Annotated in this window: 51 protein-coding genes and 1 riboswitch (2 of these 52 only partly in view); of the genes, 24 read left to right on the forward strand and 27 right to left on the reverse strand. The window is 36.1% G+C overall.

Annotation, left to right across the window (positions count from 1 at the left end; all coding sequences use genetic code 11):
• Window positions 1–54, reverse strand: the 5' end (the start) of a protein-coding gene (locus C8J95_RS13915) for an acyl-CoA dehydrogenase family protein (protein WP_107809254.1). Its footprint begins 1,305 nt before the window's first position; only the first 54 of its 1,359 coding nucleotides appear in the window; its start codon is at window positions 52–54; the stop codon falls past the left edge of the window.
• A gap of 447 nt (window positions 55–501) precedes the next feature.
• Here C8J95_RS13915 and C8J95_RS13920 point away from each other — a divergent pair, with 447 nt between their 5' ends.
• From C8J95_RS13920 to C8J95_RS13935, 4 genes are all read left to right on the forward strand, one after another.
• Window positions 502–882, forward strand: a complete 381-nt coding sequence (locus C8J95_RS13920) for a DUF2975 domain-containing protein (protein ID WP_255412817.1) — start codon at window positions 502–504, stop codon at window positions 880–882.
• 1 nt (window position 883) lies between these two features.
• On the forward strand, window positions 884–1,090 hold the full coding sequence (locus C8J95_RS13925; RefSeq protein ID WP_016200581.1) for a helix-turn-helix transcriptional regulator: 207 nt from the start codon (window positions 884–886) through the stop codon (window positions 1,088–1,090).
• Between the two features lie 73 nt (window positions 1,091–1,163).
• The gene (locus C8J95_RS13930) at window positions 1,164–2,036 is read left to right on the forward strand and encodes an ABC transporter ATP-binding protein (protein WP_107809095.1); all 873 of its coding nucleotides are present in this window, start codon (window positions 1,164–1,166) and stop codon (window positions 2,034–2,036) included.
• A gap of 2 nt (window positions 2,037–2,038) precedes the next feature.
• The gene (locus C8J95_RS13935; RefSeq protein WP_107809094.1) at window positions 2,039–5,203 is read left to right on the forward strand and encodes a M1 family aminopeptidase; all 3,165 of its coding nucleotides are present in this window, start codon (window positions 2,039–2,041) and stop codon (window positions 5,201–5,203) included.
• Window positions 5,204–5,286: 83 nt separating this feature from the next.
• On the opposite strand, the gene C8J95_RS13940 is transcribed toward C8J95_RS13935, so the two are convergent.
• From C8J95_RS13940 to C8J95_RS18715, 11 genes are all read right to left on the reverse strand, one after another.
• On the reverse strand, window positions 5,287–6,633 hold the full coding sequence (locus C8J95_RS13940; protein ID WP_107809093.1) for a hypothetical protein: 1,347 nt from the start codon (window positions 6,631–6,633) through the stop codon (window positions 5,287–5,289).
• A 433-nt stretch (window positions 6,634–7,066) separates the two neighbouring features.
• Window positions 7,067–7,969: a hypothetical protein gene (locus C8J95_RS13945; RefSeq protein WP_107809253.1), complete on the reverse strand. Its 903-nt coding sequence runs from the start codon at window positions 7,967–7,969 to the stop codon at window positions 7,067–7,069.
• A gap of 11 nt (window positions 7,970–7,980) precedes the next feature.
• Window positions 7,981–9,315, reverse strand: coding sequence for a beta-carotene 15,15'-monooxygenase (locus C8J95_RS13950; RefSeq protein WP_107809092.1), 1,335 nt, complete (start codon window positions 9,313–9,315; stop codon window positions 7,981–7,983).
• Between the two features lie 6 nt (window positions 9,316–9,321).
• Window positions 9,322–9,726 carry a hypothetical protein gene (locus C8J95_RS13955; protein ID WP_107809091.1) on the reverse strand — a complete coding sequence of 135 codons (405 nt, stop codon included), beginning with the start codon at window positions 9,724–9,726 and terminating at the stop codon, window positions 9,322–9,324.
• Between the two features lies 1 nt (window position 9,727).
• Window positions 9,728–10,111: a DUF6804 family protein gene (locus tag C8J95_RS13960; RefSeq protein WP_107809090.1), complete on the reverse strand. Its 384-nt coding sequence runs from the start codon at window positions 10,109–10,111 to the stop codon at window positions 9,728–9,730.
• A complete protein-coding gene (locus tag C8J95_RS13965) occupies window positions 10,112–10,642 on the reverse strand; it encodes an SH3 domain-containing protein (protein WP_107809089.1) in 531 nt (176 codons plus the stop codon).
• Complete coding sequence (locus C8J95_RS13970) at window positions 10,639–11,706, reverse strand: type I restriction endonuclease (RefSeq protein ID WP_107809088.1); 1,068 nt, start codon at window positions 11,704–11,706, stop codon at window positions 10,639–10,641. Before C8J95_RS13970 ends, C8J95_RS13965 begins: the two co-directional genes overlap by 4 nt.
• Before the next feature lie 11 nt (window positions 11,707–11,717).
• Window positions 11,718–12,050, reverse strand: coding sequence for a YegP family protein (locus C8J95_RS13975; RefSeq protein ID WP_107809087.1), 333 nt, complete (start codon window positions 12,048–12,050; stop codon window positions 11,718–11,720).
• Window positions 12,051–12,208: 158 nt separating this feature from the next.
• Window positions 12,209–12,874, reverse strand: a complete 666-nt coding sequence (locus C8J95_RS13980) for a response regulator (protein ID WP_107809086.1) — start codon at window positions 12,872–12,874, stop codon at window positions 12,209–12,211.
• A 15-nt stretch (window positions 12,875–12,889) separates the two neighbouring features.
• A complete protein-coding gene (locus C8J95_RS13985; RefSeq protein WP_146165463.1) occupies window positions 12,890–14,542 on the reverse strand; it encodes a tetratricopeptide repeat-containing sensor histidine kinase in 1,653 nt (550 codons plus the stop codon).
• Window positions 14,543–14,678: 136 nt separating this feature from the next.
• A complete protein-coding gene (locus tag C8J95_RS18715; RefSeq protein WP_158267944.1) occupies window positions 14,679–14,849 on the reverse strand; it encodes a hypothetical protein in 171 nt (56 codons plus the stop codon).
• Between the two features lie 372 nt (window positions 14,850–15,221).
• Here C8J95_RS18715 and C8J95_RS13990 point away from each other — a divergent pair, with 372 nt between their 5' ends.
• From C8J95_RS13990 to C8J95_RS14015, 6 genes are all read left to right on the forward strand, one after another.
• Window positions 15,222–16,031, forward strand: a complete 810-nt coding sequence (locus tag C8J95_RS13990) for a hypothetical protein (protein ID WP_107809084.1) — start codon at window positions 15,222–15,224, stop codon at window positions 16,029–16,031.
• Window positions 16,032–16,188: 157 nt separating this feature from the next.
• Complete coding sequence (locus C8J95_RS13995) at window positions 16,189–16,935, forward strand: phytanoyl-CoA dioxygenase family protein (protein ID WP_107809083.1); 747 nt, start codon at window positions 16,189–16,191, stop codon at window positions 16,933–16,935.
• Between the two features lie 136 nt (window positions 16,936–17,071).
• On the forward strand, window positions 17,072–17,887 hold the full coding sequence (locus C8J95_RS14000; RefSeq protein WP_107809082.1) for a Cof-type HAD-IIB family hydrolase: 816 nt from the start codon (window positions 17,072–17,074) through the stop codon (window positions 17,885–17,887).
• A gap of 225 nt (window positions 17,888–18,112) precedes the next feature.
• Window positions 18,113–18,691, forward strand: a complete 579-nt coding sequence (gene nudK, locus C8J95_RS14005; protein ID WP_107809081.1) for a GDP-mannose pyrophosphatase NudK — start codon at window positions 18,113–18,115, stop codon at window positions 18,689–18,691.
• A 116-nt stretch (window positions 18,692–18,807) separates the two neighbouring features.
• The gene (locus C8J95_RS14010) at window positions 18,808–19,128 is read left to right on the forward strand and encodes a nuclear transport factor 2 family protein (protein WP_255412823.1); all 321 of its coding nucleotides are present in this window, start codon (window positions 18,808–18,810) and stop codon (window positions 19,126–19,128) included.
• A 76-nt stretch (window positions 19,129–19,204) separates the two neighbouring features.
• Window positions 19,205–20,473 carry an acetyl-CoA C-acetyltransferase gene (locus tag C8J95_RS14015; RefSeq protein ID WP_107809080.1) on the forward strand — a complete coding sequence of 423 codons (1,269 nt, stop codon included), beginning with the start codon at window positions 19,205–19,207 and terminating at the stop codon, window positions 20,471–20,473.
• Between the two features lie 169 nt (window positions 20,474–20,642).
• On the opposite strand, the gene lpdA is transcribed toward C8J95_RS14015, so the two are convergent.
• From lpdA to C8J95_RS14030, 3 genes are read right to left on the reverse strand one after another with little or no spacing between them, the layout of a single operon-like run.
• The gene (gene lpdA / locus C8J95_RS14020) at window positions 20,643–22,043 is read right to left on the reverse strand and encodes a dihydrolipoyl dehydrogenase (protein WP_107809079.1); all 1,401 of its coding nucleotides are present in this window, start codon (window positions 22,041–22,043) and stop codon (window positions 20,643–20,645) included.
• Window positions 22,044–22,067: 24 nt separating this feature from the next.
• Window positions 22,068–23,240 carry an acetyl-CoA C-acyltransferase gene (locus C8J95_RS14025; RefSeq protein ID WP_107809078.1) on the reverse strand — a complete coding sequence of 391 codons (1,173 nt, stop codon included), beginning with the start codon at window positions 23,238–23,240 and terminating at the stop codon, window positions 22,068–22,070.
• Window positions 23,241–23,287: 47 nt separating this feature from the next.
• Window positions 23,288–23,881 (reverse strand): TetR/AcrR family transcriptional regulator, encoded by a 594-nt coding sequence (locus tag C8J95_RS14030; RefSeq protein ID WP_107809077.1) that lies wholly within the window; start codon window positions 23,879–23,881, stop codon window positions 23,288–23,290.
• A gap of 195 nt (window positions 23,882–24,076) precedes the next feature.
• On the opposite strand from C8J95_RS14030, the gene C8J95_RS14035 reads away from it, so the two are divergent.
• From C8J95_RS14035 to C8J95_RS14045, 3 genes are all read left to right on the forward strand, one after another.
• A complete protein-coding gene (locus C8J95_RS14035) occupies window positions 24,077–24,646 on the forward strand; it encodes a dihydrofolate reductase family protein (protein WP_107809076.1) in 570 nt (189 codons plus the stop codon).
• A gap of 125 nt (window positions 24,647–24,771) precedes the next feature.
• A complete protein-coding gene (locus tag C8J95_RS14040; RefSeq protein WP_185124614.1) occupies window positions 24,772–25,821 on the forward strand; it encodes a bifunctional transcriptional activator/DNA repair enzyme AdaA in 1,050 nt (349 codons plus the stop codon).
• A gap of 50 nt (window positions 25,822–25,871) precedes the next feature.
• Window positions 25,872–26,492 carry a trans-aconitate 2-methyltransferase gene (locus C8J95_RS14045; protein ID WP_107809075.1) on the forward strand — a complete coding sequence of 207 codons (621 nt, stop codon included), beginning with the start codon at window positions 25,872–25,874 and terminating at the stop codon, window positions 26,490–26,492.
• Window positions 26,493–26,500: 8 nt separating this feature from the next.
• On the opposite strand, the gene C8J95_RS14050 is transcribed toward C8J95_RS14045, so the two are convergent.
• From C8J95_RS14050 to C8J95_RS14060, 3 genes are all read right to left on the reverse strand, one after another.
• Window positions 26,501–28,084 (reverse strand): helix-turn-helix domain-containing protein, encoded by a 1,584-nt coding sequence (locus C8J95_RS14050; RefSeq protein WP_107809074.1) that lies wholly within the window; start codon window positions 28,082–28,084, stop codon window positions 26,501–26,503.
• 459 nt (window positions 28,085–28,543) lie between these two features.
• Entirely contained in the window at window positions 28,544–30,268 is a 1,725-nt protein-coding gene (locus C8J95_RS14055; protein WP_107809251.1) for a hypothetical protein, read from the reverse strand.
• 76 nt (window positions 30,269–30,344) lie between these two features.
• On the reverse strand, window positions 30,345–30,560 hold the full coding sequence (locus C8J95_RS14060) for a hypothetical protein (RefSeq protein ID WP_107809073.1): 216 nt from the start codon (window positions 30,558–30,560) through the stop codon (window positions 30,345–30,347).
• 575 nt (window positions 30,561–31,135) lie between these two features.
• Here C8J95_RS14060 and C8J95_RS14065 point away from each other — a divergent pair.
• From C8J95_RS14065 to C8J95_RS14115, 11 genes are all read left to right on the forward strand, one after another.
• A complete protein-coding gene (locus C8J95_RS14065; protein ID WP_107809072.1) occupies window positions 31,136–32,029 on the forward strand; it encodes an AraC family transcriptional regulator in 894 nt (297 codons plus the stop codon).
• Window positions 32,030–32,481: 452 nt separating this feature from the next.
• The gene (locus C8J95_RS14070) at window positions 32,482–33,636 is read left to right on the forward strand and encodes an efflux RND transporter periplasmic adaptor subunit (RefSeq protein WP_107809071.1); all 1,155 of its coding nucleotides are present in this window, start codon (window positions 32,482–32,484) and stop codon (window positions 33,634–33,636) included.
• Window positions 33,637–33,657: 21 nt separating this feature from the next.
• A complete protein-coding gene (locus C8J95_RS14075) occupies window positions 33,658–36,801 on the forward strand; it encodes an efflux RND transporter permease subunit (RefSeq protein ID WP_107809070.1) in 3,144 nt (1,047 codons plus the stop codon).
• A 13-nt stretch (window positions 36,802–36,814) separates the two neighbouring features.
• The gene (locus tag C8J95_RS14080) at window positions 36,815–38,242 is read left to right on the forward strand and encodes an efflux transporter outer membrane subunit (protein WP_107809069.1); all 1,428 of its coding nucleotides are present in this window, start codon (window positions 36,815–36,817) and stop codon (window positions 38,240–38,242) included.
• Window positions 38,243–38,374: 132 nt separating this feature from the next.
• Window positions 38,375–39,172 carry a hypothetical protein gene (locus C8J95_RS14085; protein ID WP_255412818.1) on the forward strand — a complete coding sequence of 266 codons (798 nt, stop codon included), beginning with the start codon at window positions 38,375–38,377 and terminating at the stop codon, window positions 39,170–39,172.
• Between the two features lie 10 nt (window positions 39,173–39,182).
• Window positions 39,183–39,683: a MepB family protein gene (locus C8J95_RS14090; RefSeq protein ID WP_107809068.1), complete on the forward strand. Its 501-nt coding sequence runs from the start codon at window positions 39,183–39,185 to the stop codon at window positions 39,681–39,683.
• Window positions 39,684–39,782: 99 nt separating this feature from the next.
• A complete protein-coding gene (locus C8J95_RS14095) occupies window positions 39,783–40,271 on the forward strand; it encodes a hypothetical protein (RefSeq protein ID WP_107809067.1) in 489 nt (162 codons plus the stop codon).
• Window positions 40,272–40,461: 190 nt separating this feature from the next.
• The gene (locus C8J95_RS14100) at window positions 40,462–40,803 is read left to right on the forward strand and encodes a cupin domain-containing protein (protein ID WP_107809066.1); all 342 of its coding nucleotides are present in this window, start codon (window positions 40,462–40,464) and stop codon (window positions 40,801–40,803) included.
• 79 nt (window positions 40,804–40,882) lie between these two features.
• A riboswitch (Fluoride riboswitch) is annotated at window positions 40,883–40,950 on the forward strand.
• Between the two features lie 29 nt (window positions 40,951–40,979).
• On the forward strand, window positions 40,980–42,287 hold the full coding sequence (locus C8J95_RS14105; protein ID WP_107809065.1) for a voltage-gated chloride channel family protein: 1,308 nt from the start codon (window positions 40,980–40,982) through the stop codon (window positions 42,285–42,287).
• Window positions 42,288–42,478: 191 nt separating this feature from the next.
• Complete coding sequence (locus C8J95_RS14110) at window positions 42,479–43,234, forward strand: SDR family oxidoreductase (RefSeq protein WP_107809064.1); 756 nt, start codon at window positions 42,479–42,481, stop codon at window positions 43,232–43,234.
• A gap of 45 nt (window positions 43,235–43,279) precedes the next feature.
• Complete coding sequence (locus C8J95_RS14115; RefSeq protein ID WP_255412819.1) at window positions 43,280–43,948, forward strand: hypothetical protein; 669 nt, start codon at window positions 43,280–43,282, stop codon at window positions 43,946–43,948.
• Window positions 43,949–43,950: 2 nt separating this feature from the next.
• Here C8J95_RS14115 and C8J95_RS14120 read toward each other — a convergent pair whose 3' ends face one another.
• From C8J95_RS14120 to C8J95_RS14160, 9 genes are all read right to left on the reverse strand, one after another.
• Entirely contained in the window at window positions 43,951–44,529 is a 579-nt protein-coding gene (locus C8J95_RS14120; protein WP_107809062.1) for a Crp/Fnr family transcriptional regulator, read from the reverse strand.
• A 3-nt stretch (window positions 44,530–44,532) separates the two neighbouring features.
• Window positions 44,533–45,093, reverse strand: a complete 561-nt coding sequence (locus tag C8J95_RS14125) for a cysteine hydrolase family protein (protein WP_107809061.1) — start codon at window positions 45,091–45,093, stop codon at window positions 44,533–44,535.
• 78 nt (window positions 45,094–45,171) lie between these two features.
• Window positions 45,172–46,092, reverse strand: a complete 921-nt coding sequence (locus C8J95_RS14130; RefSeq protein ID WP_107809060.1) for a YihY/virulence factor BrkB family protein — start codon at window positions 46,090–46,092, stop codon at window positions 45,172–45,174.
• Between the two features lies 1 nt (window position 46,093).
• Complete coding sequence (locus C8J95_RS14135; protein WP_107809059.1) at window positions 46,094–48,430, reverse strand: BamA/TamA family outer membrane protein; 2,337 nt, start codon at window positions 48,428–48,430, stop codon at window positions 46,094–46,096.
• A complete protein-coding gene (locus C8J95_RS14140) occupies window positions 48,430–53,448 on the reverse strand; it encodes a translocation/assembly module TamB (RefSeq protein WP_107809058.1) in 5,019 nt (1,672 codons plus the stop codon). The genes C8J95_RS14135 and C8J95_RS14140 overlap by 1 nt, the downstream gene beginning before the upstream one ends.
• Window positions 53,449–53,663: 215 nt before the next feature.
• The gene (locus C8J95_RS14145) at window positions 53,664–54,413 is read right to left on the reverse strand and encodes a succinate dehydrogenase/fumarate reductase iron-sulfur subunit (protein ID WP_107809057.1); all 750 of its coding nucleotides are present in this window, start codon (window positions 54,411–54,413) and stop codon (window positions 53,664–53,666) included.
• Window positions 54,414–54,431: 18 nt separating this feature from the next.
• On the reverse strand, window positions 54,432–56,348 hold the full coding sequence (locus tag C8J95_RS14150) for a fumarate reductase/succinate dehydrogenase flavoprotein subunit (protein ID WP_107809056.1): 1,917 nt from the start codon (window positions 56,346–56,348) through the stop codon (window positions 54,432–54,434).
• Window positions 56,349–56,359: 11 nt separating this feature from the next.
• Complete coding sequence (locus C8J95_RS14155; protein ID WP_078403666.1) at window positions 56,360–57,016, reverse strand: succinate dehydrogenase cytochrome b subunit; 657 nt, start codon at window positions 57,014–57,016, stop codon at window positions 56,360–56,362.
• Between the two features lie 16 nt (window positions 57,017–57,032).
• Window positions 57,033–57,671, reverse strand: partial view of an anion permease gene (locus C8J95_RS14160; protein ID WP_078403664.1) — the final stretch only. 792 nt of this gene lie beyond the right edge of the window; 639 of the gene's 1,431 nt are visible here — the last part of the coding sequence; its start codon lies off the right edge, out of view; its stop codon occupies window positions 57,033–57,035.

A 57,671-nucleotide genomic window follows, 5' to 3' on the forward strand; every position in this document is an offset into this window, starting at 1 on the left:
AACAGATTTAAATAAGGCTATGGCTTGCCGGATATTGGCGAAAATATTTGACATAAGAATGTGTTTAGTGATTTTTACAGATAAAAGGTACAAAAAAATTACCGGAACATTTTTAACCACAAAGTCACAAAAGACAGAGAATAATATAAAACATGTACTAAAACAAGCGCAACAGTGCTCCTAATATTTTTCTTAAAGATATTGGATATAGCAAGAACAAATAAGAGCCTGTTAATATACTGTACAGAGCCTTTACTAACAGGAAGCATACTTGTAATTTTGATGAAAATAAATTTTTATTTAAATTAATTATTGTTTTACGATAATTAATTATATATTTGTATTATTAAACTAAATTAACGTGGCATGAACCAGAACAAAATTATTTCAAAAGTACTCTACTACATATGTTGCATATTATCAGCGGGCTATCTTGTGACAGCTGTATATTCAATACTCTGTCTTGTAACTGGTTTTGCAGTTACTCCTTATAAACAGAATATGTACCTGCATATAAATTATCCGTTTACAGAAACCCCTTTTCTGAATATTGAAAACAACTATCCTTACATTATATTTTCTTTTATGGTTGTTCTTATTGGTTATGGAATCTTTTTCGGGTTATCTGCAAAGGTTTTCAAAGTATTTATTCAGCCAAAACTTTTCACAAAAAAGAATATCTCAGAACTTCGCAGGTTTTATATTTATAATATTTTTATTCCGCTGCCTGTAGCAATATTAGCCAGTTTCTTTGTAGAAGTGGAAAGTATAGTCTGGGGATTAGTATTCATCCACTTTATGTTAGGAATATTCTGTCTGTTTCTGGCAAATATTTTTTCGCAAGGGTTACATTTACAAAACGAACAAGACTTATTTATATAAAATGCCAATTATAGTAAACTTAGATGTGATGCTTGCCAAGCGTAAAATGCAAAGTAAAGAATTGGCAGAAAAACTGGGAATTACCCCTGTAAATCTATCTATTCTGAAAACAGGCAAAGCCAAAGGTGTTCGTTTCGATACACTGGAAGCCATCTGTAAAATTCTGGAATGCCAGCCTGGCGACATTCTGGAATACAGAGAAGAATAACACACTGTAATATAACACTTTAATAAAGCAATGGAAACATTGCCAGTCATTCTATTGTCTAAACTCAACTATTATGAACACATTATCTATTAACCATCTCAGCCTGACCTATAAAAACGGTTTCCAGGCAATTAAAGACATTTCACTGGAAATAAGAAACGGAATGTTTGGTCTTTTGGGACCCAATGGTGCGGGAAAATCTTCTCTGATGAAAACCATTGTTGGTTTACAAAAACCTACTTCCGGGAGTATTATATTCAATGGGGTCAATGTATCTGAAAATCCAAGCCATATTAAACAAAACCTTGGTTTCTTGCCTCAGGATTTTGGCGTTTACCCAAAAGTATTGGCTTACGATCTTCTGGAACATATAGCCCTGCTGAAAGGGATTAACAATCGTAAAGAGCGCAAAGAACAAATCCTGAATCTGCTGGAAAAGGTTAACCTTTCTGATTTTAGAAAAAAAGAAGTACAAACTTTCTCTGGTGGTATGCGGCAAAGATTTGGTGTAGCACAGGCTTTGTTAGGAAATCCGAAGATTATTATTGTGGATGAGCCTACAGCCGGACTTGATCCAGAAGAGCGTAACCGCTTCAATTCTTTGTTAAATGACATTAGTAAGGACGTTATTGTAATTCTTTCAACACATCTCGTAGAAGATGTACGTAACCTCTGCTCCGAAATGGCAATTATGAATAAGGGGCAACTTTTGAGAACTGGTAATCCTAATGAATTAATTTCCGAACTGGAAGATAAAATATGGTCCAGATCTATTGAAAAATCTGAATTGGAAAGTTATCAGAATAAACACCATATCATCAGCCAGCAACTCATTGAAAGAGAATTGTATATTACAACATATTCCGACAAACAACCTAAAGATTTTCTTTCAGTAAATCCATTATTGGAACACGTTTACTTCCATACACTTACCCAAAAACCTTAGTTATGAATACCATATTTTTATTTGAGACTCAATGCAACATGAAGCATTGGTCTAGCTATGCTATTATCATTATCCTCGTAGGTATTGGAATATTTTGTGGCAATAATTTCAATATGTCGGTTGGCGATGGTATATATCTTAACTCTCCTTATACTATAGGGTTTATGACCGGATTGCTGAGTCTGGCTGTTATCTTCTTCGCTATTATTTATGCAATTCAGCAATTATTCAAGGATCAGGATTCAAAATTCAACCTTGTCCTTTTCTCATTTCCAATATCCAAAAATAAATATCTGAACGGACGTTTTGCCGCTTATTTTTCACGTACGTTTCTAAGCTTTGTTTTTCTGATTTCAGGTTTTATAATTGGCCAAAATCTAAGATCAGGTAGTGAGATACAGGATTATTTCAATGGTTGGTATTATATATATCCGCTTCTGATCTTTGGTTTTCTGAATTGTTTTCTGGTGTGCAACTTTCTATTTTTTATATCATTTGTAACACGTAAAAAACTACTGGTAGTAGTTGGCGGATTATTCCTGTATGTTTTTTACATGGTGGTTCTGATATTTTCTAATTCTCCTTTTATGGCAGGCAATCTGCCACAATCATCCGAAGCGCAACATTTATCAGCTATTGCTGATCCTTTTGGTTTATCTTCTTATTTCTTAGCAGCAAAAGACTTTAATATTCATCAAAAAAATTCTCAAACAGTTCCATTATCAGGTATATTGCTATTGAACAGAATCATTTATTTTACAATATCTGCGGTTTTACTTTTTGTTACCTACAGATTATTTTCTTTCTCAGATTCAGCGGCAAAGAGGACCAGGAAAAACAATATAACAATTCCTGAATCTTCAGTTATTGGTTCTGGTGAATATAAAACCACAAATCTTAATTTCGGAAATATAGCAGGAATTGCTGCTACTATATCCTTTATCAGAATAGACCTTATATATTTATTTAAAAGCATTACAATTCCAGCGATTTCTATTTTACTACTCTTCTTTACCGGAATGGAAATGTATGCCGAGATTGAAAAAGGAATCCGGTTACCTCAGAAATTTGCAAGCTCCGGGTTAATGGCCGTTACAATTTCCGAAAATTTTCATTTACTAGGCTTGCTTACAATGACGTATTTTATTAATGATCTATACTGGCGAAGTCAAACCTCTGGTTTTGCATTAATCGAAAAAAGCACTTATTTTTCCGGAAACAAGCTTACATGTCATTTATTTACCGCAGGCGCTCTATTGTCATTTTTTACCGGAATTTTGATAATCGAAGGTCTTGTCTTTCAATGGATATATAATTACTTCCATATCGACTGGTTTGCCTATTGGGGTGTTGTACTTTTTAATACTTTTCCACTAATGTTATTTTCGGGACTTATATTGCTTATCAATGACATCATCAGAAACAGATTTCTGGCTTTGGGGACTTCTGTATTAGCTGTTTTTCTATTCACTGGCCCTTTGTCTAAAAAACTTATTTCATATCCGATACTCAGAATATTTTCGGACTATACCGAAGTCTACAGTGATTTCAACAGATATGGACCTTATGTTGTCTCTTTCACAGAAAGACTAATATTTGGACTTGCCCTTATATTTTTATTATGGAAATTAAATGAGCTGATTAAAACTAAAAAGTGGAATCTAAAAAGCTCAATATTGGTAATAACATTCCTTATAGCAGGAATATTCAGTGCTAATCTTTTTATGAAAGGTTATATCCCTAAAGATGAACAAAAGACTTTAACTAATGCTGTCGATTATGAAGTAAAACACCAAAAATATGAGAACTTCCCTCAGCCCGTCGTTACCGACGTAAACACAGAGATTCAACTCTACCCTGCTTCCAATTCTTATCAAATCCAGGGTCATTATTCTCTGTTAAACCAGACAGATAAGATTATTGACAGAGTGTTGGTTAATTTTAGTCCGGATCTAAAGATTGAATCTGCTGTCTTTATCACTTCAATGGAACGCAGAAGCATTAGCAATGATGTAACAGAAATCATTCTGAAAAAACCTTTGCAGCCTAATGAAACAGCTACTTTGGATTTCAAATTATCTTATCACTGGTATTCTGTAAATGGTCATCAATCATTCAATGCCATCATAGAAAATGGATCTTTTATGCGGATCAGCCGTTATTATCCGACTATTGGCTATCAAAAAGACAGAGAAATAGAAGATGAGCATATTCGAAAAGAATATAGACTTGGAAAGTTAGATCAATTAAGAAAACCTGAAGCTCCTGAGGTATTCAAAAATGATTTTATAAATCTGAATATGACAATTTCTACGGATAAAAATCAGACAGCAATAGGCACAGGAGATCTTATAAAACATTGGATAAAAAATAACAGAAATTATTTCCAATACAAAGTACAATCTATTCCTTTCCGCTTTGGCATTTCGTCGGCGGAATATGAACAAAAAAATATTCTGTACAAAGGAATTAATGTGAAAGTTTTGTATCAAGAAAAGCATACTGAAAATGTAGACCACCTCATCAATAATATAAAACTTACACTAGATTATTGCATTCAAAATTTCGGCCCGTATCCTTTTAAAAGCATCACTTTTGCCGAGATATCCTCATTTACCAAAGGTTTTGCTGCCACAGCTTATCCATCAGCAGTATTCATGCCTGAAAATATGATTTTTCATGCGAATATAAATGCAGACAAAAAACAGGATGTTATCAATGAACTTGCCGGGCATGAACTATCACATCTATGGTGGGGAAATAGTCAGATTAATCCTGATGAACGTGAAGGAGCCGCTATGCTTACCGAGACACTTGCCATGTATACGGAAATGATGCTGTATAAAAAGATGCATGGAGAAGCAAAAATGAAGGAAAGGTTAAAAATGCATCAACAGATCTATGATAGTGAAAAAGGATTATCTGAAAATCAACCTCTTTACAGAGTCACGGCTGAAAATACTCATATTTCTTATTCCAAGGGAGCTGTTGTTATGGTAAAGCTAAGTGAACTCCTTGGTGAGGATAAAGTCAATATGGCCTTAAAAAATTTCCTTGAAAACAACCGATATCCTAAAAAACCAAGGAGTATAGATTTATTGAATGAATTCTATAAAATAGACCCCAATAAAAAAAATGAAATTGACCGATTATTTAAAAAGATCTGATAATAGACTAGTACAGAATATTCAATAAAAAAACCGTGTCGGGATTAAAATCTCGACACGGTTTAGTAGATTGTAATATTTTCTTACAGGAGATTCTTTTTATAAATAGGAATTTCTTTGTTCAATAATGGGAAAGTTCCTTCATATCTCAATGGTGGAATTCCAAATCCATAAAACATATCTGCCTGAATTTTAGATTTTAGTTCAAAAGGCATACTTCTGTTAGGAACCAACTCCAGTTTTAAAGACGGAACAGCTGCCACTCTTCCTCTAAGGCCGGAATTGGCAATTGAAGCCGTTAAAAACTGTAACCCTACCGCTCCTTTTATTTCTACCCCAACCTCAGCAGACACCTCACCTTCAACTTTTGTAATTTTTGGACCGGTAATAGTCTGCAAATTAACATTCATATCGGGTTTTAGACCTACTAAAAAATTAGCTTTTCCTGTAAGAGCAAAGAGCTGCAATTGTGCTCTTCCGGTTGCGCTTGCTCCCACATAAGGTCCCGCAGCTATCGTCGGACTTATTATAAGCCCTGTAGGTCCCAGTACGATTGGCACAATAGGAATATTAATATAATCTGTAACACTTAAAGTATAACCCAATTTTCCCTGGATATTTGCTAAAGCCTGCAGGCTAATGTCATCCATTATAAAGTCTACATAATAACTGGACAGATGCCCTAAAGAAAAGGAAATATTATACTTTATCTTAGGTGTAAATCCACCTTTTACATTAATATCCGCGGCGGCTGTAATTGGTCCTACTTGTTGTGCAGGTAAAGGAATAGTTTTATCAAAGCTAAAATACTTGAAGTTAATTGTATTGCTAATAGCGCTTTTGTCTATATTAGCACTCTTTTGGATGTTAATAGCTTTCGCCTCCAGATTACTGATCTTAGCATTAGTTGCCTGTGGAATTAGTCCTTCTATAGGTACATAGCCGGCTTGTTGACCATTAACCTGCAATGATGCCTGTTGAGAAGGATCATATACACCACTGATGTTACCGCTGTATATAACTTCTTCAAGCTTTGCACTGGTTGTTCTGAAAACAGGTTGATTGCCAGTTCCGGATACAGAGACTACTTTAGCCAGAATATTTCTGATTTTATCATTCTCTATCTTAGTCGCTACAATAACAGTTCCTTCTTTTATACTATCCGTCTGGTTTGTAATGTAATTAAAGCTTATTTGCTGATCATTTTCTGTAATAGCCTGTACAGATTCGTCATTCAGGACGATTACATTTTTTTGTAAAACAAGATCGCCATAAGTTTTATAACCACTGTTATTTACAGAACTTTCCGGAAGTTTATTTCCGGTTGTATCATCTCGTGAGCAAGAGCTTAAAACGAATGATAAGAACAAAGAAAAAAATACAATTGTGTATAATTTTCTTACACTTGGGGGTTGAAATCTTTTTTTCATTGGTAAAAATTTGATGTGTTTGGGATTTAGCGAATACAGTCTTTTTTCAAAGGCTGCCTTAATTCTCTACAATTTATGAAAAAAAGAAAGCTTTAATGTTAACCCCAAATTAAATTCTACCTAATTAATAGACAATTATAAAAACAACCGAAGAGAAATTTCCCTGACAAAGGCTATTTCCCAAAATAATCAGCCATTTATTTTTTAGTATGCCTTACACAAAAGTTTTGGCTTAAAATTCAAATTCTGAGCTCTCTTAAATATATTATCATTACATTTTCTCTTAATTAACTACATATTATCATGATTCAATCTTACCATTAAGGGTTTAACAAAATTAAGGTAATCCATGATATTTTCAAAACATTATATTTATTACGAAAAAGCCCTGAATAAGATATATTCAAGACTTCATCGTCAAAACACATAAAATTTATTTCTGGATAATCTTACGGATTACAGGATCCAGATTACTTGGCAAATCTGCATTTTTAATATCAAATTTCTTCACCCCCATTGCCGTTAACCAATCTGCCCAATACTGGTGAATAACATCCTCTTCGTATGGATTATTTTTTGAAGGATTAATACCTAACACCAATACTTCAAGATTCTGAAGTCCTTCGGTAGCAGGGATAAAGCCTAATTTATTTTTAACAATCAGTTCTTTATAATTTGAAGTTGTCAGCTTTTTACTTCGTATAAATTCAGGAGTCAGGAAAGAGCTTTTATTACCCTCAGTAAACTTACTGTCTTTATGGTACATATAACCATCTGTAATAATGACCAGAATATTGCGGTGTTTATCTTTTACGCAATAATCCTTTACTTTATTTTTAAAAAACCTCCAGATATCTGCACCTGCATATTGTTTCCCATGAATAGCCGACTGATAAATTTGGGGAGGAACTTGAGTAAAAATCTTATCTACTCCCGCTATTCTATCTTTTGTAGAATTCTTGTCAAATTTTACTTTAAGCTGTTGACTAAGTTTGTTCATTTGTGGATTCTGAGGCTCAGGATCAAAGAAAACCTGCATCTGATCATTCAACTGAAGTATCTTTTTATGTTTGATATGGTCTACAAAAGCTTGCTCCACACTTTTTATATAGTACAAATCCCTCTGATAATAGGGCATGGAAGTATTAGGATATTTCACCGGATCTATTCTGTCCGACAAGTCCAACAGAAAACTAACATTAAGGTTTTTATCTGCCGTATTGGTCAAATTTTCGGTACTTACCGTAAAATTATCAGCTTTTTTTAGAGTGCTTTCTTTACCACAGTTTTGTAACAAAGAAATTGTAAGAATTAAAAATATAAATTTAAATTTCATAGCAGACATTTTTATAATACAGGCAGATACACAGAGTTCTGAGTTTCATACTTAGCTCCAACGCTTTCCATGTGATCATCATACGTTTTAAGACATTCATCTACCAATTCCTGTTTTTCATGTTGGGGAAGGAAAAGTCTTTCATAAATAAAAGTGGTCCAGCCTTGTGTATACTCAGATGCATAAAGTACATATTCTTTTGTTGGAATAATCACAGCATCTATTATTCGTTGTAGTTCTGCAATTCTGCCCTGCGCATTTACAATACGTTCACGAATATCGTGCTGCTCTTTTACCAGTGCCTCTTTCTGTTGTTCAAGTTCCGCAATTCTTTCCTGATGAATTCGGATATCCTGTTCACGTTTTGCCTGTTCATGCTTAATCTTATCTTTTTCTTTATGCTCTTTCATAATAAAGTCAAACACCAAGCCCCAAATAATATACACCACAAAACCGGCAAATATAATCCCCCAAAACTGAATTTTGGTAAATGCTATAGACAAGTCGAATGATGGGGAATCAAATGTTTTGTTCAGATTATAGATTTTCTCTTCAATTTGGTAAGCTAAGATTACATCAAATACAAAAGTGGTAAGAAACAAAACACCTACTTTAAAATAGTTGAGTTTTGTTTTATTCTCTCCATACATATGAATTAAATAGCCTAATCCAAGAAAAACAAATGGAATTAGTGTAACAAATGCTCCTTCCAGTGTACCATCTTTCCATGCTATTTCAAAAGCTTTCGGATCAAGCATATTCATAATAAGATTACTCTCAGGATCAAATGTTTTGAAAAATGCAGAATAAGAAGTAGAAATATAAAATGTAAACAGATACAAGCTAATTGGAATAAGGATAATAAAGCCTATCCAAAATTTTGTAGAAGCACCTTTTGTAGCCTTTATATGGTATTTTTCGGGATTCCGTGCCAGATCATTAATTTCAAATTTTATCGCTTCTATTACATCTTTTATTTTCTTTATTTGCTCTTCAACTCTGGATGTTTGCTCCTCTTTATTTTCCTGACTGACATGTAATGCTTTTATCTCAGTTTCTTTATTTTTTTGCTCATTATAATAAGGTTCTTTTATTGTCCTTTGTTTCTCCACTTTTTCTTTTTCTTCATTCTGAAACTTGGCATAAATAGCATTGAGAGAAATAGACAATGCTCTGGGACTACCTATATTTCGTCCGCCTTCTCTGTGGCCGGATTCATGATAAGTCCGCTTTCTTGCTTCTTCTTTATCTTCAGCGGATTCTTCCGGATTTATATCCTTGTTATGATGACCATTAATTAGTCCGGATGGTTTTAACCGGAACAGGTTTTTGATTTGAGTTGTCATGATGCTTTAATTTTGAAGTTCATACAGTATATCGCTCTTTGTTTTTCCACTTTTCACTGCTTCTAAAAGATAGTCGGCAATTGCAGATATGTTTTCTTCTACAAAGCCAAAAAGTTTTATATATTTTTCCAGTGCCGACCTTTCGTTATCGTCTACAAGATCATCTGCCCAAATCATAAGTACAAGATCATACAGATAATCTATTTTATCTTCCAATGTCCGGGGAAGGGCATTCTTGGTATCTAAAGGATTTAACAGAATCTCGTCAAGATTCTTAGCTGTAACACCTCTCTCTTCAGCAAAACGGTACAACATTTTCAATTCAAGCTTACTAAAATTATCATCGCATATGGCCATCTGATAAAGCCTGAGAAAATGCGCTTTTAGATTTTCGGAGATCTGAATATTCATTTTATTTATTTTGTTTTAAAGTTTGTGGATTCATTATCCTGTCACGTGTATGGGTAACAGGTTCTTCAGATAATGACAATACCTCTTTCTCTTCTTCCGGTTTCTTTTTGATAAAGTTCAGACACAGAAATAGGATTCCTGTAATAATATCCAGTGGTACCCATAATGACTTTCTATGCAGATATACCGGAAATATGGGGTTGAAAAGAATCAGAATAAATCCGAAAACTGCTGTCCAATAATAAATTTTATTTCTGAAGAGATGGTATAATGCTACACCTGCTCCAATGAAAATTACAATACGCAAGAAAGTGTAATAATCAATTGGCAGACGCAATACTGCTATAAAACAGCACAACGCACAGAGGAGAAAGAAAAATTTCATTTATTTTACATTTTTGGAATGAACAAAACCTTCTGTGCCACTTTTGTATACTCGTATTTTATACCATTTTTCTTCTTTGTTCAGAAAAATAAGCTTTGAATTTGGCTGTAAAGTTTCCAAAACTTTAAACTGATCTCCGGGTGCTTTACGGACTTCGACTTTCTTGTTTATCGTAAACAAAAAATTATCTTCGGTAAGTGCCATTTTACTACTGTAATAATATACCGGGTTTTTACTGCCTTTCAAGTTAGTTTTTGAATAACCTGATTTCATATTACGATTGCTTCCCGAGGATTTCTTTTTTGAATAATTTCCGAACGAGTAAGTTTTTTTCTTAGAAGAGCCACCGCTACATACCCCACAAGTACCACCTGATGTACAATGGGCACAACCCGAACAATTGGAGCATGCCGTACAATTTGCAGATCCTGTACAGCCCCTGTTATGACCATCTGCATGCAATAAAACCGGATTATAGGAAGCATTTAATAATCCTGCACCTGCATAGAGAGAAAGTAGCAGCTTTATCATATCGTATAATTTTCAAGTGTCTGATGTAATGAATCACGATGTTTGTAAATATCTTCCAATGATTCCAAAAGAATTCTTTCTCCGGAATCTTTACCATTGTGGAAAAGTTCGATCTGCTTTCTGGATGTTCCAAAATGAAAACGACAAACAGGTTTTCGGTTATTGTCATCCAGTAAAACACCAAAATAAGATTGGGTATCTCTGTGGGCAATTCTTTCCGCTGGGATTTTTTCTCTCAGAATAGCTTTTACAATTTGAAAAGCCTCCAGCTCTTCTTCTGTAGTTACAATTTTAGAAGTTTCACTATGCTCATCAACAGCAACAGGTTTCGGAGTATTAGTATCGAGTGTTTCATTAATCACTAAAGCCGATTTCAGACGGGAACTGATAGATTCCGTGATAGAAATACTCAGTGCCCTTTTGGTATATTCTTTAAAAGATTGCATCCGACTTGCAGTAAGTGGCCGTTCAAAAAATTTATTTACTAACAAACGCACCAGATCATCAGAAGGGTTTTCTATTTCCTTCTCGAATTCTTTTCTAATAGCTCTTATATACTTCAGTGCCTCGGCAGAATCCAAGATAGATACCTCATTATAATTTTGCTTGGTAAAACTTTCCAGCACTTTTATAGCACTATCTTTTAAGTCTTCCAAATTAACCGTCAGGAATGGTTTATCATCCATAATATTCGGTTTTTCCAGATCTGCATAAAAGTTATATACAATACCATTCGTCAACACACCAAATCTGGCTTTAGAAACATGATAATATCTGTGAAGCTGCGAATTATGAGCATCAGCATTTTCTTTCCAGTTTTTGCATTCTATAATCAGAATAGGTTCCTGATTGTTTTTAATCAGATAATCTACCTTCTCTCCTTTCTTAGTTCCAATATCCGCAATATATTCCGGAATTACTTCTGTAGGGTTGAAAATATCATAACCCAACATCTGGATAAAAGGCATTACAAAAGCATTCTTTGTTGCTTCTTCGGTTTGTACCTGCTCTTTTATTCCATGAATTCTCTGGGTTAACTGCTCTAGTTTTAATTTGAGTTCCATTACTACTGGTATTAAATAGTTTCATCTACAACTTCAGCATCCGGAGCATTGTTCTTTACCGATGCTATTCCGTTTTCCATAGAGCTTTTTGTCGCGTAATACTGGCTCATTCCGATAATCTCACCATTACCTGCTTTTAGTACAAAATAGTCTTTATCATTTTTAGCCACTCTTCTGTCATATTTGGAATCGTCCTGAGAATTAACCTTCACAGATGCTATTCCTTTATGACAAGATGCTTTCTGATTATAACCTTCGCTGGTTAAAATAGTCTCGCCATTCCCTGCCTTCAGATTGAACTGATATTCGCCGTTTACCCTTTTGGTAATTACAAATTTTCCCATAGTGTTATTTTTAATTGGTTTAACACTCCAAAAGTAGATAGCCGGCAAAAGCTTTCCTTACGGAAAACCGTAAAATGAAAAAACCTTTCAAATCATCTTTGAAAGGTTTATAATAAATCAGTTTTCTAATTTCCCACTTCTAATTTCTAACTTCGTACTTATATCAACCCCATATCTTTGAAAATAGCAACTACTTGTTCGGTTGTATTTACATTTAAGGATTCTTTCAGACCGTTTAGCCTTTTTTCCACGCTGCTTAAACTGGAAGGACGGACTCCACTATCTTTAAGATGATCCGATATCGCTTGCTGCCGCATTCCCTGACAAAGTAAATCCACCAAAGTAATATCATATGAAGTAAACTCATATGAGTTTTTATCTTTTATAGACTTTTTAAGATTCAACGAAATGTGCTTCTCGTTATTATAAACAGCTTTTATGGCTTTCTTCAGTTCCTTTGTATCTTCTCTGCCTTTGGACACATAGCCATTGATTTCATATTTACGGAAAAGGTCATCTATTATATTCGGTTTTTTCTCTATTGAGAAAACAATAATCTTTATATTGGGTTGTATCTTTTTCACAGCCTCGATAAGCTCAGCACCACTTTTAATATTTTGTTCCCGATGATCCTCATCAAAAGACAAATCAGTGATTAACAGCTCGAAAGGCTGTTTTTCATGCATTGCCATTTGTACACGTTGCAATGCATCATCACAATAATAAACATATCTGGGTTGTTCTGTTTTCAGGTCTTCCAATGCTTTCTCTACAGAAATATTGGAACTTTCATAATCTTCAGCAACAAGGATTTTTTTAAACATCTTGAATTGGTATTTTTATTGAACAGAAAATTTTAGCTCAGCTTTAAAGCCTTCACTACTTATTGCGTCAAAAGTAATAGTCCCGCCGATAGCTTCCATACGGTTTCCCGTATTTTTAATTCCATTTTTCGGAGAGAAGGTTTCACTGCCAACACCATTATCCATATAACGGATAGTGATTTCCTGATTAATTCGGCTCATTTTGATAACAACACGGGTTGCCTTGCTATGCTTTTTCATATTAGTCATAAGCTCTTGTAATACATTGAACACCTCTGACTGAATATCTTTATTAAAAGTATCCCATCCTATTTCCGGTATTCCGACCTTAACAAGCTGTACATCATCCTGTGAGGAATAAGATTCCAACATTTCTACTAAATGTTTTTCATCTGTAGGTTCGTGGTCGTATGAAATATCCCGAGAGATTTCATAAATATTTTCCAGTCTATCCAATAGCACTTCTTTTTCTATCTCCGGTGTGTTTTCTACCTCCGACATTACTCTATACACCTTGTTAGCAACTTTATCATGTACTTTTTTAGAATACCTCAGCTCCGTATTTTTGACTTCCAGTTCTTTTTCTTTTTCTAGTCTTTTTCTTCTTCTCTTATACCAGAACCCAGTCCCAATCAATATCAGTCCTAAAGCTCCTAACCCTGCATACTGTTTTAATATCTGATTTTGTTTTTTCACATTATCTGCCTGGGCCTTTTGAAAATTAGCTTTATTTTTTTCCGTTTCGTAACGGATCAAGGCAAACTGATTTTTAGCCTTACTTCTGGCGGTCTGCAAACTGTCATTTAGCTTCTGATAGGTTAAAAAGTATTGTTTAGATTTCTCCGGATTTTCAAGAACAATTAATTTCTGAAGTGCTTCGATTTGATCATCAGGGCTTTTAAGTGTTTTAGCTACACTGTACATTTTTGTTGCATAGATTAGTGCAGAGTCGGTTTTTTTTTGAGTATAATAATCAGCCAGATGCGCATAACTTGAATTTTGCCCCCAAAGATCTTTTTCCTTCAATCTCATATCCATAGCTTCTTTCAACTCTGGAATAGGATTATAATTAGGATTTTGGAGCCATCTCATTTTAGCCTGATTGGTTAATGCTCTGGAATACTCTTTATTGTTTTTATTATCTTTTTTAAATATCTGATTATATATCTTTAAAGCTTCTTTATATTTTTTTTGCTCTCCATAAGCATATGCTATATTATTTAGATACACTTGTTTATTAGTATCTTCTAATGAAAATTTCATGGCAAGATTATAAAATTCAATAGCTTTATTATAATTTTCAAGATTCCTGTTAATAATCCCCAGATTATTATAATTAGAAGATATATCAAAAAAATCTTCTTTATCTTTTTCATTAAGATATTTAATTGCAGACAATGCAGTTTCTTGTGCTCCGTAAAAATCACCACTTTCATACTGTATAATACCCATATTAACTAAACAATTTCCCGCAAGTGAGTAGTCTCTTTTATTCTGGATAAAAATTTCTTTTGCTTTGTTAAAATATACAAAAGCACTATCTTTTTGAGAAGTTTCTAAAAATTCATAAGCTTTATCATAATATCCTCTATTAACTTTTACATTTTCTTTCGTATTAGTACAGGATAATATTATTAGAAATAAGAATAAAATGGTAGAATTTTTCAATACGTTTTTTCTCAAAAATAATAAAAAAAGCTATACCAAAGCGTAAATACCAGCATTGTTAAATTTATACAGAAAAAGTCAGAAATTATAAATTATCTGACTTTTTCATAGTTCTAAAATTCAATTATAAGTTAAACTATTTTTTAGGTGGTGGTGTTTGTCCCTCATCTCCTCCAGTATCTCCCCCCGGATCTGTTTGGTCTCCATCTGCTCCATAAGCAGAAATAGTAGTTGGGTAGTTTACTGGTGCAGGTGTATTATTGTTTGGAAATGCTAATCCTAATAGCATTAATATAAGCTGTAACATTGTTTCAAAAATTTAAAATTTGCATAGTTTTTCTTCCTCTCGTGATTTACCACGAGCTGTACACATTGTTTAAAAAAGAAGCGCTTCTTAAATTTTTGGGAAGTGGGCTTTCAAAAACGGAGGAGCAAATTCTGCTTCCCAACCCAGAGATTTACACTCCGTTTTATCCGGCCATTTTAAAAATCAGTTTTGTACTTTGGTTTTTATAAGTTTTGTTTCTCACTGATTTCTATGGCAAAGTAAAAGCAAAGCACAAGGCAAGGGTTAGAAAGTTCTTGGAAAGTTTTTGGAAAGTTTTTCAGCTATTTTGTACGGAAAACCGTATTTTTTTTAACAACGGATATTCTATTTTGCCAGTAAAATTTTAGAAGTATGGCGAAATTTTTAGCCCAAAAGAAAAAATTGCTTGAAGATATCTACGAAAAGGCTTCTAGTGAGACAACAGAAATTTCATTTAGTGGCATTACTAAGTATCTTGAAAGAACATTTAAAGATGATTATAAAATTCAGTTGAGTTATAAAGCTTTTGAAAACTATTATAAGGCAATAGTAAAGGAAGAAAATGGAGATTATAATATAAAGACCAATATATTAGATGACCTGAGTAAATATCTCGGATATAATACTTTTAAAGAGTATTGTTCAGAATGGAGAACTATTGAATATTCAATAAATCATACAATCTCTAAAATAGTTATTAACATTGTAAATAAGCCTCTTTTAACCCTCCCTGATTTTTTTCAAAAGAAAAGTAATATGGGAATTATAGGAATTATTCTTTTACTTGGAACCTTTATTGGTGGTGTTGGTTTTATTCGACAGAAAAGTGGCCTACTTAGGAATGAATCTATAACTGATAGTATTATACATCTCATAGGAGGGGTCGAACCTAAAAAAGAATGCATGTATTGGAATGACAGCACGTACACTGCTACTGTATGTGAAGACAAGAACCCACACCGTCTCATTATTCCTATAGATTCTACAGAGCTCAACTATTTTAAAAAAATTACCAGACCGGATACTTTGACAATAGAAAATGCATTAGATAAAATATGGTATTCTAAACGCTGGAACCACGTAGATTTCTTTACTACCATCAACAGAAAAGGGACCAACCCCAAGAACGGAGCGACACTACGACCGGTTACTGAAACTATTATTGAGAAATATGCACGTTAAAGAATAGTAGTCAAAACATAAATATTACAATCTAATAATCAATAATTTACTAAATTAACAGAACTTAAAATTCTATGCCTGCAAAAGGAAAAGATTTATTGTATATTTGAAAGAGGTTAGGTTTTTGTATAACCTTATTCAAAATCACGACATCACAATGCAGCATAACGACTATAATGATTCCGGCTATATTCACTTTGAAAATTTTTTTGCAGAGACCAAACTGCAGGAGACAGAACGTATCCTTAAAAAATTTCATAAAAGTTGGCTGGCTGTCAATGCAGAAGGTTATAAAAATGGCTCTATCAATAGCCATAGTATAACATCCGGTGAGTTTATTAACGAACAGGAGCGGCTTACAATATTTCGTTTTATAACTCAGGAAAAAATAAAAAACATTGTTAGTTCTATTTTTCCGGCTAAAGCTGTATTCCTGAATACTCAGCTATTTTTTGATCCGTTCAATCCGCTGCAGCAAAATTACTGGCACCGCGACATTCAGTATACGGGACTTAGCATTGATGATCAAAAAGAAGCTATCCAACACCAAAACGTTGTACATTTCAGAATTCCATTCAAACCTGAATTAGGTATTGAACTCGTTCCGGGAACTCATAAAAACTGGGATCTGCCGGAAGAATCAGAAACCAGATTATCTTTGAACGGCCGAAAACCGGGCGATGGCTTGGAAAGAGGAAAAGTTATAAGCCTGGACCGCGGGGACTTGTTAGTATTTTCTGCAAATATGATTCATAGAGGATTGTACGGTAGAAACCGTTTTTCTTTTGATATTATTTTTTGTGATGACACACCTGATTTTAAAGAGTTCATAGATCCTAAGAACCAACCTACTCCACAGGAATTGGAAGTACTGGACCGTCAGCTATTTCTGAATAATTCCTGAATTGTTTTTAATAATATTACAAACCTTTAGTATGAAGTCTTTGTAAATATTAATCGTGTAAAAACGGCATTACTTATTTCCTGTTAATTAACAATAAGTTCTAAGAAAGTAACATTAACGATAATATTTTAAAATTATGAATCAACTAATAAACGATTCAACAAATACTAATGACATTAAAGCAGTTTTCTTCGATATTGACGGGACCCTGCTAAGCTTTAAAACGCACAAAGTTTCGGCTTCCACAGAAGAAGCCATCCAAATTTTGAAAGAAAAAGGCATTCATGTTTTTGTTTCTACCGGGCGTTCTTATAACGATATTGGACACATCAGATATCTGGATTTCGATGGTTTTATTACCTATAATGGAGGCTATTGTATTACCAAAGAAGGCGAAGTATTGTTTAAAAAATGCATTAATCCCAATGATGTAAAAGCATTACTGGATTATGCAGACAACAATCCTTTAAGCTTTTCTCTGATGTCGGAACACGGTAATTTCATTCATGATGTAACTCCGGAAATAGCCGGTATGTATGCACACCTCAACCTTCCAATACCACCGTTGGTAGATATGTCTAACACGGACATTGAAAATGTACTTCAGGGTAATATTTTCATTTCATCTGAAGAAGAGCCCGCGTTTATGGCTCAGGTAATGCCGGACTCAATTGCTTCCAGATGGTCTCCCCTATTTGCAGACGTTAATCCTAGTGGACAAAGCAAGCAAGTTGGTATAGAAGTATTTTGTAAACATTACGGAATAAACGTTTCCCAAACGATGGCATTTGGTGATGGAGGAAATGACATTACTATGCTGAAGCATGTTGCCCTGGGAGTTGCTATGGGAAATGCCAATCCGGAGGTAAAAGAGATTGCAGATTATATAACAGATGATGTTGATAATGACGGTATCCTGAAAGCACTAAAACACTTTGGAATTATAGATTAAGAAAAAAACGTCTTTCAGCCACGTTTTAGAAGAAAAAATAAAGAGGATTAACCGGGAGAAAAATGATTATTCATTTCTTTCCCGGTTATTTTTTTGATTAATTGTATTTCCGACAGGATATAATGTATAAAATACAGGATGAATTTCACAAAAAAAAATCCGTTCCAAAAGCCCTCTAATTCTTTATTTCTTTGTATGTTAGTTCCATCTAAACAATACAAAAAAATGACTCCGGACGTAAAGATTACTAACACCGAGATTTTATCTGATAATTGGTATGTACTAAGAAAAGTAACCTTTGAATACACCAAAGAAGATGGCAGCATCCAAACCCAAAGCAGAGAAGCCTATGACAGAGGTAATGGTGCAACTATCCTCCTCTATAATAAAGATACCAGAACTGTTGTTCTGACAAGACAATTCAGACTGCCTACTTACCTCAATGGAAATAAAACCGGTATGCTCATTGAAACCTGCGCCGGACTTTTAGATCAGGATAATCCTGAAGACTGTATCCGCAGAGAAACAGAAGAAGAAACTGGCTACAAAGTAAAAGATGTACGCAAAGTTTTTGAAGCCTATATGTCACCAGGATCAGTGACTGAGATTCTGTATTTTTTTATTGCTGAATATTCAAAAGACATGAAAGTTGCCGAAGGTGGTGGCCTGGAAGAAGAGGAAGAAAATATTGAAGTACTGGAAATAGATATTGACCAAGCAATGGACATGATAACAACAGGGGAAATAAAGGATGCTAAAACCATCATGCTGCTTCAGTACATTAGACTTCAACAGATATTATAATCTAACCACTATTATCACCCATGCCCAGCCTTGTATCTTTTATTGGTAATACTACATTTTCTTCTGAGCCTTCGGAAGAAAATATTGTAGCATGTGAAAGCAAATTATAAAAAGCCATAAAAGAAAGTGATATTCAGATGCTCGATCTCTTACTTCATGATGATTTGTTATTCATTCTTCCTAATGGAGAGATTATCACAAAAGAACAGAATCTAAAAAATTATAAGGACGGGATAATAGAAGTGGAAGAGTTTATCCCGAAAACAGAAAGTTTGAATATTATAGAAGACACAGCTGTAATTACACTGACCATAATGCTAAAAGGAAAATTCCAAGGAGTATATTTTGAAGAAAAATACCGCTATATCCGCTTATGGAAAAATATAGAGAATCAACTGAAAGTTATTAGGGGAAGCTGTATTCTTTTGCTGCATTAAACGGATAAAACAACATTGAAAAAAAATACCAGTTGGTATTTTTTTCGTAACTTTAATACGTTTCAAAAAGAATAACATGAATGCTAAAAAAGTTGCAATAATCGGCTATAACAGAACTCCATTTGTAAGATATAATACCGTTTTCTCCGATGCAACCAATCAGGACCTGCTTCTTTCTGCTCTTCAGGGGCTTATTAACAAATACCACCTTCAGGGCAAGTTATTAGGTGAAGTTGCCGGCGGCGCTGTTATTAAACATATTTCTGAGAGTAATCTGATCCGGGAAACTGTAATGAAAACAAATCTGGATCCGGCAACTCCTGGCTGCGATCTCCAGCAAGCCTGTGATACCGGAATTGAAGCTGCTATCTATATTGCTAATAAAATTGCTTTGGGGCAAATAAAATGCGGTATAGCCTGTGGTGTAGAGGTAATGAGTAATATTCCGTTTGAAAGCAGTCTTAAACTAAGAAAGGCTTTACTGGACGCCAATAAAGAGAAAAGTACTTTTGGAAAAATAAAACAATTACTAAAACCATCAATAAAAGACTGGTTCCCTATCCCCTACAAGGGACAGGAACCTGAAACCGGACTGGTAATGGGAGAACATACTGAGTTAACAGCCAAATATTATCAGATTTCCCGACAGGAACAGGATGCTTTATCTTTCAAAAGTCATCAGAAATTGGCCAAAGCCTATGATGAAGGATTCTATGAAGATATGATTAGTCCTTATCTGAACGTAAAAGAAGATAACAATCTGCGTAGAGATACCAGCATGGAGAAACTCGCAACACTAAAACCAGCTTTCGATAAAAAAGACGGAACACTTACTGCCGGTAATTCTACTCCGTTTACCGATGGAGCATCAGCAGTATTATTAGCCAGTGAGGAATGGGCAATAGCAAACGGACTTCCGATTCTTGCCTATATCACCCATGCAGAACTTGCCGGAATTGAATATGTACAAAACAGACAGAATTTACTCTTAGCACCTGTATTTGCTGCTGACAGAATGCTGAAGAAAGTTGACATAAAATTGGAGGACTTTGATTATTATGAAATTCATGAAGCTTTTGCAGCTCAAATTCTGGCAACACTCAAAATATGGGAAACAAAAGAATTGGCTTTGCAGTTTGGCTTACAAGATGCTTTAGGAAAAGTTGACCCTGAAAAGCTGAATGTAAAGGGTGGAAGCCTCGCAACAGCTCATCCATTTGCAGCTACCGGCGGACGAATTATTGCTACTCTGGCAAAGCTCCTGAACGAAAAAGGCAGCGGAAAAGGATTTATTTCTATTTGTGCGGCCCGTGGACAAGGAGTGACGATGATTATAGAAAAATAACTTCTTATTAAAGGATAAACAAAAGAGAGGCTGCGAATAGCCTCTCTTTTTACAATTTAATCTACTTTAACTTACTACTATTATTCTTTTGTACTTAAATATATCCGAGAAATTTGGATCTTAATTAGGGTTCATTTCAATAATTAATAATGTATTGACCTTCGGTCTTTTAGATATTAATTGCGGGCTGGCCGTAAGCCAACATGTAAGCTTCTTTTAGTACTTCTGTATAAGTTGGATGTGCATATGAAATACTGAACATATCTTTTGCTGTTACTTCATATTCCAATGCTACTACTGCCTGAGCTATACTGTCGGCAGCCCGTGGACCAATAATATGCACACCAAGAATTTCACCGTATTTAGGATCAACCAATACTTTTGCAAATCCTTCCATATCCATAGAAGCTCTGGCCCTTGCACTGGCTGAGAATGGAAATTTTCCAGATTGATAGTCAATATTATTTTTCTTCAGCTCTTCTTCTGTCGCACCTACGGATGCTACCTCAGGCCATGTATAAACTACAGAAGGAATACGTCCATAATGAATATGGGGTTTTTGTCCATCGATGGTTTCTGCGACAAAAACACCTTCCTCCTCAGCTTTGTGTGCCAACATTGCACCACCGATTACATCACCTATAGCATATATCCCGGGAACCGAGGTTTGTAACTTTTCATCGGTTATAATAAAGCCGCGCTCATCCAGCTTCACTCCTGTGTTTTCAAGTCCAAGATTTTCCGTGTATGGTTTTCGTCCTACCGCCACTAATATATAATCTGCTTCCAGAGAATTTTCCATTCCGCTTTTGTCTCTGAAATATACTTTTGTATGATCACCAAGGTTCTCAGCTTGATAAACAGCTTGCTGCAAGCGGATATCTATTCCATCTTTCTTCAGTATTTTTTGTAAGGTTTTCCCAAGCTCATGATCCATTGCAGAAATAAGATGATCTGCATATTCCAGAATACTTACTTCAGTTCCTAATCTGTTAAAAATAGAAGCCATTTCTACACCAATTACTCCGCCACCAATAATTACCATGCTTTTAGGAAGCTCTTTCAATGACAATGCTTCTGTAGAAGTTATAATTCTTTCTTTATCTATACTAATCCCCGATAAAGCCGAAGGCTTAGAGCCTGTAGCAATAATAAAATTTTTAGAAGTTACTTTTTGCGTATTACCTTCATGCAGAATTTCAATAGTTGAGTCATCCACAAAAGTAGCTGTACCTGTTACTCGGGTAATACTATTTTTTTTCATCAGAAATTCCAGCCCTTCTGTGTTTTTTTGTACAACATCTGCTTTTCTTCGGAACATTTGTTCAAAGTCCAGTCCGATAGTTTCCAAATTAATCCCATGCTGACTAAATTTCTTTAACGCATCAGAATAATGATGGGTACTATCCAATAAAGCTTTTGTAGGAATACACCCTACATTGGTACAGGTACCACCCAGACTATTATATTTTTCTACCAGTAATGTCCGATACCCTAATTGCGCACTTCTTATCGCTGCAACATATCCTCCGGGACCTGATCCTATAACGGCAACATCATAACTTTCCATATCCAAGTTTATTTTACTTCTTTTTTACATTTTCTCTATTACTATAGCACTTGCTCCTCCGCCACCATTACAGATAGCTGCTACACCATATTTCCCGTTTTCCTGTTGTAATACGTGAGTAAGAGTCGTTAGTATCCTTGCTCCTGAAGCACCTATTGGGTGACCGATAGCGACCGCGCCACCATAAACATTAATTTTGTCCGGAGAAATTCCCAACAGTTTTTCCATAGAAAGAATTACCGAGGCATAAGCTTCATTAATTTCATAGTAATCGATGTCCTCTAATTGCAGTCCGGCTCTTTTTAGAGCTTTAGGTATTGCTACTGCCGGTGTAGTGGTAAACCATTCCGGAGCTTGTGCGGCATCCGCATAACCAATAATTTTAGCTAAAGGTTTCAGGTTATATTTTGCTACAGCATCTTCCGAAGCCAACAGGAGCACTGATGCACCATCATTCAGATTACTGGAATTAGCAGCTGTTAACAAGCCCTCTTTTTCAAATACTGGTGGCAGGCCTGGTATTTTTTCGGGGATTACTTTATAAATGTCTTCATCTTCCGTAAACAAACTTTTCTCTTTTTTATGCTGAACAGGTACGGGTACTATTTCATTTTTAAATTTTCCATTTCGTGTAGCGTCCTGCGCTCGCTGATAAGAACTTAGTGCGTAGTCATCCAGCGCTTCCCGTGTAAATCCAAAATGCCTGATACCAATCTCAGCTGCATTCCCCATATGAAAATCGTGATAGACATCCCACAACCCATCTTTTATCATTCCATCTGTAAGTGCAGCATGTCCAAGCTTGTTTCCGTTTCGCATGTATATGTAATGCGGTGTATTGCTCATACTCTCCATTCCTCCTGCCAATACAACTTCATCAATACCCAACTGAATTTGTTGAGCTCCTGAAATAACAGCTTTTAAACCTGCAGCACATACTTTATTAATAGTTGTTGCATCTTTATCATCCGGAACACCAGCAAAACGAGCGGCCTGACGTGCCGGAGACTGACCGACACCTGCGCTCAGAACGTTTCCTAAATACACACTGTCTACAGCAGATTCAGGTATTTGTACTTCATTATAAATGGCTTTGATAACCAAAGCGCCTAACTGAGTAGCAGTGTAAGATGTCAGGCTACCAAGCAGTCCGCCAACAGGAGTACGTTTAGCTGCTACAATAAAAACATTTTCCATATCAAATTTTCATAATATACCAATCGGTATATTTTTAATTAAAAAAATTAAACCTTTATTTCTTCGTCAATAATTTTCAAAATACGGTCCAGTGCGATATTCAGTTGCGTTGTACTTCCCAAGGTTCTGGACAATAATACACCTCCTTCTATCAGCATCATAATAGTATAAGCATACTGTTCCGCATTGGTATCCGCTCTGAAAGTCGCTTCAGCCTTTCCTTCTTCTATAACACGAACAATTCTTTTGTGCCAGATCATAAAATATTTCTTCACAATTTCCTGAAGAAATAACAAATGATCGTCTGCTTCCGTAGCAGCATTCAGCATTGGACATCCGCCGATACTGTATATCTGATTCCAATTGTCTCTGTAAAAATTAACAAATGCACGCAGGCGCAGATAAGCATTTTTCGCAGTACGCATAGCTTCTTCAAATCCTTTATATAAAAGTGCAGCATTGTATTTAAATGCCTCTGTTACTACCTCATCCTTACTATCAAAATTTCCGTAAATACTACCTTTAGACAATCCGGTAACTTCCGTGATATCCGATAACGATGTAGCGGCATATCCCTTTGTATTAAACACCGGAGCTGTTTTTTCGATAATAAATAGTTTTGTTTTTTCAGCTTTATTCATCTCCTCTCAAAATTGCAAGACAAATATACAAACAAAATATACCAATTGGTATATTTTAAAATGATTATTTAATATTTCTTTGATTAAGACAGGTTATCTATTGTAAATCAGCAAACAAAATTAAATTCTTGCCATAAGACAATATAAGTTGAATCTGATATTGAATAATTTTATTATCTCAAAAAAATATCTGTTATGCGTAAGTTAATTTTCATTGTTCACACATCGCTGGATGGCTATATTGCCAATACAGACGGAAGTTTTGATGGTTTAAATCCCGGTAGTAATAACCTGGATTATGTTTGCAGCATTGCCGAAGATGCTGATACAATTCTTGCAGGACGAACAACCTTTCAGCTACTGAATACTTACTGGCCATATGCGTTCAAAAATCCGGAAGCCAGTCCTTCTGAAGTCCGCTATTCTACATGGTACAACTCTACCCGAAAAGTAATTGCCTCAACAACAATAGCATCTCCTGATAAGAGTACAGCAATTATTCATAAAGATATACCAGAGTACATAAAAAAACTAAAACAGAAAAAAGGTAAATCTATTGTTATCTTCGGGAGTCCGGCACTATTTCAGTCTATATTACCATTTGACCTTATAGATGAATACCATATTATTTTATATCCCGTAATTTTAGGAGATGGTATTCCGTTATTTAAAGGAAATTATGACAGACAGGAATTCTTTTTTTCCGGAATAGTACCGTTGGCTAATGGTGAGGTTGCATTAAAATGCCTTACTGGTAAGCATTAGATTCTTTGTTAATAATATATCTTTGGCAAGAAAAAGCAGTATAAATTTATCTGCAAAAAATACCTGTTAATTTTTCGGTTGTCTGTCTGCTATTGTACCCGATAACTTTGTATAAAATTAAAATTATGGAACTGACCAAAGATGTTATGTACAAGGCAATTGTTTCTAAAGATATCTCTTTTGAAGGTATATTTTTTACGGCTGTAAAAACAACCGGCATATTTTGCAGGCCTTCCTGTACCGCACGAAAGCCTAAAATAGAAAATGTAGAATTTTTCACAAACGTGAAAGACTGTATTACCAGTGGCTACAGACCATGCAAAGTGTGTAAACCTATGGAACAACTCCATCAGGTTCCTGAAGACATTCAAAAAATAATGGATGAGCTTCAGCAGGATCCTTCTCTGAAATTTAAGGATTTTGATCTCAAAAATCGGGGAACAGAGCCCAGCAGCATACGGAGATGGTTTCTGAAAAATTATGGAATCACTTTTCATGCTTACCAGAGGATGTTCAGAATAAATTCTGCTTTCAAAAAAATCCAAAGTGGTGAAAGTATCACACATTCTGCATACGATGCAGGCTTTGAATCTTTAAGCGGATTTGGGGATTCTTTTAAAAACATCTTTGGTGTATCTCCCAAAAAAGGAAAAGAACAGAATATTATCGATCTCCACAGAATTGAAACACCTCTGGGAACTATGATTGCCTGTGCTACTGATAAAGGCATCTGTTTGTTGGAATTTAGCGACCGGAAGATGTTGGAAACTGAGCTAAAAGCGATTGCAAAGATTCATAATGCTATAGTTGTACAGGGATATAACAAATTCTTCAAAGAACTGGAAAATCAACTTCAGGAATACTTTTCCAGAAAAAGAACAACATTCTCAGTTCCTTTACATCCATTAGGATCAGAGTTTCAGAATAAAGTATGGAAAATTCTTCAGGATATCCCTTATGGTATCACAAAATCTTATAAAGAACAGGCTATTGCTATCCATAGTCCTGAAAGCGTCCGTGCTGTTGCCAATGCCAACGGTATGAACAGAATTTCTATCCTTATTCCGTGTCACAGAGTTATTGGCTCGGACGGAAGCCTAACCGGTTATGGCGGTGGTATCTGGCGAAAGAAATATCTTCTGGAAATGGAAAGAGGAGAACAATCACTTTTTTAGTTTATACTTTTATCGGATTCCGTACATTTGATTTATCAAGATTAGATGGCATGGAAGATTCAACAAGAAAAAATCATTGGGAAACAGTCTATGAAACCAAAAATCCGGATCAGGTAAGTTGGACACAGGAAGTCCCGAAAACATCTTTGGATTTTATACATTCATTTGGATTGGATAAAACCGCATCAATAATTGACATTGGTGGCGGGGACAGTAATTTAGTTGACTTTCTGCTTCGTGAAGGTTATGAAAATATTTCTGTACTGGATATTTCGGCAAAAGCACTGGAAAGAGCAAAAGAACGTCTGGGAGAAGATGCCGAAAGAGTTAAATGGATTGTAAGTGACATTACCAGTTTTGAGCCTGAAACCCATTATGATATATGGCATGACAGGGCTACCTTTCATTTTCTGACAACACCGGAACAAATTGCAAAATACGCCAGCATTGCTGAACAATATGTTACTGGCTATATGACTATCGGAACATTTTCTGTTGACGGACCAACAAAATGTAGCGGTCTCGAGATTATACAATACGATGAGCAGTCTTTATCTCTGAAACTGGAAGATAATTTTGATAAACTTAAGTGCATTACTGAAGAGCACATAACCCCATTCAATACATCTCAGAATTTTATATTCTGTAGTTTTAAAAAACGGGAAAGCTAAGCTCTGTTTTACCTTGCAGCTACATCATCCAGATGCTTTATATATAAAGAAGGCGAAACTGATATTTCCTTTTTAAATACTGTCGCAAATTTATTCGGGGAAGAAAAACCTGCTTCCTCTGCCAGTGTGGCTACTTTATATTTTCTGTATTGCGGCATTTTTTCCAACTTAAACACTATATATTTTATCCTCAATTCGTTGATATAATTATTAAAATCTTTCTTCTTATAGGTATTAATGATATAGGAAATATACCGGGTATTGGCCCCACAATAAGTAGCCAAATAAGAGAGCGAAATATTTTTTCTGGTAAATAATGTAGAATTTTCGAATTCCCGCAGACGTAACAGTAGTTTTTGTTCTGTAGCTTGCGTCATCATTACTCCAGATTCTTCGTTATCAACTGTTTCATCTTCCTTCAGATCCGCTATCTTCACAGCAACAGAAAAATTGTTATGAATTTCTTTCGGGGAAGGTTTTTCATAAGCTTTCTTTTTCAAAATACGATTAAATCTGGTAAATGTCATTTTAAAATTCTCTCTGTACTGTGTAAAGTAAATTATATTAATCATCAAAACCAGACATATAACTATGATAATCCAGTTTTTAACATGGTTTTTCTGTTGGAGAATATTATTCTTCTTATCCATCTTCTGATAAAAATCGTTGATAAATAAGGTGGATCTGTTCGCCAGAAGATCGGTTATTGAGTCTCTTTTCTCTTGTATAACTGCAAGCTCTTCAACATCCTGAACAATAGTATAATACCTGTGAAACGTATCATACACCTCATTTTTAAGCTGCAGACAGTTTGATTTATCAGCAATGTCAGAAGCAAGCTTCGCATACTTTTTAGCCTGTCTCAGATTATCTTTATACAGATAGACTTTTGCCAGTCCGTTGTATATAAAACCTTTAATACAATAATCGGGCATGCTTTTCGCCATATATCCGGCTTTCCGGTAATGTCGCAGCGAAGTATCCATATCATTCAGATGATAATAATTCAGTCCTAAGATTTGTTCATTATTAGCTTCCGAAAAGTCATCATAATGCTTTGATGCACTGAAGAATTCCTGAGATCTCAGTACGCTTTCAATCGATTTTTGGTAGTCCTTTTTTTCAATTTCATAATAAGCGATTTCCTGCCACATCAATCCATTTATAGAATCGGTAATATCATTATTCTGTATCCTTTTGCTGGTACTAAAAGCTTTATCCATATATTTTTTGGAATGACTATAAAGCTTCAGAATACGGTACTGGGTCGCCAGAAAAATATAAACACGGGCTTTCCATTCGGTCAGATTCGTTTTTTCTATAATTTCTTCAGCCTTTAGGGCATATTCTATACACTTACTAATGTCACCTGACCGGTGATAAAGCAGCGCAGAAAGCATAAGACTTTTGGTCTTCAACAATGGTGTTTCCGATTTTATATACAAAGAATCTGCTTCCTTCAATGCTTTCAGGAAGTCATTCTGTGATTTTATCAGAATTGTTGTATCATATATCGTATTATTGATATCTTTCCTTTGAGCATACGATAAAATTGCTAAAAAATAGAAAACTGCTAAAACAACCTTCCTCATATTTAGTTAATTAGCATTTAAAATTTAATTTCAGACAAATAAGAATTTATTATTGTTAAAATAATAATACCTATTCCCTTACAGTATAGCATTCTATATAGATGAGAAAAATTGAAAAAATTATATTATTACCAAATTGGAAATTGTAGAAACACAAGTATAAAAAGTATTTTTAGTCCGTAAATAAAGAATAAAACAATTCTGACTAAAGGCCTTTCTATACTACATAATTTGGGCTGCAACAATGAATTTAGAAATTATATCATTTAAAAAATAATTCATTTATATTTAAAATAACAATAGTTTTCGGGTACTAGTCATTTTCCAGCGATATTCATACCAACAATTGTAAAAACGGGACAACCTGACAAAATTCTGGCTGCCCGTCGAAACTGCAACACAGTTTATAAACAAATGATGATGAATTATTAATTGATATAATTAATTGTGTTTTCTTTATCAGGCGTTAGGAACAGATATACTTCTCACACAACGTACGGAACGCCCCTCTGTTTTTGCAGCATTTTTTATTTCCGAATTACTCCAGCCAACCAAAAATGCAAGCCTGAAATATCTGATGTAATAGAAATTTGCATTGGAAGCGCTTGTTGCTGTGCTTGTTCCATAATAAGCAGAGCCTGCTCCCAGTAAACCAGCCACTAATCCTACCGGAGAATCAACAATAGAAGAACCAAGAATTCCCGGTGTGGAACGGTAACCATACAGAGGAATAAAAAGATTCTGAGATTTTTCCGGGTAAGCAGCATTAACACTATTACCAGTATCCAGATTCCAAACGGCACTATAAACGGCACCTACCAACAAGCCATAGTTTTCATTTTTCTGATCTGGATCCCCAAGAGAATTAAATTCAGTACTTGTCGGCATTCTCCATGTATTTTCCGGATAAATTCTGGAACACGGATCTACATTATCAGAAGAAGATCCTGTAGGTGTTGCAGACATCCAGTTCCAATAATCAAGATCTTTATCCGGGTCTGCATATTCATTATTAACTTTGAATCTGTACTGGTCTGGCTGAGATGTATTGTATGTAAGGTTAGTTCTTGCCCACAATAACCCCTTTACTCTTACTCCGGATTCTACTAACTGAGCATTAATATTATATTTGCTTGTTAAAACTGGTGTAAACGAAGCATTGCTATAAGGCACAATACTATTGGTAAAACTTCTGGTTGTATTGTTGTCCATTGTAAGATCAAGTGTACCCATTCTCAGCCTAAGATTATTAGCCGGAACAGTAGGACTGCTTACTGTATAGAAAGTCGCAGTTTTAGTTGCACCTACAGCACCTCCGGCTCCAGTTGTATTTACCATATTGGCCGCTGTAACCGCAGGAGCATCCTGCAGATTGGTATAGGTAGCTGTAAACAGGTTAAGATCTCCTGTTTTTATTATACTGGCAAAACTACTTCCTGTACCGGTTCCTACTTCCAGGGTAGATGTATTATTTATAGAGCCAAACATTCCTCTGGTATCTAGTTTTACATCGATACGGGATGTGTAATGTCTAAATACTATATTTAGATTATTCTGCCCGTATTGGGTGGTTACAACTCCTTGGTTGTACAATATATCTTTATTAGCCAGCGAACTACCGGAAACCATTCCTGTTGTAGTATTTACTGTAGGAGATACGGTAGAATTAGTAGAAATAATATACCATCTGTATTGCTTACCCCCGTCTACTTGGATATTAGGAACTATTCCTGCTGTACCATCTACATCTTTTACAAGTGCATTGCTTACAGCATCGTAAATTAACAATCGGTATTTAATTCCGTTTTGCATTGGAGTACTCGCTGCCGCTGCTGCTGTACCGGAAGAAAAGGTCGACGCAGTAGCCATCAGTCCTGTATTCATTGAAGTTGATAGCCCTTCCGCGCTTGTAATTACGTCAAAACCTCCGGCAGATACTATTTCATTTTTAGCCATTGGAGATACTCCTGTTAATTTATTACTTACAGAAGCTGAAGCGATATTGGTCATATTACCTTCTTCAGCAATACCGGTAATATTAAATGTTAGTACTGTACCTTCTGCAGGTTTGGTTGTAGGGTTGGCAGGATTCTCATCTCTGGAAGAGCATGAGATAAAAAAAGTGGTAATTATACTTAATACAGTTAGTCTGTTTATATTTTTAAGTGTATAAATATTTTTCATATTGTTCGGTGTATGTTTTAGAATTCTAATAATTGTTAACTTCATCACTGCAAGAGTGTATTTTTATAAAGTGTTTTTAAAGATCATAATTCTTATCACCTATATTTCCACTGTCGTACCAGTCATCAACCTGAGGCGTCCCGGGTGATGTTGCGTCTCCTGGACTTAATGTTGCAGAACTTGCAGCAACTCCTGTTTCCATTTCAACATAAACTACTTTCAGTTCAGGATGAACATAGCATGCTTTTTCATTGATTATAGCAGCTTCATTTTGTAAAGTTTTTTTTCTCATTCAGATTTGGTTTGATTCATTAAATTCAGTTGTTTGTTTGTAAAACAGGAAAGCGTTTAAAATATATTTTAAGCGCTTTCCCCGCATTACAAAACTAGAATGAGCTATTCCTTTAAAGAAGTGTTAGTATTATCATAATGCGTAAAACGGTAACACTACAAAACAATACAACAACCTAATAAACAGCATGTTAATCCTAACAAAAGAAAACCTGAAAAGCATTGCTCTGTAATCTGTATAAAATATCATAATTCGGAAAACAAAAAGCTTTTTGGACATACCACTAAAGATGTAGAACATAAATTATCAGGAATAACAATAAACTTTATTAATAATATACTTTTGAAAAACAGTAAAATTGTAAGACATTTCATATAATGCTAAAAGCATACAACGATAAACCTGATATATTTTTCTGGCAGTAGTAACCATATAGGATTTTCCTTTTATTGTGATAAAAAAGAGCTAATAATTGGTATTGTCTTATAAAAAATCACACAAACAGGAATAATAAAAATGTATTTATCTGATTTTCTGAAAATAAATAAATAATTTTGTAATTCTAAGTTTTCCGTATGGGAAGGGATTTCATTTCATTTTTAACGTTACAGGATGCACTCGATGTATTAAAGCTACAGGTTATCAATAAAGATATCCTCACTTATGACCTGACCAAAAAGGATTACCATTTAGAAGAAAATTCATTATACAGATCCGATTCTTTCTGTGTAATACTCGTAAAATCTGGTGTTGTCAGTTATATTTCGAATGGCGAATACCTTACACTGTATGCCGGAGATATATTATTTTCTCCAATATTAGAAACCTTCTCCATTGAATATCTGTCCGACGACTATATTGCTTCTTATGTACTGTTTACGGAAAAACCAATTACACAAGCCGGTTTCAATTACCACAATCTGTTAAAACAGCTCAGACAGGGAGAGTCTTTAATCATCAATGAGCAGCCCGAACTGTTTATGCGAATGAATTTCCATATCAGAGAGCTAAAACGGCTGAACAGCAATACACTACAGGAGTATTTTATGGAAGATATGATTTCGCATCATTTTTCATTACTGCTGTACGAATTATCCAATTACATTAAAAAAGACGGATATACCAGAAACCTGCTGTCCAGAGATGAAGAAATTACGACAAATTTTTTCACACTGGTAAAAGAAAAGCACAGATTCGAGCATAGTGTACAGTTTTATGCAGAGCAACTATTTATCACAAGAAAATATTTAAGCAAGGTCATAAAAAAAACAATGAACAAAACGCCTAAAGACATTATTAATCAAACGATTATTATAGAGTCCAAGCTTTTGTTAAAAAGAACCAATGCCAACATCAGTGAAGTCGCTGCCCTACTTGGCTTTAATGATCAGGCAATGTTTAGTAAGTTTTTCAAAAAGCAAGAAGGAAAATCTCCTTCTGAATATAAAATAGACGATAAAACCTTCTAACTAATTCTGACTACAATCAACGACAAAATATTACCAACACCAAACAAACAAATTATTCCGGAAAAATTTCAGAAAGGCTAAACCACTGAGTAACCCTTCATTATTCATTAATTTCCTGTCATTTTTTTCTTACTGACATAAGGTTGTCACGCCCCGCACCTAATTTAGCAACACAATAAAACTTTTATTTATGAAAACATCCTATTTTTCGGCATTTTTTTCTGCCCTTTATTTCATTTGTACAAAAAAACCAATAATGGTACTTTTTTGACAGAGTTTAAAACAAGTCTAAATAACAAATAACGCCAAACCACTATAAAAACAATTAATTAGAATAATCGATAATATTTATCGGGACTATTCTCAGGCGTCTTTTTGACAAATTTAGTCGATTTTTACACCTTTTTTTAAGCCTTTTTTAAGTCGAATTTTGCACACGTAAAAAAAACATTATGTATAAGAATTTTATTTTAAAGTCGTCCTTCATCGTTTCTGTGGCTCTTATCCTGGGCAGCTGCAGCAAAGGCGGCGATAATCAAGCATACAATCAACAACCACCAGAACTTCCTGTAGCCGTTATTTCTCAGCAAGATGTAACAATTCCACGAGAATATGCTGCAGCAATAGAAGGTGTTTCCACAGTGGAAATTCGTCCGCAAGTATCAGGTTATCTTAGCCGGATCTTCGTAGATGAAGGTGATTATGTAAGAGAAGGACAGGCACTTTTCAAAATCGAAGACCGTATTTTTCAGGAACAACTGAGAAGTGCACAAGCTACACTTATTTCGGCTAACGCAACTCTTGCCAATGCCAATATAGAACTAAACCGTAAAAGAGAACTTGCCAAAAACAATATGGTATCTCCTATTCAGGTAAAAGAAGCTGAAACAGCATATAATTCAGCCAGAGGTAGTGTAAGTCAGGCACAAGCAGCAATAGAGTCTGCCAAAATAAACCTTAATTTCTCCACAATTAAGGCGCCTGTAAGTGGCTATATCGGACGCTTCAAATACCGTATCGGAAGTTTATTAGCTCCTACAAATGCGGATCCTATTACGATCTTGTCGGATATCCATCAGGTATATGCTTATTTCAGTTTAAGCGAAAATGATTTTGTAAACTTCCAAAATCGGTATGCCGGAAATTCTATTGAAGAAAAACTAAAGAATACACCTCCGGTTAACCTCATCATGAGCAACGGTGGACAGTATGAGACGTCTGGTAAAATCAATGCAGTGGAAGGACAATTCAACAAAATGACGGGAGCTATTACCCTGCGCGCTGTATTCGATAACTCCAAAGCAACCCTTAGAAGCGGTAATACCGGAAAAGTATTGTTAGAGCAGAAATATGACAATGCTACATTGCTTCCTGTAGGTTCTACAATGATGATTCAGGATAAAGTATATGTTTTCTCTTTAGACAAACAGAACAAAGCTATCCAGATTCCTGTAGAAGTGGCTGGTAAAGCCGGAACCAATTACATTGTAACCGGCGGGCTTAAAGCTGGAGACCGTTATATCGTTACCGGATTCGAGAGATTACAACCTGGAACACCTGTTGTTCCGCAAAAAGAGCAAAATAAAGAACAGAAAAAAGCTCAGTAAATCGTTTTTTAAAAGTAAGTTATGCTTAAAAATATTATAAAAAGACCCGTATTAGCCACAGTTATATCTATACTGATGGTAATACTGGGGATAGTGGGAATGCTCAACCTTCCCATTACAAAATTTCCGGAGATTGCGCCACCAACCGTAATGGTTACAGCGGTATATCCGGGTGCTAATGCCGAAACCATCGCACGTTCGGTAGCACCACCTATAGAAAATGCCATCAATGGTGTGGAGAACATGGATTATATTACTTCCACAGCCAGTAACGACGGTACACTTTCCATTACCGTAATTTTTAAACTGGGAACCAATCCCGATCAGGCAGCTGTAAACGTACAAAACCGTGTTGCTCAGGTAACCAACCAATTACCTGTAGAGGTTGTACGTGCTGGTATTACTACGATCAAACGTCAGAACAGTATGATTTCCATGCTTGCATTAACAAGTAAGGATGGTAAAATAGACGAACTATTTCTGGAAAACTATGCCAAGATCAATATTATTCCGGAATTAAAAAGGGTAAAAGGTGTTGGTGATGCAATGGTATGGGGTAATAAGGACTACTCTATGCGTGTATGGTTGGATCCCGAAAAACTAAATTCATACGGACTTGCACCTATAGATATTTCCAATGCCATCCAGTCTCAGAATATTGAAGCTGCTCCTGGTAAATTCGGAGAAAACAGTAACGAGGCTATGGAGTATGTTATGCGTTACAAAGGTAAATATACCGAGCCTGAACAATATGAAAATATTATTATTAAAGCTCAGAACGATGGTTCCATACTTAGATTAAAGGATGTAGCCAAAGTAGAGTTTGGTGCTTATAGTTATGGTAGCTCTTCTAAGTTCGACAGAAAGTCTGGTCCAATGATGGCTGTATTCCAGATGGCAGGTTCCAATGCCAACGAGGTACAGATTGCCATTAACGAAAAAATGAAGCAGCTGGAAAAATCTTTCCCTCCGGGAGTAGAATATCGTATTCCATACGCTACAAAGGAATCGCTGGACCAATCTATTAGTCAGGTAATATCTACGCTTATCGAGGCATTTATCCTTGTATTTATTGTCGTATATATTTTCCTTCAGGATTTCCGTTCAACATTGATTCCGGCAATTGCAGTTCCGGTATCCATTATTGGTACATTCTTCTTTATGAATCTTTTTGGATTCTCTATTAACATTCTTACCCTGTTTGCTCTTGTACTGGCAATTGGTATTGTTGTAGATGATGCCATAGTAGTTGTAGAAGCTGTCCATGCTAAGATGGAACACCGAAAACTGAACGCACGTGCTGCGACAATGTCTGCAATGCATGAGATTTCCGGCGCAATTGTATCGATTACATTAGTAATGTCTGCTGTATTCGTTCCGGTAGCCTTTATGAAAGGATCTACAGGTTTATTCTACCAGCAGTTTGCCTTAACACTTGCTATTGCAATTATTATTTCTGCAATCAATGCATTGACACTAAGCCCTGCGCTTACGGCTTTATTCCTAAAGCCACATGAAGGAGACCACCATGAGAAGAAAAACTTTAAAGACCGTTTTTTTGCAGGATTCAATGCTGCATTCAATGCCATAACCAATCGTTACGGAAAATCTATTCTCTTCCTTATTAAGAAAAGATGGATTGCCTTTGCTATCATGGCGGTATTCGGAGGACTATTCGTATGGATGTCTATGACTACGCCTAAAGGCTTTATTCCGGATGAAGACCAAAATTTCCTAGCTATTACAGTGAATCTTCCGCCGGGAGCTTCGAAAGCCAGAACTATTGAAGTTATAAAAACTGCAGAACATTATTTATCAGGACATCCTGCTGTAGAAAATGTAATGACGGTAGATGGATTCAACATGTTTAGCTCTACCTCATCGGCTTCCGCAGGCGCTATATGGATTAAGCTGAAGCATCTTAAAGATCGTGGAGATGTAAAGAAAATAGATGATATTATCGGCCAATTCCAGGCGAAACTTGCAGAAGATAAGCGTGCTAATTTCCTTGTACTGAATATGCCTACTGTAGACGGTTTTGGTAATACGAGTGGTATGGAGCTTGTGCTTCAGGACCGTACCAATGGTGAACTTCAAAAACTGGGACAGGTTTCCTATCAAATGATGGGCGCCCTGATGCAGAGACCTGAAATTGCTGTAGCCTTTACAACTTTCGACGTATCATTCCCTCAGTTCGAGCTATTGGTAGACGAAGCTAAAGCTGCACAGCTTGGTGTAAGCCTTGCAGATGTTATGGGTGTTATGCAGGGATATTACGGTAGTATTCAGTCTTCCGATTTCAACCGATTTGGTAAATACTACAGAGTACAAATACAATCTGCATTCGATGCCAGAAAAGATCAACGATCTCTGGATGGTGTTTTTGTAAAAAATAATACCGGCGGAATGGTACCAATTAATACATTGGTAACTCTGAAGCCAACAACCGGTGCTGAAATCGTAGACCGTTTCAACCTTTTCAACGCATCCAACTTAACGGTAATGGCTAAGCCGGGATATAGTACAGGGCAGGCAATGAAAGCTGTTGAAGAAGTAAGTGAAAAATTACTTCCGCAGGGATATACCTATGATTACAAAGGGATGAGCCGTGAGGAATCTCAATCAGGATCACAGTCTACACTAATCTTTGGTTTATGTATTGTGTTTGTATACTTCCTGCTATCGGCACAGTATGACAGTTACATCCTTCCATTATCCGTATTATTAGCGATTCCGGTTGGTTTATCCGGGGTATTTATCGGAATTACATTTGCCGATATTTCCAATAACATCTATGTGCAGATTGCTATGGTAATGCTTATTGGTCTCCTTGCGAAAAATGGTATTCTTATCGTGGAATTTGCAATACAGAGAAGAAGAGTTGGAAAAAGCCTTGTTGCTGCAGCTGTAGAAGGTGCCAAAGCCAGATTAAGACCGATCTTGATGACTTCTATCGCCTTTATTGCGGGACTTACACCACTACTTTTTGTAGTAGGCCCATCGGCTTTAGGTAATCACTCTATCGGATATGCAGCAATCTTCGGTATGTTATTCGGAACCGTGTTAGGCGTATTTATTACACCAGTTCTGTTTGTTATTTTCCAATACCTGCACGAACGTATCAGCGGTAAACAAATTTCGGAAGCAGACTGGGAGTATAATTAAAATTTTAGAAAAAATGAATTCAAAAAGAATCATCTATATAACAGCGGGAATAGCCTTGGCATCCGGATTAGTCACTTCTTGTAAAGTTCAGAAGTATGAACAGCCTAAACTTACGGTACCAGAAAGCTATAGCAGCCAGCAAACTAATATCGAAGACTTTCAGAATATTGCAAAAATCAGCTACAGGGATTTCTATAAGGACCCTGTACTGGTTGCACTGATTGATAAAGCTTTAGCTGGAAACAACGATCTGCAGGTAGCATTAAAACAAATAGAACTGGCATCTTTAGGATTCCAGCAGTCTAAATGGGGAAATGTTCCTAAAGTAAGTCTGAGCATTGCGAATGCAGGTATTAACAGACCATCGGATAACAGTATTAATGGTATTAGTGCAAGTCAGTTCTTAGGTAAAAGATATACCGAGGATTATACCTCTGCCGTATCTATTTCTTGGGAAGCGGACATTTGGGGAAAAATTAAAAGTACCAAAGAAGAAGCTTTAGCAAGTTATCTGCAAACTCAGGAAGCAGCAAAAGCTGTAAAAACAAGATTGGTTGCAGAAGTAGCACAGGGTTACTACAATCTTCTGATGCTGGATAAGCAATTGGAGATTACAAAATCCAATCTGGCATTAAGTGACAAAACTTTAGCACTGATAAAAAAACAGTTTGAAGTGGGGATAGGGACTGCACTTGCGGTTCAGCAACAAGAAACCAATATGGACCAAATCAGAAAAAGCATTCCTGTAATCGAAAGTGCTATAAGCACACAGGAGCATGCACTAAATATCCTGACAGGTTCTTTTCCTTCCAGAGTTGAACGCAATATTAGTCTGGACTCCGTAGAAGCACCAACTGGTTTATCCACAGGAATTCCTTCAGAACTGCTGAGCTACCGTCCGGATATTAAAACCCAGGAACTTAATTTCAGACGAAGTGTGGCTTCTATCAATATTGCAAAAGCCAATATGTACCCTGTACTTAATATTACAGCACAAGGTGGTCTTAACGCCTTCAAAGCAAGTGACTGGTTTAGCATTCCGGGGTCTTTGTTCGGAATGGCAGCAGGATCATTGGTACAGCCATTATTACAAGGAAAACAGCTAAAAACACAATATGAACAATCAAAAATTTCTTCCCAACAAGCGGAATTACAATTCAAACAAAGTGTAATTCAGGCTGTAGGTGAAGTATCGGATGTTCTGGTTCAGGCTGATAAATTAAAAGAGCAACGTTCTATCGCAGAAGCATTGGTAAAAAGATCGAATGAAACGGTAAAAAATGCTGAAACTTTATTTAAATATAGTGAAGCATCTTACCTTGAAATGTTAGTAGCACAAACCAATAAGCTTCAGGCCGAGCTGGATCTGGCCAATATAAAAACCCAGCAACTTAATGCTACCACCTCCCTATATCGTGCTCTGGGAGGCGGATGGCAATAATAAACAATAGCTTATATTTTCTGTTTTTATTTCTAATGGCCACTCCGGGACTTGTTCCGGGGTGGTTTTGTTTTACAGAGGACGGATATCACTATGTTTATTGTGTATCTTTGATCATCAATTTCAGAGGTAATGAATCCGGAGTACATAGAAACAGAAAGTTTATCTTTAGAAAAGCTTTACATGAACAGGCTGGCAATTATTGGCTATGGCTGGCTGGGGAAACGGTTGGCTGATTATTTTTCTGACCATTACAAAATCTATACAATTAGCAAAAGCTCCAATAGCGAAGGAGGGTCGCTGCATTTCAGTATCGATTTCGATTCTGATGAGATTCTTGAAAACAACCCGGATATTAATCTTGCAGATGCAATTATTATATGCCTCCCATTTTCGCAACGGACAGCTCTGGAAATATTGACTCGACGTTTTAACCGGGTAAGCCAATATATTGGTGATTACCATGGTCCTATTTTTCTAACCAGTTCTACCGGAATATACCCACAGGATCAAAAGAACATTGATGAGACAACTTATGCCGATTCAGAACTTAGCTTCAATATGGCATCTATTGAAAACCTGATTAAAAAAAGTTTTCCACAAGTCAACATTCTTCGGCTTGGCGGGTTAATGGGAGATAACAGACAGCTAAAAAATTACAAAATAACAGATCTGGAGCAAGTTGTTAATCATATTCATTATCACGATATCTGCAGGATTATCGAAACAATGATTAATAAGAATATATCCTCCGAGACCTTTAATATTGTAGCACCTCAGCATCCCACAAAAGAGGAAGTTATCAGTATGCAGAACAATCAGGTCTGCAAAACCGTATCTGAAATAAAACAGCAACGGATTATCAGTTCTGAGAAAAGTGAACAAGTATTGAACTTCACTTACGAAAAACCAGATCCAAGGTTATTTTAAAATACCGACAATGAATGAAGAACTTTACAGATTAGAAAATATATTATTAAAAGAAAACGGTTTAAAGATTTCCATGCCGATCGAGGATTCTGAATGCGAAGAATATTTCGGTTATAATTTTCAGCTGGATCATTATAATATAAAATTTAGAAAGGCAAAAGTAACTCCTAAAAAGAATGGACAGTTTGTAACTTTATGGAGAAGGAATACCAATAAACAAACAGAGCCTTTTCATTATAATGACTCTTTCGATTTTTATATTATCGCCGCAGAATACCACGAAAAATCCGGATATTTTATTTTTCAAAAATCTCTACTGGCCGAAAAACAAATTCTAACATCTGATTCCAGGGAAGGAAAACGCGGATTTAGAGTATATCCTGCATGGGATATTCCACAAAATAAACAGGCCGAAAGAACTCAAAAATGGCAATTGGAATACTTTATAGATACAACTTTATCAGGTAATCTGATAACAGAAAAACTGAATATAATTTTCAAGATTTCATAACAGGATTCTTTAGCATCTCGGCTTTTGGCATAAATTTGGGTAACTTTATGAAGTTATTTTATTAAATAAACAATCATTTATAAACCTAAAATATCTACTATGAATCGTATTGCAAGTATTATCGGTATTGGAGCTTTGTTATTGGCAAGCAGCTGTAACTCTCCAAAACAGACTATGACAGACACAACATCTTCGACAGACAAGGCTTCTTCTGACCAGAAGAATGTTAAAATAGAATTTACTGGTACAGATAGCTTCAACATCAAGAGTGCTAAACTTAAAATAAGTTTGTACGGTGTTTCTGCTAACATTGCTGATGTTCCGGCTACATTGATTACTGAAAAAGAAATTGAACAGAAGACTGTTCCATTTACAATAGATCTTCCGGTTCCGGCTAATGCCGCAAGCCTTATTAAGCCTGCTGTAAAAGAAGGAGAACCTGTAAAATATTATGTAGCGATCACTTGGGATTCTGATGGTAACGGAAAAGAAGAAAAAGGCGATATTGTTATCGACTACGATAAGAAATTCCCAAATATTACCATTGATGGGACTACACAACAAGTGTATCTGAAAGTATCTAAGTAAAAAACTTATACACAATAAAAACCTCCTGATTTCTCAGGAGGTTTTCTTATTTATACACAATAATAAATCTAAAGATACTATTATTTATATCCAGGGTTAACCGTAATTTTATATTAGGTAAATCTAAAAAACGGTGTTATAGGCAAGTGGTGAAGTTTTTTTTGTTAGCCAGAATATAAAATTAAATTGAATGAGCATCAGAGATATCAACAATACGGAACATTATAATTGGGGAGATGCCTGTGACGGATGGCATCTTTTGAAAACAGATTCACTAAGTGTTATTCAGGAAAAAATGCCTGCAGGCACAGAAGAATCCTACCACTATCATACTAAGGCACAACAGCTTTTTTATATTCTGAAAGGAACAGCTACTTTTGAAACCGAAAACGGAATTTTCACTGTCCACGAAAGACAAAGCTTTCATATTGAACCGGAATTAAAGCATCATATTCTGAATAAATCATCTGAAGATTTAGAGTTTTTGGTAATTTCTGAACCTAAGTCTCACGGGGATCGAGTTAATTTATAAAATCTGACGTTGAAACAGCGTTTGCAAAAAGTGAATTAAAATTTGTTGTGGATAAATAAATATCTCTAAATTTGTGTCATATAAAAAAGGAAATGGTGTTCTTCCTTGCCCAACCGCTTCTGAGGAGCTGATGACGCCTGATTAAATTAAATGTCAAACATTTTATCAGGTACATTATGTCAACAAAAAAGGAAAAAACAGCCAGCAGAAAATTCAATTTGTCCTTACAGGTATTTTTCAGACGCTACCCTTCTACCCTTTATATTTTCAGATGGTTATTCATCACCCTGTTTATAGGTACTTTAATAGGATCTGCATCAGCATTCTTTTTACAAACACTGGACTGGACCACTAACTTCAGGGAAAATCATTTATGGTTAATCGCTCTATTGCCAATAGGCGGATTCCTTATAGGATTACTATATTACTATCTGGGTAAAGATATAGAAGCCGGAAACAATCTGCTAATAGACACTATCCATGATCCGAAACAGATTATCCCTTTCCGGATGGCACCATTTGTATATATCGGAACCATTGCCACACACTTCTTTGGAGGTTCTGCCGGCCGTGAAGGTACAGCATTACAAATGGCGGGTGCTATTGCAGACCAGTTCAGCAAACCTTTCAGGCTCAATTCTGGTGAGCGGGCTATTTTAATTATTGCTGCTATAGCTGCCGGATTTGGTTCGGTTTTCGGTACACCTTTAGCTGGTGCTATCTTTGGACTGGAAGTATTTCTAATTGGCAGAATAAGATACAATGCTATTTTTCCTGCATTTTCAGCTGCTATTATTGCAGATCTGGTAACCAAACTATGGCAGACTCATCACACTCATTATCATATCAACATCATTCCTGACGTTTCCTTCCTGAATATTATCTATGCAATTATTGCCGGAATTTTTTTCGGATTATGTGCTTCTGCCTTCAGTAAAGCTATACATTTCGCAGGAAGAATTTTTAAATCTAAAATATCTTATCCACCGTTAAGACCTTTTGTTGGTGGTATTATTGTAGCTTCTGCAGTATGGGCTATAGGAACTACAAAATATATAGGACTGGGAATTCCGACTATTGTAGCTTCTTTCGATCAGCAATTGCCAGCTTATGATTTTGCACTTAAAATGATTTTCACCATTGTGACCTTATCTGCAGGATTCAAAGGTGGAGAAGTAACCCCATTGTTTTTTATTGGTGCTACACTGGGAAATGCATTAAGCTATTTCATTCCGCTTCCGCCCGGACTTTTGGCCGGAATGGGATTCGTAGCAGTATTTGCGGGAGCAACCAACACTCCTATTGCCTGTATGATTATGGCTATTGAACTCTTTGGAAGCGAATGTGGGGTCTATGTCGCTATTGCTTGTGTCGTTGCTTATTTATTATCTGGTAATAACAGCATTTATGGTAAACAGATGATTGGTGAGCCTAAACATTCAAGGTTTATAGGCTATCAGGGGAAAAGGCTAAATGATCTTTAAAGTACGAAGTTGGAAATTAGAAGTTAGTTATTAGAGGTTAGATATAAGACGTCAGGTGTAAAGCTATATATCCATTTTATATACTAAAGTCCAATATTCCTGAATATTACTCATAATTAACTCCGCAAGTTTCGGGTTTTATTTGCCTGTATTAATATCAATCTTTGCAAGATTATTATAAACAAAATATCATGCAGCGATTTAAAAATAAGTTTGCCCTTATTACAGGAGGAACTAACGGAATGGGCTATGCTACTGCACAAAAATTTATTGAGGAAGGTGGATTTACCATCATTACAGGCCGAAGTACTGCTACGGTACATAATGCAGTAAATAGCTTAGGAGAAAGAGCTTTCGGAATCGTATCGGATGCCGGAAATATGAAAGATGTTTTCGCTTTACAGGAAAACGTAAAACAGTATACCAACACCATCGATTTGCTGTTTGTAAATGCTGGTTACGGACAGTTTGCATCTGTTGCACAAGCCGACGAAGCACATTTTGACGAGTTATTCAATATGTTGGTAAAAGGTGTTTTCTTTACAGTCCAACAAATACTTCCACTGATGAAATCAGGTAGTTCTGTTGTTTTAAACACTTCTTTTGTTACTGAGATCGGAACCCCTTATTTCTCCGTTTATTCAGCAGCCAAATCGGCGGTACAATCTTTTATCAAGACCTTTGCTGCTGAGTTTACAGAAAAAGGTATTCGTGTAAATGGTATTAGTCCTGGACATATTAAAACCAATATATTCAGCAATACTGGTCTGAACAAAGAACAGATTGATGAAGCTGTACAAAGTCTTATCCCAACAATTCCCTTTAAGAGACAGGGTGAACCATCTGAAATAGCCAACGCGGTGCTTTTTCTGGCTTCACAGGAAGCTTCTTATATCCACGGAGCAGAATTAGCAGTTGATGCCGGTATCTCTGTAATCAGTTCGTAAAAAGCAGATTCTGGAATAATGTATATTTGTGATCAATAAGTCCAAATGATGAAATATTACTTCTCCGTACTCATATTTACCTTATCACTTTCCATGTATTCTGCACAGCATTTTCAACTGCCTAAAAACTGTACAGTAGTAGAAACGGTGTATGGTGATTTGGATAAAGACGGAAAAGATGAAAAAGTAATTGTTTGCAACCTCAACCAGACAAAGGATCCTAAAAAAAATTATTCCAGAGTTCTTTATATTCTAAAACAAGACAACAGCAACCAATATCAGCTATTCAAAAAGAATACAAATATTTTATGGGGCAGTAAAGAGTGCGGATTCTGTTTCGAAGAAACTTCGGATCCCTTAGTTAGTATCAGCATTAAGAACAACACTCTTATTATTGAACAGGAAACCCATAACAATTCCAGAAGAACTGAGAGTTATAAACAAATATTCAGATACCAGAGTAATAACTGGTATCTGATTGGTTCTAAATACAGATATTGGGACACTTGTGACTTCGATTATACTTATGACATCAATTTCTCTACCCAGAAAATTAATATTACAAAAGATACAGGCAGCTGTGATGATATTGAAGATCCTAAAAAGAATGTAAGCACATTCGAAACCTATACCTATAAATTTCCTAAAGTAACAATGGATAATTATAAACCTACTGAAATTAAATTTAAACCGAAGCTTTATTTTTACTATTAATCCTAAGATACTTTCTTCCGTATTTTACTCAGAAACTCGTGTGATACGCCAAGATAAGCCGCAATTTGATGTTGTGGAATTCGCTGTGCCAGTGTCGGATATTTTTCATTAAAATCCAGATAACGCTGGTCTGCATTCTTTTGGAGCATATTAATCATGCGGCGATGTACTGCGGCTAATGCTTTCTGGTTCATAATTCTGAAAAGCTTTTCAGCTTTGGGTATTTTCTTATACAATTGTTCTTTTTGCTCTCTGTTTGTCACCAATATTACAGCATCCTCCAGAGCCTGGATATTCATGCAGGTTGGCTTACCAGAAACAAAGCTTTCAATATCCAACACCCACCAATCTTCTATAGCAAAATAAAGGATGTGTTCCTTTAGATTTTCATCTTCATAATAAATCTTAAAACAACCTTCCAAAACATATCCTTCATGGGTACAGACTTCTCCTGTGGAAAGAATATTTTCATTCTTCCGTACTTTTTTTAAGGTATAGAAAGAACTTAATCTGATTAATTCTTCTTCAGATAAATCAACATACTTTAAAATATTCTGTTCAAAAGAAGCAAATCTGCTCATACTTTATTTTTCTAAATATTGTTCACAGGTTTTAATATCAGCATACAATCCACCCAATGCATTTAGTCCCGCCAGATAAGATTTGGAAATCTGTTCGGCCGGAATAACTTCGTCATATAATTCACGGTCTCTGGTTGCTACGGCATCACTAATAATTGTGCTGCTAAAACCATAATCCATAGCTGCTCTTACGGTAGCATCTACACAAACATCTGTCATCATTCCGCAAATCACCAAATCAGACACCTGATGCTCTCTAAGATAGATTAATAATTCTGTATCTCTGAAACTATTCGGATAGTTTTTCACCACTACTTTTTCTGTTTCTGAAGGATACACGCTTTCATGTAAATCTACGCCTAAAGTATCAGGTAAAAAGAAATCAGCCCCTTCTTGTAACGCAATATGCTTGATGTGAATTACCAGTAGATTATTCTCTCTGAAATATGCTAATACCTTTCTTGTCTTCTCCCCTGCCTCAACAGCGCTAACGAGTTCCATCGCTCCTCCGGGAAAATAATCGTTCTGAATGTCTATTAACAATAGTGCTTCTTTCTTTTTCATGTCTTTAATTTATTTAATAAGACAAAAGTAGAACAGATAAAAAAGAACAGAGGTTGAACAAGTTCAAGAAATTCGATATTAATCTTCTGGTTTCAGGCTTTCGGCATACAGTTTTGCCTGACTCCATTTGGCGTGCTTGGAAGGAATAATTTTATAACCTTTTTTATAAGCATATACTTTGGTGAACTTTGCACCGAAGAAAATAAGCATACAGGTATAATTGATCCACATCATAATCAGAATAACCGTTCCGGCTGTTCCGAATGCTGATGTGGGTTTTACTTTTCCGAAATAAAGGCTTAATAAAAATTTCCCCAGCGTAAAGAGGATGGTCGTTAGTAACGCTCCTTTCCATACCGGCTTCCAGCTTACCTGTACATCGGGAAGAACTTTAAACATCAGAGCAAACAAAAGCATTACAAGCCCGAAACCAATTGCAAAGTTTACCAACTCTACCAACATATAGGTCTCGAAGCCAAAATACTGAGTAATCCAGTTATTAAATAAACTGATCAATGAAGATAAGATCATGGTAATCATGAGCAAAAATCCAAGTATAAGAATCATTCCCAGTGAATTGGCTCTGTCCAGAAGAAATTTCAGCAAAGCTTTTTTAGGTGCAGATTGGATATCCCAAAGTGTATTTAGAGAATGCTGCAGCTGGAAAAATAAAGTTGTAGAACCAAATACCAACGCGCCTACACCGACAACTTTCATGAAAATATTCTGCTTATCTATGAGTGCTCCTGCTATCAAACTTTCTACGCTTTTGGCCACATCATTTCCCATAAATCCACTGATCTGTTCACTTATCTCTCCACGAATAGCCTCTTCACCGAGAAAATTTCCGGCAATCCAGATAATAATGATCAAAAGACCAGGAATAGAGAATATTGCATAATACGCCAGGCTCGCAGAATCTTTCATCGCGGAAGAATCATTCCACTCTGTAAAGGTATCCCTCAGGACTTCCCAAAAAAACTTTATGTGTTTGAACATTTTAAAACGGATATCCGATTGCTATATTGAATACAAGATTATCTTTCCGCCATTGGCTGTCTCCGAAATTAATCCTGTCGAAAGTCCATCTATTTCCTTTTTCATTGTAAGGAACTCTCAGTGGCATCGCAAGATCCAGTCTGAGTACCAGAATAGAAAAGTCCAGTCTGAGACCAACACCTGCGCCCACTGCTATTTCGCTTAAAAAATCTTTTGAAAATTTCCCACCCGGTAAATCCGGATTACTGTTCACCAGCCAAACATTCCCGGCATCTACAAAAGCTGCCACATTAATAAATTTATACAGATTTGCTCTATATTCTGCATTCATCTCGAGTTTAATATCTCCAGACTGATCGAAGAAGAACTGACCATTAGGATTATTCCTTCTCGGATCAAAGCTACCCGGCCCAAGGGCACGCGCACGGAAAGCACGAATACTGTTACTTCCGCCCACAAAAAACTGACGGGAGAATGGTACTGTCACCGAGTTTCCGTATGGATAAGCTATCCCGGCAATGAATCTGGATGCAAATGAACTTTTCTCTCCGAATTTGTGATAAAACCTGAAATCGTTTTCTACTTTTATATACTGACTAAAAGGTATTCCGAAAATTTTCTTTTCTTTTCCTGCCTTAGCATTTGCTCCGGAAAACAAGCCTGTAAGAGTACCTGCCAAATCTATCGTACCACGGTAATAGATTGTATTGGTCTTTGGCTGCATGGTATTGGTGTAGGTATAAGTATAAGTCGGTCCAAAAACCAATTGCCTTTCAATAGCTCTTCTCAACTCGGGATTTGCCACTGTTAATGAATCATATGTTGCCGTAACATTTGTCGGCGAAACATAGGTTGCATCAAAAACTTTTAACTCATGTTCTTTTCTGGCATTTTCTTTCCAGCTATAACCAAAAGAGGCATTAAAATTATTGAGTGTATAATATTGTCTGCGGTTTTGGAACTCATACCCAAGGGTAATGTTGGTTCTTGGTACAAACTCACTGGAAGAATTGAAACGGAAAGGCGCTACAATACGCGGAATAGAAAGCTGGGTATTCACCCCGGCACGGAACATATTCTTCGCACCATCACCTCCACCCATCTGGATATCAAAGGCTCCATATACTGCTGCTTTAAACTGCTCAGCACCTCGGAAAATATTCCGGTGTGTCCAATTCAGATTCAACTCGCTACCTCCGTAATTGGCCGAGTTGGTACGTCCCAATGCTTCTAAACGCAAAGATTGCATTTGCCTTGGTGTCAGCAGATAATAAGCATCAAACTTATTTTTCAATGAATCAGAAACAACAAATTCATTTTTTACAAATTTGAATATTCCCAGATTGATTAAACGGTTTAGAGACAGGTTATGATTGGTTCTATTATACAAATCACCTTTTTCAAAATACAAAGCCCTGTCAAAAACTTTAGGTTTAAATTTATGCTGAGGATCGATTACATATATGTTCTTATACGCATAAGGAGCCAGCGAGTCTTCACCCATAGGGATCTTATACAGTCCTTTTCTTACATCCTGAAGGTTATAATTGGGGAAAACCACAACTTTATCTATGCTAAACTGCTCTTTCGATAACTTCGGAGTATCGTCCTTTAGTTTTACATTCAGCTCTACCTGATGATTTTTGCTTACCGTAGTATCTGCCTGAACAATAATATTATCCGGGTGGAAATAATAGAAACCTTTTTCCTTCAGTCGGTTATCAATACGCTCTCTTTCTGCTTTTATAACATCCAGATCAAATGGGTTTCCGGACTTTAGAAATGTACGTTTTGTTGTATTCTGAATTTCTTTGTTGATAAGACTGGAATCTTTCTGAAATTTCACCTGACTAATTAGGTATCTTTCTCCCGGTTTTACCGTATAGACAACCTGTGCCTTTTTGCTTTTAACAATAATGCTGTCTGTGGCTTTTACATTGAAATAACCTTTATTTTCGGAATAGTTTTCAATTATATCTTTATTAAATTCCCGGTCTACATCCCCAAGTAACACAGGCTTCTGCCCTAGTTTATACTTCATCCAGTAGCGGAATCCTTTATCTGCTTTAGGTTCTTTGGTAATGTTATAGAAAAATAATTTGGGACGCATTCCCAATATAGAAGGATTGGGTTTAGGAGTAAGATTGCTTTCTAGCACTGTCAGCAACTCTTTCTTATCATTTTTCGAAATTGTTTTGCTATCAATCTTTACGCTACCCTTCGTATAAAGGTTCTGTCCTTCCCTAAGGTAACCTGTACCACTACATGAAAGCAGAGATAGGGCCAGACCCGAAATAAGCCAGTATTTATAATAAATATGGAATTTATTCTTTTTCATTATTTAAATTCTACGACTTGGTTTTTCTTATCTCTTACTTTTTTGTTTTTCTCTTTCTTGGATTTCTGAAAAATCTCACGGAATTTATCATAATCCAGCGTGATAATAAATCCAACTCCGGTTTCTACAATTTGTCCCTGTAAAGCTACCTGGTAGTCATTTTTACGATAAGCACGCAACATGTATCTTCCGTCTCTGGACAAGCTGTAATCTACTGTTACATCGCCTGCAATATTGGTCATATTCTCGTTTTGGCGAGCTTGCCCTTCCAGTCCGAAGTTACTTCCTACTGTCACTTTCAGACGGTCATTTAGCAACTTCTTGCTGATGTCTACATTCAGGTCGGTTCTTGTATTTTTATTTCCGGTAGAATAATCATCTGTTGATTCCAGACCGAAATTTAAATCAACTCCTTTTATCAGATCAGAGGCAAGATTATTCAGCTGCTGAGAAAGAATTTTACTCACACTCTGTCTGGCCATTGTCTCTGCCGAAAGTCCGGCACTGCTTTGGAAAGGATTTTCTCCGATAAAGCGGTTCAATAGTAATAACGCAAAAACCTGCTTATTCATTTCCGGTTCCTGTTGTCTCAGCTGTGCCAGTTTTGCATCTACCAGTTGTTTGACATTTGTAGCAACGGAATTGTTGTTTTCATCTGTTGTAATATCAAAAGACAATATAGGTTTCAGAAGTTCACCCTTCATCTTTAATAACGCATTAAATGGCATTCTTTGTTTAAAGAGATTGGTTTCTCCCTGATTAATCTGCTGCTCAACAAGGTCAATTGGTGCTGTTTCTGTTTTATAAACAGCTGTAAGATCCATAATAGCTGCCGTTGGCTCTCCGGTCCAGGTTATTGTACTTCCTCTTTGGATATCGAATTTACGCTTCAGCATACTTACAGAAAGTTCATAAGCTCCTTTCTCTACTTCATATACTCCCACCAGAGTTGTTTTTCCGGATGGATCAATACCACCTGTGAGTTGGGCTTCTCCCTGAAGTTTTACAAAGTCTCCATTAGCTTTATCAATTACAATGGACATTTTCGCTTCTTTATTCACTTCGATATTCACGCTTACGTCCATTCCCTTAATCCGGCTTTGGGCATTCAGAGAATCTGTTTTTATTGTTTTATTCAGTACCACCTGATCCTGATCCACGAATTCTACAATTCCGTCTCTTTCCTGTAATGCAGGTGATGACTGTGGCAGTACAAATGTAAAGTCTGTATTTTCGGCAACAGCCAATCTTCCTTCAACCTTCGGTAAATCCAGATTTCCACGGATGCGTAATCCGGCATCAATTGCCAGAATTCCGTACATCATAGCATCATTGGTCTTTTCGGAGTTTACGACTTTAAAATCTTTTGCATTCACATTCAGGTTGAACGCAAAATCTCTGTAAGTTTGGGTAAGTACCTGTCCGTTTACAGTCAGAGCATTCCCGTCCTTGTCTTTAATTTTGAAACGATTAAATTCTATTCCTCTGTTAGTAAAATCAATTTCATCGTCTATATTTCTGAAATCACTTCCTGTTTTTGCAATTTCCAATCCTACTTTATTGAATTTTACTTTTCCTAAAATATTCGGTTTATCTGCACTTCCGGTCAGCTTAAGATTTCCGGACAAATAGCCTTCGGTATGATGAATCGCATTCATGGAAAATCCTTGGACGGTCTTCATTTGAAGTTGGTTAATTGCCATATTCAGATCGAATGTGCCTGCTGAAATATTATAATCTCCCAGCACTTTGACATCGTTATCGTTTCCGGAAAGTACAACATCGGCGTTCAGAATATTAGCTGAATTATTTTTCACTTTCACCGCTACATTTCCGACCGGACTTCCATATACCATAAGATCGGAAATATTAAGATCCGAAGTAAAGGTCATTTTTTTCGTCAGATCGCGCAGCTGTGCTGTCCCGTTAATTGTACCTTTGGCCAGAAGAGAATCTTTCTTTATTACTTCTGTAATGGTTTCAATTTTAAAATCCTTTAGCGAAACATTTAAAGGGCTATTGGGAGAGTTGTTTTCTGACTGTAGTAAAATCTCACTTCCTGAATTTGAAAGCCTGAAATTATCTGCTAAAATTCCTTTATTACTGATTTGGATTTTATTATTCTCAGCTACTGTCCAGTCATCATAGTTCAGCTTTAAACCATTTGGATTAAGCGATATTTCTGTAATATCATTTAGGGATTTTGCTTTACCAGCAATCAGGAATTGTGTTTTGTCCTTTCCGTCTTTTGTGGTGATATTATAATTGATTGTATTATTGGCAACATCACCGTTAACATTGATTTTATTCAGAGCCAGACTCGAGCTTTTCAATGTCGCTATACCCAGATTATATTGTAATGCCTGATTCTCGTTAGTAATTTTAAGTGCCGCATTCTGGATACTGTTTTCTCCATATTGCAGTTGTGGGATTCTTCCGTCCATTTCTATTTTCTGAGAGTCGGCATCATAATTACCATTCAGCGTAATTGTTTCAAAATCTTTCAGATCCGGAACAAACTTACGGATCAGATTATCATTTTTAATTTTCGCATTGAAAGTAAAGTGCTGTCCGGGCTGAATTTTCTGACCTTTGGTTGGCTTCTGAAACTGATAATATTGGTTGAGTGTCTGCTGCAGAGCACCAAAGATTTGTGTTAGCTTATATTTTCCGGTAAGCTTTACATCTGCAATTTGCGAATTGAGGTCAAGTTCGTTGGAATCACCTGAAGATGTTGCTTTGAAATTAATTTCCTGTATTGGGAAAATTTCTTTTGTGTCTGAAATCGCAAAGTTCTGAAGATTCAGAGAGCCATTTAATTCATCCGGATTAAGGTTGCTAAAATCACCATCCAATTTTCCTGCAATAATCATAGGTTTTTCATAGAACCCAAGTTTATTCAGATCCAGCTTGGTAATAGCTCCATTTACTTTTACAGTAGGATTCTTCTCATTATAAACACCGGAAGCCGCCAATTTCATGTTGGCATTTGGATCTTTGGAATCTAAAACAACATTGTAAGCACCATGATTTATTTTTCCGGTAAGATCCATATCACGGTAATGATAAGCCTTATAAACAGCCGAATTCACATAGCCTTTTACATCTGCCTTCGCTGTCTTGGGGTCAAAACCTTCACCATTAGCTGCAATTCGCGCCGTAATTGCTCCGACATCTTTATTCTGAATAATTTTACCGATTTGCAGATTATGAATTTCGGCCTTTACATCATATAATTCATGATTTTTACGACGTATATCTACCTGTGCAATTACCTCAGCATTTCCGAGTGTAGAAGTAAGGCTGAGATTGGTATTTACATTCTTCGTAGTACCTTTTGCTATACCTTTCACGCTAAAAAATGATGGTAAGGAGATATTTGAAGGAATTGTATTTTTAGGAACCAGATTAAAAATAGTTTTATCAGACGAAGAAAGTTCTCCAATCTTCAGATCATAATACAACTGATCCGGCTTCATGGCATTTTTTATCCGGCCTGAAGCTGCAATTTTTAACTGATCTATCCCCGAAAGCTTAAAATTCTGAATAACCAGATCGTTAACACTTCCCTTTGCATTAGCATTTACTAACAATACTGCATTTGGGTATTTATTGAACGGAACTGTATTCCTAAGTGTCGGAACCAAATTCAGAATGTCTGCAAAACCAACTTTAGAATTACGGATCGTTGCCGATACCTTTATCGCTCCGGGATTGGCTGTTAATTGCTCTACAGAATCATAACCCAAAATCACCTCATCTCTCAGAACTGTTTTTGGTGTTTGCAGGTACAGGTTTTTAAGATACGCTTCTTTCGCACCATATGTAAAATTGGTAGTTAGACGCTGAATGTCCAGTCCTCTGCTTTCTTTGATCTCAGCAGACTTCACAGTTCCTGCAAATTCATTATTCTCCATTCTAAAGCTGCGGACATCTACATTCATTCTGGAAAAATTCAGATGATTGTAATCCATGCCTTGTTTACTTGGAGCAACAGCTGTATTGTTATAAACAAGCTTTACATCATCAAAGTTCAGATTACCCAGCAATACTTTCATTGCTTTTTCTTTACCTGAAATAGCAGGACTCTCCTTTTCTTTTTTAGAATCTGTTTTTTTTGTCGGAAGATAAAGGTCTGCACGGATGTCGGCCCCAGAAAGTAAAACCTTATCTATATTGTAAACATTCTTTTCCAGATCAAGCTGATTGACTTTGGTACTTAGTTCTTTAAACAGAACTTTTGCAAAAGTTTTGGTATTCTCATCACCATAGTCGATATTGAAATTGGTTAGTTTAATTCCCTGAAGACCAATTTTCATTGGTTGTTGCTTGTTTAGTGAGTCTACTTTTTTCGCTACCTTTTCAGAAACCTCTGCAACTAAGTCTTGTTTCAATTTCAGCTTTAAACCATCCAGATTAATATCGTTTACAACATAATCATTTTTCTGTAAATCAAAAGTTTTCACACGGGTATCAAAAGACTTAAAGTACAGTTTAATATCATTCTTAGACTGCTGATCTTTGAATGTAACCCCAATATCTTTAAGATTTATCTTATTGAGTGAGATAATAAATGGCTTCGAGGAACTTTCTTCCTTATCGCTGGATGCAAAAGCATTGATTATATAATCGAAATTGAACTTTCCTTCAGGATTACGCACCACATTAGCCTGAACCCCTTCTAAATCAACAGATGTAATATCTGCTGTAGACTTCATGAGCTTTAACATATTTAATCCCACATCCAGTTTCTTGACTGCCAGAAGTGTATCCACATCCTGACCTTTCAGATAAAGATTCTGTATTTGCAGACTATTCGGAAATGCTACATAAACTTTTTCAAGACTTACTTTTGTTTTAATTTTCTTTTCCAAATAAACAATAAGCCTGTCTTTAATAAAGTTCTGAACAACCGGAAGTCTTAAACTGAATATCAGTAAACTGAGAAAAACCACTATTGAAATAATGGTTATAACAATACGTTTTAAAAGTTTCTTTTTGTTTATTTTCAGCTTCAAACGCGCTTGTGTTTATACAAATATACTAAACCTATATTTGTTAGACGAACTTAGCACCCTTAGTTACCAATTAAATCACAAATAATTAACTTTTTCATAAATTAAGCCTTATCAAGGTTTGAAATTTTGACAAGGCTTTTCTCTTCTCTGATGTCAAAATAACAAAACCCTCATTTCTGAGGGTTTTCATTATTATCTAGATTATCTAGTACATATTAGTTCTTTTTATAAAATAATGCTCTGCTGTATTCATAGTTCATACGGGCAATATTCAGTACAGATATTCCCTGCGGGCATTCCACCTCACAAGCTTCTGTATTGGAGCAATGCCCGAAAAGTTCTTCATCCATTTGCTTCACCATACTGACAACTCTTTCATTTCGCTCTTCCTTTCCTTGTGGTAAAAGAGCCATATGGGAAATTTTTGCAGAAGTAAACAATGCCGCACTGGCATTTTTACAGGTAGCCACACATGCACCGCAACCAATACATGCAGCTGCATCAAAGGCTTCTTCCGCCAGCTGATGTGTAATAGCAATTGTTTTTGCATCAGGTGCCTGTCCCGTATTCACAGATACAAATCCACCGGAAGCAATAATTCTGTCTAATGCAGAACGATCCACTTTAAGATCTTTTTTCACAGGAAAAGCTGCAGCACGAAATGGCTCAATCACGATAGTATCACCATCTTTAAAAGATCTGAGGTGCAACTGGCAGGTAGTTGTATTTTTAAGTGGTCCGTGGGCAATCCCGTTGATCATCATTCCACATTGTCCACAGATTCCTTCCCGGCAGTCATGATCGAATTCTACAGGTTCTTTTCCTTCCAGAATAAGCTTTTCATTCAGGGTATCAAGCATTTCCAGAAATGACATATGAGGATTAAGCTGATCCAGTTTATATTCTTCCAGCTTTCCTTCAGCATTTCTGTCTTTCTGTCTCCATATTTTAAGGTATAATTGCATAGCTTTTTTAGATTTAAATTATTTGTAACTACGTACTACAGGCTGTATTTCTTCAAAAACAAGAGGTTCTTTTACCAGTTCAGGTTCCTGCTCTTCTCCTGTCCAACCCCAGGCAGAAATAAACTGAAATTCAGTATCATTTCTAAGCGCTTCACCATCCGGAGTCTGATATTCTTCACGGAAGTGCGCTCCACAGGATTCCTTACGGCTAAGTGCATCGTAGCACATTAGTTCTCCAATCTCAAAATAATCAGCAACTCTTCCAGCTTTCTCCAGTTCTCCGTTCATACGGTCTCCGGATCCCGGAATTGTAACATTCTGATAAAACTCGTTTTTCAGCTTTCCGATCTCTTCAATAGCATATTTTAGTCCCTCTTCATTTCTGGCCAATCCACAATAGTCGTACAGGAGTTTACCCAAGGTTTTATGATAATAGTCTACTGTTTTATTTCCTTTAACCTCCATAAATTTCTGAATTTGATCTTTCACTTCTTTTTCAGCTTTTTCAAATTCAGGATGTTCAGTCGATATTTTTCCGGTATGGATTTCTCCGGAAAGATAATTAGCAATTGTATAAGGAGCTATAAAATAACCATCCACAGAAGCCTGAAGAAGTGAGTTAGCTCCTAAACGATTAGCTCCGTGATCTGCAAAATTGGCCTCGCCCAAAGCAAACAATCCCGGAATTGTCGTCATAAGTTCATAATCTACCCACAAACCTCCCATAGAAAAGTGTGCAGAAGGAGAAATCATCATCGGTTCTTTATAAGCATCATAGCCTGTAATTTTAAGATACATATCGAACAGGTTTCCATACTTTTCTTTAATTTTATTTTTACCCTGCTCTTTTATAGCTTTGGAAAAGTCCAGGTAAACTGCATTTTTCAATGGTCCGATTCCAAAACCTGCATCAATTCTCTCTTTTGCAGCCCGCGATGATATATCTCTTGGTGCCAGATTCCCAAATGCAGGATACCTTCTTTCCAGATAATAATCCCTTTCCTCTTCCTGAATATCATTAGGTTTTCTGGTTTCACCTTCTTTAAGCGGCACCCATATTCTTCCGTCGTTTCTTAAAGACTCTGACATCAGGGTTAATTTCGACTGATAATCTCCGGACTGTGGCAATGAAGTAGGGTGAATCTGTATCCAGCTTGGAGAAGCCATTAACGCCCCTTTTTTATGCGCCCGCCATATTGCAGAACCATTACAGCCCATTGCCAGTGTAGAGAGGTAATAAATTTTTCCATAACCTCCGGTAGCCAATACAACGGTGTGTGCCGCATGTCGCTCTGTTTCTCCGGTATCAAGATTCCGCACAATAATTCCGCGTGCCTTACCATCAATTACAACCAAATCTAGCATTTCGTGGCGGGAAAACAGTTGTACACTTCCCTTACCAACCTGTCTCATCAACGCCTGATAAGCGCCCAGCAGCAACTGCTGACCCGTTTGTCCTCTTGCATAGAACGTACGGCTCACCTGTACACCACCAAAGGAACGGTTATTCAGATAACCACCATACTCCCTACCAAACGGAACACCTTGTGCTACCGCCTGATCTATAAGATTAAGAGAGCATTCTGCCATACGGTAAACATTGGCTTCACGTGCCCTAAAGTCACCTCCTTTCAAGGTATCTACAAACATCCGGTATACACTATCACCATCATTTTTATAGTTTTTAGCAGCATTCACTCCTCCCTGAGCAGCTACCGAGTGTGCTCTCCTCGGACTATCCTGAAAACAGAAAGCTTTTACATTATATCCCAGCTCGCCAAGAGACGCAGCAATCGAACTTCCTGCCAATCCTGTCCCAACCACAATTACGTCAAGTTTTTTTCTGTTGGCAGGATTAACCAGTTTAGCTGTTTTTTTATAGTTTTCCCATTTTTCTTCTAACGGGCCTTTTGGTATTTTAGAATCTAACATCATTTGCTCATTAATTATTTAACGGTAAGAAATACATAAACAGGCATCAGCGCAAATCCAACACTGATAATTACCGAGTAAGCAATTCCTGCTATTTTAATCCATTTTACATATTTAGGATGGAATAATCCCAATGTTCTTACAGCACTGTAAATCCCGTGAATAAGGTGATAACAAAGTGCAATCATAGAAATTACATAGATGACTACATACCACCATTCTTTAAAAACTGTAATCACCAGAATGTACAGATCTTTGTTTCCTTTATCATCCAACGGAAGATTTCCGAATTTGTATACGTACCAGAAATTCTGAAAGTGAATCACCAAAAAGATAAGAATCAGCGTCCCCAATATCCCCATATTTCGGGAGTACCATTTACTGGCTCTTCCTCTTCGGTCGGACTGATATGTACCGCCTGATTTTTTATTTTTTATTGTAATCACCAGGCCGTCTATTGCATGCAAAATAATACTGGTATACAGAACCAATGAAACAATTTTTATAACAATATTTCCGGACAAAAAGTGAGAATAAGCATTAAACTGTAAGTGCGCTTGTTCCTGCGGAAGGAAGAGTTGTAAATTTCCTAAAAAATGAATCAATAAAAAGAAACCCAGGAACAGCCCAGTAAGGCACATCAGCATTTTTCTTGAAAGTGTATTCAGCATAATTATAATTAATTGATTAATAATATCCCAGTACTTTCATCCACAGACCTCCTATGACCATATAGATGATGAGTAAAACTATTCCTATTTCCAGACCTCTGAGCCACCATGCTTTTAATTCAACATAACCACTACCGAAGTATACCGGTGCCGGACCATGTCCGTAATGCGTAAGCACACCATATATAGATCCCATGAAACCAAGCATCATAGCCAATAACATTGGTGGAATTCCTAAAGAAACGCCTACACCCAGCAAGGCTGCATACATGGCAGCTACGTGAGCTGTAGCACTGGCAAAAATGTAGTGACTGAAGAAATAAACCAGTATAATAACCGGGAAGGCTACCTGCCAGCTCAATCCTCCAATTTTTACTTTAATCAAGTCGCTAAACCAACCAATAAACCCTAATTCATTAAGAGAGCTCGCCATCATTACCAACACTGCAAACCATACAATGGTATCCCATGCTCCTTTTTCAGATTTCACATCTTCCCATGTTAACACAGAAGTTAGTAAAAGCAATGTAAGTCCGATAAATGCAGTGGTTGTAGCGTCTATAGAAAGAGAACCTCCAAAAATCCACAAGAATAATAAAATAAAGAAAGCCAGCAACATTAACCATTCATGGCGGGAAACTGCTCCCATTTCTTT

Source organism: Elizabethkingia sp. YR214, from assembly GCF_003058195.1.
Lineage (GTDB): Bacteria > Bacteroidota > Bacteroidia > Flavobacteriales > Weeksellaceae > Elizabethkingia.

Coding starts and splice junctions, on each gene's coding strand:
- C8J95_RS13965 (WP_107809089.1), bottom strand. CDS start 10,642: ATGATAAAGCTGCTACTTTCTCTCTATGCAGGTGCAGGATTATTAAAT.
- C8J95_RS13945 (WP_107809253.1), bottom strand. CDS start 7,969: ATGAAATTTAAATTTATATTTTTAATTCTTACAATTTCTTTGTTACAA.
- C8J95_RS14155 (WP_078403666.1), bottom strand. CDS start 57,016: ATGCTGAATACACTTTCAAGAAAAATGCTGATGTGCCTTACTGGGCTG.
- C8J95_RS14145 (WP_107809057.1), bottom strand. CDS start 54,413: ATGCAATTATACCTTAAAATATGGAGACAGAAAGACAGAAATGCTGAA.
- C8J95_RS13925 (WP_016200581.1), top strand. CDS start 884: ATGCCAATTATAGTAAACTTAGATGTGATGCTTGCCAAGCGTAAAATG.
- C8J95_RS18715 (WP_158267944.1), bottom strand. CDS start 14,849: ATGTTACAGCTTATATTAATGCTATTAGGATTAGCATTTCCAAACAAT.
- C8J95_RS14120 (WP_107809062.1), bottom strand. CDS start 44,529: ATGAGCAGATTTGCTTCTTTTGAACAGAATATTTTAAAGTATGTTGAT.
- C8J95_RS13995 (WP_107809083.1), top strand. CDS start 16,189: ATGCAGCATAACGACTATAATGATTCCGGCTATATTCACTTTGAAAAT.
- C8J95_RS13990 (WP_107809084.1), top strand. CDS start 15,222: ATGGCGAAATTTTTAGCCCAAAAGAAAAAATTGCTTGAAGATATCTAC.
- C8J95_RS13950 (WP_107809092.1), bottom strand. CDS start 9,315: ATGACAACTCAAATCAAAAACCTGTTCCGGTTAAAACCATCCGGACTA.
- C8J95_RS13935 (WP_107809094.1), top strand. CDS start 2,039: ATGAATACCATATTTTTATTTGAGACTCAATGCAACATGAAGCATTGG.
- C8J95_RS14055 (WP_107809251.1), bottom strand. CDS start 30,268: ATGAAAAATATTTATACACTTAAAAATATAAACAGACTAACTGTATTA.
- C8J95_RS14060 (WP_107809073.1), bottom strand. CDS start 30,560: ATGAGAAAAAAAACTTTACAAAATGAAGCTGCTATAATCAATGAAAAA.
- C8J95_RS14025 (WP_107809078.1), bottom strand. CDS start 23,240: ATGGAAAATGTTTTTATTGTAGCAGCTAAACGTACTCCTGTTGGCGGA.
- C8J95_RS14075 (WP_107809070.1), top strand. CDS start 33,658: ATGCTTAAAAATATTATAAAAAGACCCGTATTAGCCACAGTTATATCT.
- C8J95_RS14100 (WP_107809066.1), top strand. CDS start 40,462: ATGAGCATCAGAGATATCAACAATACGGAACATTATAATTGGGGAGAT.
- C8J95_RS13920 (WP_255412817.1), top strand. CDS start 502: ATGTACCTGCATATAAATTATCCGTTTACAGAAACCCCTTTTCTGAAT.
- C8J95_RS14125 (WP_107809061.1), bottom strand. CDS start 45,093: ATGAAAAAGAAAGAAGCACTATTGTTAATAGACATTCAGAACGATTAT.
- C8J95_RS14090 (WP_107809068.1), top strand. CDS start 39,183: ATGAATGAAGAACTTTACAGATTAGAAAATATATTATTAAAAGAAAAC.
- C8J95_RS14070 (WP_107809071.1), top strand. CDS start 32,482: ATGTATAAGAATTTTATTTTAAAGTCGTCCTTCATCGTTTCTGTGGCT.
- lpdA (WP_107809079.1), bottom strand. CDS start 22,043: ATGGAAAGTTATGATGTTGCCGTTATAGGATCAGGTCCCGGAGGATAT.
- C8J95_RS13970 (WP_107809088.1), bottom strand. CDS start 11,706: ATGGAACTCAAATTAAAACTAGAGCAGTTAACCCAGAGAATTCATGGA.
- nudK (WP_107809081.1), top strand. CDS start 18,113: ATGACTCCGGACGTAAAGATTACTAACACCGAGATTTTATCTGATAAT.
- C8J95_RS14045 (WP_107809075.1), top strand. CDS start 25,872: ATGGAAGATTCAACAAGAAAAAATCATTGGGAAACAGTCTATGAAACC.
- C8J95_RS14150 (WP_107809056.1), bottom strand. CDS start 56,348: ATGATGTTAGATTCTAAAATACCAAAAGGCCCGTTAGAAGAAAAATGG.
- C8J95_RS14135 (WP_107809059.1), bottom strand. CDS start 48,430: ATGAAAAAGAATAAATTCCATATTTATTATAAATACTGGCTTATTTCG.
- C8J95_RS14040 (WP_185124614.1), top strand. CDS start 24,772: ATGGAACTGACCAAAGATGTTATGTACAAGGCAATTGTTTCTAAAGAT.
- C8J95_RS14065 (WP_107809072.1), top strand. CDS start 31,136: ATGGGAAGGGATTTCATTTCATTTTTAACGTTACAGGATGCACTCGAT.
- C8J95_RS13930 (WP_107809095.1), top strand. CDS start 1,164: ATGAACACATTATCTATTAACCATCTCAGCCTGACCTATAAAAACGGT.
- C8J95_RS14000 (WP_107809082.1), top strand. CDS start 17,072: ATGAATCAACTAATAAACGATTCAACAAATACTAATGACATTAAAGCA.
- C8J95_RS14030 (WP_107809077.1), bottom strand. CDS start 23,881: ATGAATAAAGCTGAAAAAACAAAACTATTTATTATCGAAAAAACAGCT.
- C8J95_RS14085 (WP_255412818.1), top strand. CDS start 38,375: ATGAATCCGGAGTACATAGAAACAGAAAGTTTATCTTTAGAAAAGCTT.
- C8J95_RS14110 (WP_107809064.1), top strand. CDS start 42,479: ATGCAGCGATTTAAAAATAAGTTTGCCCTTATTACAGGAGGAACTAAC.
- C8J95_RS13955 (WP_107809091.1), bottom strand. CDS start 9,726: ATGAATATTCAGATCTCCGAAAATCTAAAAGCGCATTTTCTCAGGCTT.
- C8J95_RS13975 (WP_107809087.1), bottom strand. CDS start 12,050: ATGGGAAAATTTGTAATTACCAAAAGGGTAAACGGCGAATATCAGTTC.
- C8J95_RS14115 (WP_255412819.1), top strand. CDS start 43,280: ATGATGAAATATTACTTCTCCGTACTCATATTTACCTTATCACTTTCC.
- C8J95_RS14130 (WP_107809060.1), bottom strand. CDS start 46,092: ATGTTCAAACACATAAAGTTTTTTTGGGAAGTCCTGAGGGATACCTTT.
- C8J95_RS14015 (WP_107809080.1), top strand. CDS start 19,205: ATGAATGCTAAAAAAGTTGCAATAATCGGCTATAACAGAACTCCATTT.
- C8J95_RS13980 (WP_107809086.1), bottom strand. CDS start 12,874: ATGTTTAAAAAAATCCTTGTTGCTGAAGATTATGAAAGTTCCAATATT.
- C8J95_RS14035 (WP_107809076.1), top strand. CDS start 24,077: ATGCGTAAGTTAATTTTCATTGTTCACACATCGCTGGATGGCTATATT.
- C8J95_RS14095 (WP_107809067.1), top strand. CDS start 39,783: ATGAATCGTATTGCAAGTATTATCGGTATTGGAGCTTTGTTATTGGCA.
- C8J95_RS13960 (WP_107809090.1), bottom strand. CDS start 10,111: ATGAAATTTTTCTTTCTCCTCTGTGCGTTGTGCTGTTTTATAGCAGTA.
- C8J95_RS14080 (WP_107809069.1), top strand. CDS start 36,815: ATGAATTCAAAAAGAATCATCTATATAACAGCGGGAATAGCCTTGGCA.
- C8J95_RS14105 (WP_107809065.1), top strand. CDS start 40,980: ATGTCAACAAAAAAGGAAAAAACAGCCAGCAGAAAATTCAATTTGTCC.
- C8J95_RS13940 (WP_107809093.1), bottom strand. CDS start 6,633: ATGAAAAAAAGATTTCAACCCCCAAGTGTAAGAAAATTATACACAATT.
- C8J95_RS14050 (WP_107809074.1), bottom strand. CDS start 28,084: ATGAGGAAGGTTGTTTTAGCAGTTTTCTATTTTTTAGCAATTTTATCG.